The following is a 57,671-nucleotide window of genomic DNA, read 5'->3' as shown; positions in this document are numbered from 1 at the left end:
AGCAGCGGCAGCAAGTTAACTTCAGAAGTCACAGTACCATCAAAATTATCAGCATCATGATAGCTATATTGCCAAAACGGCAACTCGATACGCTTACCGCGCCAATCGAACAACCTGATATTGCTATAGCGCACTTTGGTGGAGTAGATGTGGTTGGTTAACCCATGAATATACCGAAGCGTGATATCCTCTTGTTGAGAGCCATGCATAATCAAGCCTTTATCAAGCTGCATCATAGCTTCTGAGAGTGACTCGTCGAATCCTTGGTATGAAAACGGATCCTTGCCTATTTCGTAGAGCTCGTTATCAGAATAATTAATCCCCGGTTCATCCTGCCACAGCATATTACTAACGTACGGAATTGATCTTGGCGCCATAACCCAGCGGGTGGTCTGAGTTTTGTTTTGGCGTTTCTTTTGCTCAATCAGCACTAGCTTACTTAGCCAGCCTGTTTTTCTGTCAAACTCAATCTTACCGAAGGTGATAAGTTCAAACGATTCGACTTGGCGACTATTATCTAAACTCGCGGTAATGCTCGAGTCTGTGACATTATCAACCGTCCAAGCGGTATCGGGTAGCAAAGTTAAATGGATACTATCCCCTGCACGAGCCCCCACCCGAGCATCGAGTGAATCGCTAACGATAGGGGAATGTTTAAAAAGAGATAGCAATGACTCTATTGCTGCTTGTTGATTTTCTCGAAGCGGAGAAACGAAGGCATCCCACTCATCTGTGGCATTGATATTCAGCTGCGGTTTTTGGCCAAATACCTGAGTTAACTGCATCCCTTGATGCAAGATATTGGCAAGCTTTGAACCCGAAGAGGCCTTATCGAAGCTGTTAACCCTTAATCGATTTCTAATATCTTCATATTGCAACAGCTGGGGCGTAACATTAAGCCGTGTAGGTAAAGTGTGGCTGCTAGCTTCTAATCCTGAGTCTTCACTAGGCAAACGCTGATAATCAACCAGCATCCTCGCCCGCTGAGTGACCACAGCCTCATCACCATTGGCAAACACCTTGCTGTTAGCGATCTGATATTGATGAATATCTGTCGATAACCCATCACATTGAGCTGGTGCGATACAGACGATAGTGCTGACGAGCACCATCCATGATGCCATAACTAATGAGTACTGACTGCTGTTCACTCTATCATCCCTGATTATATGTTATTGAAATGTAATGGTACAAATCTATATCCATTTATTGTACACACAAATCAGGTCAAAGAACCAGCGTCAAAAAACGTTCAGTAAAATTTGTAGATACTGCGCAAATACCGACAAGGAATAACGGTAACAAATGTCTACCAAATAACAAATTTAAACAGGCAAAGTAGCGGTAAAATTAACACCATAAAAGACCACGCAATCGCCTTAGTGACCCGTTCATTGCCATTTGCATTGAGCTGAGGAAATAAAATCAGCGCAAAACATCCCATTGGAAGCATGCCAAAGAGTTGTCCAATACGGGGAGACTGAACATAGGGAGGTAAAAGTAGATAGCATCCAAGGTAGACGGTTATAAAAGCAATAGCACCAATAACTTCAGGATCGTATTGGTGCTCTTTATTGATAACAAAATAAATAACGATCAAACAAATAAAGACAACCAACTCAAGCATAATACTTCACCTACGACTTAAAAGGGTGCTGAAAATAGATCTTATTCGAGTCTGTTGACCTCTCGCCTTTCACTCACATTATTGAATTAGAAAAACTAAAAAAACACAACATCCCTTAAAGCCATGCGGTTAAATCATACTGATTAGACAATAACTTAATACTCATGGCTATCGACATAATAACCACTAACGGTTTAATAATTTTACTGCCTTTGGTCATCACCATACGCGAACCTAATGTCGCCCCAACAGCTTGACCAATCAGCATGATGCCGCCAAGTAACCAAAACACTTTACCACCGAGAGCGAAAAAAATCAGCGAGGCGATATTGGTGGAAAAGTTAAGTACCTTGGCGTGAGCGGTGGCTTTCGCTAAGCCAAATCCAGCTAAAGATACAAAGGCCAAAGCAAAAAAACTCCCCGTTCCTGGGCCAAAAAAACCATCGTAAAAACCAACAGCCAACGCAGCGGTAAAGCCAAATAGCGTTGGCGTGAGCACCTGATGCTTATCCTCTTCACTGATTTTTTTAGAAAACAGAAAGTAGCCACCGATCAATAGCATTAAAAATGGTAAAACCGATTCAAGCACTGAGGCATCAATCAGCTGCACACTAATCGTTCCCAATGCGGAACCGATAAAGGCACAAGCAATGGCCAATTTCATCTGCCCAAGCTTTACCATCCCTTTACGCACAAAATAGAAGCTTGCGAAAAAACTGCCACCGCAGGCCTGCAATTTGTTGGTGGCTAGCGCTGCTGTTGGTGGTAATCCCGCCCACATTAATGCAGGAATCGTTAATAGACCACCACCGCCTGCAATAGCATCGATAAAGCCTGCCACCATAGCCACAGCAAACAGAATGGCGATGAGCTCATAGGTTAATTCGAACGACATGTAGTTATTGGCTTTAGTGAAATTGAGAGTAGCGCTATTAAACGTGGTTTACAGAGATAAGGCAAAGGAGTTATTGTCTTTGTTATGTGAAAATTTCTCACGCTAAAACCATGACACTTAAACAGCTTCCACCACTAAATACCCTAAAATATTTTGAATCTGCAGCACGAAATTTAAGTTTTACCAAAGCAGCAACTGAACTTTATGTCACTCACGGCGCCGTGAGCAAACAGATAAAAACCCTTGAGTCCTATTTAGGTACCCAGCTGTTTGCACGACAACATCGGCAGTTGGGATTAACGGAAGCGGGCCAGCGTTATCTACTGCATATCAGCACCGCTTTGCACACGATCGGCCAAGCGACTGATGAGATAACCTTGCGTCCTTCTCGACACCAAGCGCTATCCATCAACGTGTTACCGAGCCTAACAATTAACTGGCTGATCCCAAGACTAGAAGAATTTAAACTACAGACACCACAGCTTTATGTTGACCTGTCGATAGGGGATTTTCAAATCGATTTTAGTCAACAGCACTATGATATTGCTATCCGCAGCGCAACGAGCACACCAAGCGGCTGTAATGTGATTAAACTGATGGATGAAGATCTTTGCTTGGTATGTGCTCCTCAATTAGCCAAGCAACTAACCCAGCTGTCAGATATCAATAAGATGACGCTGCTCAAGCACACCACTCGCCCTGAATTGTGGCCCTACTGGGCAGAGAAAGTCGGCGTAACACTCACCACATCGAAAAAGTTTGGTATGGAGCATTTCTACATGCTCAGTCAGGCAGCTGTGAGTGGAATGGGCGTGGCGCTAATTCCGCGATTTTTTATTGAAAAAGAGCTAAATGACGGCAGCCTAGTGATCCCTTTTGCAGCAGGCTTTACTAGCCCTTATGCCTACTACGTGTTAACACCACAAGCGACACCTCTCCCCGAAAAGTCTGCCGCGTTTATTGATTGGATCTTAGAGATACTCGCGCCTTATCGTACCAGCTCAACAAGTTAAGCTGGCGAGAGCAGATAAAGCCCAATACCACAGCTGCAATATTGGCTCTACTTAGGGTAGATACCCACTGGATTAAATAAGTTTATCTGCGACGTCAAAAGCCTCAAGGTAAGATTGACCCACATTAGCATCAAATTCAAAGTTAAGCACTTTTAAGCAGGTGTCGAAGGTTTTTTCGCCAAACCATGTTTTATCAAACGCATGCAGCGCTCTGATAATCCCCGCTTGTCCACCGTCCCCCTGCAGTTTAATGGGGGTCAATGTGGCAATAAAGCTCGCGACTAAACCATACAGATCTTTCTCGGCATCACCTTCTGCTGCCCACATCTGAGGGTCGGCGTAACGGCTAGCGTAATGGCTGGTTGCGATATCTAACCCAATACCAAAATTGACTAAAATCGCTTTATGTTTATTACAGATAATATTCATTGGGCATATCGCACCATGATAGATATCCATCTGATGCATATATTGCAGCGCCGACAACAGCTGCGTAAACCACATGACAGGCTGACCTAACTGGATCTCATTCAACTCCTGCAGCGATTCGCCATATTCCCATGCTCTGGCAATAAACAGTTCGTCACTTTGTGGCAGCTGACCAAAAGCCAACACCTTTTCAATATGCGGATGATAGGCTTTAGATAGGCTACGATAAAGGTTGCTAAGCATTAACCAGTCGGTATCGACTTTGTCATAAATTGATATGCCGCATTGATAATGTCCCTGTAGATGAAGAGCGCGCCAGAACTGACTGTGTTCGGTCGCCGCGATAAAGGTTTCTAGACGATAGTGATGATCGATAATCGCACCCGTTTGCACCACAATCCGCTCAGGTAAGGCATCGCAGACACCATTATCGATTAAGGCTGAAATATCACAGCGCAGCGCATCAAGATCCGTAGTAGCACCAACCGCAGCCAATCGGTACCACTGATATACACGCGGTTGTTTAGTTTGTTCTGCCAAGGCTAAGAAGCTATTCGCATACGCCTGAACATCTTCGTTAGTGTTCACGTTATCTTTAATGTCGATAAACTCAACATCACCCTGATCTGAGATAAACACGCAATTGCTTGTCCAGCCACCCACGGTATAGCCGCGACGATGGATCTGTTGTAAGCCCGACACAGAGCGGCGTAGTATTTCGAGCAATTGGTAAGTGCTGAGGTTTTCATGTTCAAGTACATTTAGCGGCACACCGAGCGGCATTCGGATAGGAAGCACTAACTGTTCACCATCTTGTATTAAGGGAGCGCAATGTGGCACACCGCTGCAACCAGACAAGGCCTGCAAACGCTTAAACTCATCCCTAAGTCGCTGCTCAAAATGACTTGACTCGTCGCTATTTTCGAACTGCGTCGCCACTAATATCTTTAGTAACCACGGTGCGGTCCAGCCACCAGGGTTGTATTCAGACTGCCACACTTCAAGACCAGACTGAATAAACAAACACTTTAGTTTGATGAAATCTTGAATCTTATTATTACGCTGCTCAACCAATGCCACTTGACCAATAGTATTAAGCACCATCTCTTTCTGTTCATCGGTCACCAAATGTTTATGCGGTGCAGTAAGCCCCCACTCTTTGGTTAATGCTTGGACGATTTGGTTTGGCGTATAGATACTTAACGAACCTTCCTGCTTTTCAAGCTCAATCTCTTCGCCTTTGCGCCCCGTAACAAAGACCATCCCTTGACACCACGGTGCGTAAACCCCAACAGGTACCTTATGCTTGACGTTACCCGCCAAAACGCGCGCAACGTAGTTAGCTTTGGCTAAACTGTTATCAACCTGACGACCATCGAGTGACCAAGCATGCAGACCTGCATCGAGGCGACCAATATAGCCTTTTACATCGACCACATACACGCCCCACTCGCCTATCACTAAAGCATCAACTTCCATGGCTTGACCTGACTTGGTGGGGATCTCGACATTAGTCAGTAAGATGTAATTCTCGGGCAACTCATCGGCTAACATTGAAAATGCCCAACGCTCAGCATCATTAACAGGAGTACCAAAACTTATCTGCTTTGCCATTCATTTATCCCTTAATGGTAATTGCACTACATTTGATAAATTGTGAATTTGAAATATAAAAAAGCCACTAATATTAGTGGCTTAATTATTTAAAATCGCATTAGTGTTTACAATCGTCACTACACTCATGGTCATCGTCAGCGAACTCATCGTCACCCTCTTGATGCTGCATTACGCCCCATCCGTCTGTTGCGCCACCAAATTCAGCTGCAAAGGTGTTAAGCTCCATCTCTTGCTCAACGATAGCATCGTATTGCGGAACCATATTAACACAGACGATAAGTTCCCACTTACCCACTTCATCGTTAAGGTGCAATTCCATCTCACCTTCAAGTTCAGATTGAGCTAGCTCTTGCGCTGCAGACTCTGCATCACGTTGATCGTCAAAAACAAGAAAAAAATCAACATCGAGCGCTTTCGTTAAATCAATACCAGCATCAGCCATCGCGGCGAGCATTTTACCATTGTCATCATCAGGAAATTGCATTATAAACTCCAATCATTAGAAACTAGCCTGCCGCAACAATGGTCACGCTTTCGCCATTAAAACTGACCACTTGTCCTGCAGTCACTTTTTTACGCTTACGTGTTTCAACTTCACCATCTACGGTAACCATACCTTCACTGATAACGAATTTAGCTTCGCCACCACCGCCAGTCATAGACTGGACTTTCAATACTTTATAGAGCTCAATAAACTCTTCACCTGGCAATAATGCAAGGGTTTGTGATGCTGTAGTCACTGTTTCTACCTTTTAAAAAACACGTCGCGATTATAGCACTTATGCATAACCACGAGCTATTACGATCGCTCAGACGCTAACAAGCCATAATAACGATCATCTATCCAGCGACCATCGAGCAGATAGTTATGCCTTAAGGTGCCTTCATGGGTAAAGCCACACTTCTCAAGTACCCTTATTGACGCCTGATTTTGATCAGCGCAAAGTCCGATGAACTTATGCACATCGAAACTAAGACAGGCCCAATCGATGACACCCTTAAGACTTTCGGTCCCGTAGCCTTTGCCTTGGCCAGTAGCAGCAAGCATATAACCCACTTCAACCTGACCAAGCGAAAGATCAACCGAATACAAGCCAGTAAAACCAATAAATTCACCAGTTGAAATCTCTTCGATCACTAGCGTTAACCAATCACCGGATTCGTAGCGCCAAGGTCTAAGGCGCTGTTCAAACTTATCCGTTAGCACCTCTAAACCATCAGGAACTCTAACGTATTGATTTTGTCTAGGATCTTGATGGACTGATAAAAAACTTTGCCAATCTTCCTGTTGCAATGATCTTATTTTAAGCCTGTCAGTATATAGCTCAAGCATAGGGCTTCTTAGTATTAACCGCGGCTAGTCACTTCAAGTAAGTGATAACCAAACTGAGTCTTAACTGGGCCTTGAACTTCATTCAATGGTGCACTAAATACCACTTCGTCAAACTCACGTACCATCATACCTGGGCCAAATGACCCTAAATCACCACCTTGTGCACTAGATGGGCAAGATGAATGGGCTTTAGCCACTTCACCAAAATCCGCACCTTCAATGATCTGCTGCTTAAGTTGCTCACATTGCTCTTCGCTGCTCACTAAAAGGTGGCGTGCTGTTGCTTGTACCATGTTGTTCTCCTGAAAATTTCGCATATCGATAAAATAAAAACCCAGCAAGTATAAAACATTTGCTGGGTTTAAAAAGTGTTTCTGACCTAATTATACCTTAAGCTTTGTTAGCCTCAATCCAATCATGAATTTTTTGCTCCATTACCGCCATAGGTAACGAACCAGAAGTTAAGATTTGGTCGTGAAAGCCCTTAAGATCAAACTTATCACCAAGCGCCTCTTCAGCTTCTGCACGAAGCGCGAGAATTTTAAGCTGCCCGACTTTGTATGACAATGCCTGGCCAGGTATCGCCATATAACGCTCAACTTCTGCAATAATGTCAGATTCCGCCATCGGCGAATTATCTTTCATGTATTGAATCGCCTGCTCGCGGCTCCAGCCTTTTGCATGAAGGCCCGTATCGACTACTAGGCGCATTGCACGCAGCATTTCATCAGAAAGCTTACCAAAATACTGATAAGGGTCTTCAAATAGTCCCATTTCAATACCTAGATACTCAGCATACAATGCCCAGCCCTCTTCGAAAGCCGTATAACCACCAAAACGCTGGAATTCAGGTACTCCTGTAAGCTCTTGTTTAATAGCGATTTGGAAATGGTGACCAGGTGCAGCTTCGTGCAATGATAATGTAGTCATGCCCCACTTAGGCTGCGCTTTGAGGTTATAAGTATTAATATAAAACACACCAGGACGAGAGCCGTCAACCGCAGGCGCTTCATAAGAGGCTCCTGCCGCGGACTGTTCGCGGAAACTTTCTACTGGCTTAACCACATAATCAGCCTTAGGCATGACATTAAAGTAATTGGGTAACTTGGCATTAATCTTATCTTTTAACGTCATATAGCCATCGATAAGCCCCTCTCGATCAGTAAAGAAATACTGAGGTTCGGATGACAATGAAGCAAAAAATGCATTTAAATCACCCTCAAAACCCACTTGCTCACGTACTTTATCCATCTCAGTCAAAATACGCGACACTTCAGCCAAACCAACCTGATGGATCTCATCTACTGGCATCGTGGTCGTGGTATGAGCATTAGCTAGGTGTTGATACCATACTTTTCCGTTTGGCAGCCCCCACCAACCATCACTGGAGCGAGCAGCCGGCAGATAAGTCTCTTGGAAATACGTCGTTAAACCACTTAACGCTGGCAGCAATTTTTTATTAATAAGTGCAGTGTAATCTGCTGTTATCGCCTGTTTGTCTTGCTCGCTAAAGCTCTCAGGAAATTGAGTGATTGGCGCATAAAATAGACTATCCTCAGCCTTAGTCACAAGCTGAGCTTGTAGTTGTGGAATGATGCGTTCCACCAATACTCGAGGCAACACGACTTTACTCTCAATCCCCTCATTCATACGACTCTGAGCAAGCTTAGTCCATTGAATAAAGCCTTCTAAACGAGACAACCAGTTGTTGTAATCCTTAACGGTCTTAAAAGGCTGAGCACTCTCACCACTGCCGAGTTGCACCATGCTAATGACTGTACTGTAAAACTGGTTCATCGGCATAAAGTGTTCAGGGAAAGTCTCTGAAACTAGCGCCACGTTTCTGTCATATCTAAACATGTCGTAGCTAAGTTGCAGAGCGGTGGGAAGCTTAGCTCTATCTATCGCTTTTATTTCTTTAAGGTAGCGAGTGTTAAGGTCATGACGCGCCTTTAAATACTCTTCGGTTAACGAACCACCAAATTTATCGTTATAGTCGTTTACGCCAACAAACGTTGCATAGATAGGCTCAAGTGCTAAGGTCTCTTTAAAATATCGATCAACTAGCTCAAGGTAAGTTTGCTCAGCCGTTTGGACACTAGCAACCGCGGTTTCTTTTGCGGTCTCGGTATTAATCGAACTGTTTTGTGCGTCAGAGCAGCCAACTAGGGCTAAACTCATTGCAACGGTTATCGCTAGAACGCTTTTATTCATTTTACTTATATCCTTCATATTCTGTGCAATTGCTTGTTGTTTTCTATACTTACCAATAGAAATGTTTGCGGAGCGAGTCAATGATCTATTCATTTAGTAATTCAGGATTCAGAGATCCCGAAACAGGTGTCTACAACCAAACCTACTTTTTAGAGGTTTTTAATCGTGAATGGCATCGCCATATCAGAGACAACCAAAGCTTGGCTCTATTGTATCTGTGCCCACACATTCATGAAACAGTTAAGCAACCTCATCTACTCGAATTATTCATGAAACAAGTCCAAGAAGCGATCATGCGCACCACTGACTTAGTCGCAAGACTGAATCAAGATAATTTCGCCTTGGGATTATTTAACATAGATCAAAAAGGAACACAGACGGTAATTGAACGTATTGAGCAAAAAATCATTGAATTTAATCAAAATTATCAAACGAAATATACAACAAGAATCGACTATGAACTGGCGGGTTATGTTTGTAAGCCTGAAAGAGATCTCAACATCGAAATGCTATTCGAGGATGTCAAAAAATTATCTATGCAGCTAGAAATGCAAAAAGATAAACATTCAGAAGTCCGCAGTCTTATGCCTTCATGATTTTTAGGTATAAAAAAAGCCCCTCAGCGGGGCTTTTTCATCAATCAAAGTTAAAGCGATACGTTGTAGATACGCGCTTTTTCTTTGATATAAGCTAAGTAACTTTTTGCGGTGCGCTTAGTCTTGTCATCTTTAGCAGCTTTTAAGCATGCGTTATACGCTGCCTTGTACTGCTTAGTGCCAAGATAAGCTAACGCTAATTCAAACTCGACTTCACCTTCACTTACATCACCAGCCGCAAGGGCTTTCTTAAGCACAGGAATCGCTTCTTTATGCTTTTCTCTAAGTGTCAGTAGTCTAGCTTGCTTTAGGTACAACGTACCATCGTTACCGATCTCTGCTGCTTTGCCGTAATAATCAGCCGCTTCCTTTAGCTCTTTAGCATTATGGTAGAAGCCCGCAAGAATAGAGAGAGTTCTCTCCTCTTCTTTAATTAGGCCACTTTTCATGTGCTTTTCATAGACTTTTGCTGCGCGGTATGGCGAACCATTTTGTGCTAACAGCTGAGACAGACGAGTGATATTTCCCGCAGTCTCCAAAAATCCATTCTTGTAAGCTAAGTCATAGGTTGCTAATGACTTTTCATAATCTTCAGTCATCAGATAGAACTGAGCTAGCTGCACCCATAGGCGACCATCTTGTTGGAACAATGGCACCATAGTTTCAAGTACTTTAACTGCGTTGTTATAGTCTTTCTTGTTGAAGTAAGCAGTTAGCTTCATCTGATACAAACCTTTATCAGGCTTTGTACTGATAGAAAGACCTTTATCAACGACTTCAAGAACCTTATCCCACTCTTTAAGCTCAGAATAAGCAATACCTATACGACGATACACTTGTGGATCTTCTTTACAGGTAAACTCCATCCAAGCGTAGTAGTACGGGATAGTTTCCTTGAACTTCCTTTCTTGAATAAGCAGATCGGCGTACAAACGCAATGTTGCAGCGTGATCGGCGCCACCAAGAATGTCAGCATCAACAGCTTGCTTTAGATACTTGAGCGCCGTGCCCATTTGACTTTTTTCTGCGTAAAAATTACCCAACATGCGAGCAATATACGCTTTATCAAAAGGATCGCTAGGACTGGCTTCAAGCAATACAGCCATAGCTTCATCAATATTGCCTTCTTGATAAGCTTCAAAAGACTTCTGCACTTTCTTAGCAGAGCTTTGACCAACCGCTTTTGACTGACGCTTTTCAATTGGACATTTTTCAGCTGCATTAACGACAGGAGCGACAGCTAAACTACCACCGATAGCGAACAAAAGTGCAGTTGCAAGAGTATTAACTTTTTGCATCTCTATTTGCCTCCATCAAGTTTAAAGTCTAGTTGAACCGTCATGCCAGTTTGCTTTAGTGCTTTACCGTCAACAATCTTTGGCTTGTACTTCCACTTTTTAAGCGCGCGTTTAGCTTCTCTATCGAAAACGCGCTTTGGATCCGCGTCAATAACTTCAACGTCATCAACTCCACCCAGTTCGTTAATGGTAAAACTCAGTTGTACCCAACCTTCTTTACCATCACGAGCTGCAGCAATCGGGTACTGCGGCTCAATACGAACGACAGGCGTTGCATCACCATCGCGAGTCATCATGTTACCCAGCTTAAAGCCTGTACTTGCAGAACCAGCTACCACACCGCTCATGTTAAACGACATATTAGTGTCGATATTTGATGAGCTATCTGGTGGCGGAGTATCAGGCAAAGGAGGCTGCTCAGGCGGTGTAGGTGGCTTAGGTTTAACCCTAGGCTTATCCTGCACTTTTGTATCCTGTTTATCCATACTGATCTCAATTACTGGAGAATCAGTTGCTGTGTCGGCGCGTTTAGCGCCGCCACTGACCAAGAAGGCCATGAAAACAAACAGGGCAAAAGTAACAGCACCACCAATTAATAATGATACTATTCCTCTCAGCATATTAGTCTTTCCCCGCTGATACCGAAATCTTACTGATACCTGCTTTCTTCACATTGTCCATAACCTTAACAACTAGGCCATGTTGCGCTTCTTTATCTGCTTCAATCAAGACAGCCGCTTCAGGTGATTCAGCTAACATACGTTCTACGTTTGCTGTTACACGCTCGATGTCAACCTGACGGTTTTCCATCTTAATCACGCCTGTTTTGCTTACACCAATAAAGATGTTCGCTGACTTCTGTGTTGTCGCTGTAGAAGCTTCAGGCTTGTTATAGTCAAGACCTGACGGCTTAATGAACGACGTTGTTACAATGAAGAAAATCAACATGATAAACACAATGTCGAGCATCGGTGTCATATCAATCTGTGCTTCTTCGTCTATACTTGAATGCTTTTTACGTGCCATGTTCAATCTCTCTCTAGTGGTGTGGCAGGCTATCTTTTAGCTTTTCCATACTGATTTTCATTTTAGCGTCTAGGCGAGTACTAAAAAATACTCCCGATAGCGCCGCGACCATTCCCGCCATTGTCGGCATGGTTGCCATTGAAATACCAGCTGCCATCATACGAGCATTACTCGTCCCATGAACTGCCATCACATCGAATACTTGGATCATACCGGTTACGGTGCCTAGTAGACCTATCATTGGACAGATGGCTACCAAGGTTTTGATAATCAGCATACGAGCATTCATATCTTGTTTCGCTTGGGATACCCAAGCTTCACGGACACGGTGTGCATACCAAGAGGTAGAGTCCTCTCGTTTATCCCATGCAGCGATAATGTTTTTGTGCTGTTTTGGCGCAACTAAATGGAGATACCAAAATCGCTCAAGCATTAACACCCACATAAGGAATAGCACTGCCGCAACCAACCAAAGGACGTCGCCTCCGGAGGCCATGAAGCCCCTGACGGAATCCCAGATGTCCATCAGGTATAGCATCATTAGGCATTCCTCTTCTCAGCATGTTCAGCGATGATACCAGCACTTTGCTCTTCAAGTACTTGAACAACTGACTTGCTACGAGCAATAACGATAGCATGCATTAGCATTAGTGGTAACGCTGCAACTAGACCTTGTACAGTCGTCATTAGTGCCATAGAGATACCGCCAGCCATTAGCTTAGGATCACCAGTACCGAATAACTGAATGCTTTGGAAGGTCGCAATCATACCTGTAACAGTACCTAGTAGACCCATCATTGGCGCGATAGCCGCTAGAACCTTAATGATTGAGATACGAGTTTCAAGCGCTGGTGTTTCTTTTAGAATTGCTTCATCAAGTTTCAACTCTAGCGTTTCAACATCAACATCTTTATTGTCGTAGTAAGCTTTAAGAACACGACCAAGTGGGTTATTACCTGGGTTTTCGATATTCTTACGCTGTGCATTTACTTTAGCACCAACGAAATAAAGAGTGATTAAACGTTCGATAGAAATTAGCGCACCTAGTACAAGCAGACCGATAATGATGTAACCGATAGTACCACCGGCCTCAATACGCTCTTCGATAGTTGCTTTTTGTGTAAATACGTTTAGTAGCACACCTCGAGCAGGGTCGACAAATAGCTTGTGAACACCAGACGTTTGGCCTTCAAAAGCCTTAACGCTAGCAACTTCTTCTCCACCTGGCTGTTGAGATAATTGCTGAATCAGACCAAGGTCGGCGTTATAAACAACGTATTCACCATCGGCTAATAGGTTATAAGCACCAACACGAGTGATCTTAGTATTGTGAACGCTACCATCGATAGTTGTAACAGCTGCATCGAATGTAACTACTTTACCAGACTCAGCCATTTCAAATAGCTGCTCTTCCCAGAACTTCTCTAGTTCTTCGATTTTTGGTAACTCTTTACGAGCACCAAGCTCAGCGATAAACGCATGACGACCAGGGTACTGAGCACTAACGTTTGAAGCAATTAGCTTACCAGCGAAATCGCCCGCTTCACCTTTAACCACACCGAACATTTCACCCAAGTCACCTTGAGCAATTTTACGGTCTTCTTCTAACTGCGCAATTTTACGCTCGTTATCAGAGAAAGCTTGTGAAAGGTCTTTACCACGCTGTTCTTCTGCTGCAAGAGCAGCTTTTTCACGCTTAAGTAACGCAGCTTTATCGCCACGTTCAGCTTGGAACTCAGCTTCGCGCTTCTTATTTACTTTTGCAGCGTTAGCACGGTCAGTTTGAACTTGCTTAAGTAGCTGGTCGATGCTCTTTGGCGCATCAGCAGCGCTAACCATACCAGCTGTTAAAGATAGACTTGCAGCAACGATTGCTGTAGTGATGAACTTTTTCATTATTGTGCAGCCTCCGCAGCTGGGATTGGTAACGCGAACATATCTGGAGCACCCTGGCCACGAGCCTGGCGAATTGCTTTAGTAATGTTACGTAGGTAGCTATCTTCTAGCTCGTCCCATGCTTTCGTCTCTGGATTAAACATCCATGCCGACTTTTGATCTAGGCTTTGCGCATAGTATGCAACACGACCAAAGTTGATAAAATCAACCAAGATTTCTTTGCCATCTATCTGAAGCTTACCCGTCTCAACGTTTAACTTTGAACCGTATTCACGTTCAATGTTGTATGCATCAAGAATCAAACGGTACTTTTCAGCAAGTGTCACGTTTGCGGTATCTAAAGTCTCACGGAGACGCTTGATACGCGCTTCACGATCTTCTTTGTTAAACGGTAGGTCTAGTGCAACAAATTGCTCAAGGGCATCAACCATTTTAAACATCAAAGGAACAACGCCTTGACGTAACTTATCAACACCATTGATGTCTTCTTGGATAAGTTTCATAGTTGCTTCTTGGTCTGCGACCAAACCAGCTACGTAGTCGTTGTATGACTTAGTTGACTCACGAGTATCAGCTACTTGGCCATATTGGAATGCCATGTCTTGCGCTTGATCGTAATATTTATCAACTTTATTTTGAGATGCTGCTGCATCTTTATGAATTTGTGAATCCGCTTTCTGTACATTAGAAAGTGAATCAGCAACCACTAAGTTACTGCCTGCTAAGGCCAGCGCGCCAATGAGCGCTGTAGCGATTTTAGTTCTCTTGCTTACCTTGGACATAGTTCCCAACCAATTTGAAGTGAAAAATAAAAGGTTTAACTTCATAGCAACATGGGGTTTCTGCTTATCTTGCTAGAATGCCTGCGCTATAAGTGTGCATTTCTCTTGCGATTGTTAGTTATTATCTTCCCTTTTCTACACCACTCTGGGTGCAGACCCGTGGGCATCATTTCACAAAATGTTGACCTATGTCAACATTCGAAAAGCGCTAAAATAATCAGAAAAACCGATTACAGGACGGAAATCACACAAGAGATGTTTTTTTAAACGGGTTAACATTTACGATATTTACATTTTAAACCAATAAAATGCACTAAAAACAAAATAAAACTAATAATAACAGCAGCTTGTCTATTTAACAAAATAGACGCTTTTTCATAACACAACTGAAACAGAGTTTTGAATAAAACTTTGTTTGCACGTTGCAACACCACCAAAGCAACAATTCGCCAACATGCAATACATTCCCCCCACCAGTATGCACTTCACCAAGTCACATTAGGCATACCAGAGCTGCCCAGTACTTTTTAACACTTAACTAAGTGAGTAAACTCATTTGACGAGGTAAAATATGACAACAAAGAAAATACGTAAGCTCCACCAGCAGTGTTATATCAATGAATATAAAGGTGTGATCGCTCAGCGAAAATTTAGCGTTTTTGAGGCAAGGCAACCGGTGAAGAGCATACTTGTTATAGGGTCAAACTCTTAACATCACATAGAAAGCGCTAAAACTCGTCTGTTAGGCATGTTTTTTACCTTCCGACTTCTGCTTTGGTTGAGTTGCCAAAAACACGCTGAGTAGATCAGTTTCTTGTACGAATTGCTATTATGTGTACTTTAAGCAGTGATTTATCAAAATACGTTAGCCTAAATATAAAAAAATCGGGTTCATTTACATGAAACCCGATTCTTATTTATCGATTTAATTCATTGGGATGATTAGTGACAAGCAAACAATAAAGCCACTAACACCTTTCAATCAATTAAAACTTAACGCTCGCTCTTACGAAGAAGTAGCGACCTAACACATCATAAGTATATGGATCAGTGTTAGAGTCGTTATTACCTGAGTAGTAAGGAGGCTCTTCATCTAATAGGTTATTCACACCACCAGATAGACGAACGTTGCTTGTTACGTCGTAAGTTGCTGAAATATCGTGATAGATAATGCTATCGACACTTGGTGCATAACATTTTTTATTCTCACAAGCCAATGAATCCATGCCATCGATATAACGTGCTTCATATGTTGCACTCCAGCTGTCACCTGAAGCAGTAAGATTAAAGTTAGTCTTCAACTTAGCATACGCACCAGCGCCGCCAGTAATAAATCCACGATAATCAATCGGCACACCATCTTGATCGAATTCTTCATATTCTTCAAGAATTGAGGTATCTAGGCCTAAATTCCAGTCTAAACCTGCACCTTCAAATGCATAGGCAACGTTGATATCGTAACCAGCAGTGTTGGTTTGACCAATATTTTGCAAGCCGTTATCGAACGAAATACGGCCAGTACCATCAATAGCAATGTTAGATGCTTGACATAAGGCAGTACCAGTATTGATTAGCGAGCCATTGGCATCCAAACACTTATTTGCTACATAGTTATCATCAACAGAAGTAATTGTGTTAGTGATCTCAATATCATAGTAATCGACAGTGAATGACAAACCTTCAACGAAGTGTGGTGAATAAACCAGACCTACCGTAGTAATATCGGCTTCTTCAGGTGTTAGAAGAGGGTTACCACCAACGGTCACTTCGGCTTGAGTCTGAGTTGTTGCAGGGTGATCGACTTGCTCAAATGATGGAGACTTGCCACCGTATAGTTCACTTACCGTTGGTGCACGGAACGCAGTAGACATACCACCACGAAGCATCAAATCATCAATAACACGCCATGTTAGACCTAACTTCCAGGTCGTATCATCGCCAAATGTGCTGTAATCGAAGTAACGCATTGCCGCACTTAAATCAAGTTGCTGAGCTCCTGGCAAGTTATGTAACAACGGAATTGCAAACTCTGCATATAGTTCATTTACATCAAACTTACCCGCAGTAGGCTCTACACGAGGATCATTTGCTAGTCCTTGTGATGTCAACGAATCAGGAGTGTAATGAGCTGACTCTTTACGATATTCGTAACCAGCCGCAAAACCTAAATAACCAGCGGGTAGCTCTGCAATTTCGCCAGAAATTGTTGCAGACACAATGTCTAACTCACTACCACCACTATTAAGCTCGGTATAAATGTATGGAGCGATACTCTCACCTACCCAAGATGCCTGATCAAATGGGTCAAACTCCTTGTTCATAACAGCATCATCAATCGAACCTAGGTTATGCAGATTAGCCAGTGTATCAACTGAATCATTCTTGCCTTTGTTGTACGAAACGTCCCAAGCCCAACCGTTACCAAACTCACCCTCAAGCCCTACAACAATACGCACTGTATCAACAGTTTGTGAAAAGTAACGGTTACCAGATTCAACTACGCGACGACCATAATCAAGTTTTTCGCCTTCTTGAACAAGACCGACAAGATCTTGTGTCATCCATGATGAATCATATGCCCATGCAGAACTGTTCCAAATAGGTTGTGGCGCCATTTGCTGGTTTGACCAACGCTTCGAATACATTGCCTCGGTAAAGAACAAAACTGAATCGTTGAATTCATAAGTTCCAGACAATGAAAGGTTAAGGCGTTCCATCGGTGTAGATAGGTAACTAGTCTTTGAATAGTTGTAACGATCGGCATCAGTAAAGTCATGATACTGTCCGCCCAAACCACTTAAATCTGGCACAGATTTATCATCAAATCCTTTCCACTTTGGTTTTCCTGTTTCAGGATCAGCGATATATTCACCGTAATATCCCGAATCACCTACGGCATAAGCACCATCTTCACCAGTAGCTACGATACCGTGGTTCTTATCACCCCAAATATGGCCGCCCTCAGAGTAACTACTGCCAGCACAATATAGTGCAGACTTATCAGATGTTTCAGCTATTGGGCAATCAGAAAAGTCACGATCTGCCTGACTTGCTTCACCGCGCTTAGTGTATTGACCGTTGATAACGATGTTACCTTTGTCAAACCTGTTACCAAGTGTGAAGTCGACACTGGTTTCATCTGCATCGCCTTGACCAGAGATACCTGTTTGTACGTTTATTTCAAAACCTTCAAAGTCACGCTTTAAAATAACGTTAACAACACCAGCAATCGCATCTGTACCATATACCGCTGACGCGCCGTCTTTCAGCACTTCAACACGTTGGATCATGGACACAGGAATGGTATTCAAATCAACGGTTGACGCAGCACCAGTGCCCGATGCGATCATACGACGGCCATTGACTAATACCAGTGTACGATTCGAACCTAAACCACGTAGATTGATGCGTGCATTACCACCAGAACCATTATTCACAGCAGCGTTTGTCATTGCACCACCAGCTGATGTCATATTACGTAATACATCATCAATAGAGGTTGCACCTGACGAAATAATAGCGGAAGCATCAATAACGGTTACAGGACTTGCCGTTTCCATATCGGCACGTTTAATACGCGAACCAGTAACTTCAATACGCTCAACTTTATCTGCACCTTCATCAGCGGCAAATACTGCAGGTGCAGTAAAGGCTGTCATAGCGGCACCGCTAATTAGTGCAAAACGCACCGAATTAGCTAATAAACTGTTCTTATACATGTTGTATCTCCCTGGACTGCTTTTATATTTGTTATATAAACATAATCCGCCAGCAAACAAATAATTACCGACGCCTACATTTGAACACAAATAAACCACAGCAGACACAAAGAAGCAACAAGTAGAGCCATTTTTTCACAAATAGTAGTGTTTACCGCTCAAATTACAACCTAAGTTCACATTTACACCTTTATTTAGAGCTGCATCGCATACAGTTTAGAAACCAAAACTCCTCTAAAAAGCTGAGAATTTTGTACGAACGCGTTTGCCGTCGATAAACAGCACTATCTAATAAATATACATCTCCCCCATGTACACTATCGATAGCACATTACGTTTCTTTACCGTATTGGCCTGGAAATGTCGCTGCAGCTGCTGCGCTTCACCAAAGAGCCCCATCCACCAAAATGCCAATTGCACCAGCAAGGCTATCATCAGCAGGATATCCATTCTTGCCGCATCACGTGTTCGGCTATGGCGTAAACCAAATCCGTAAGCCGGACTTTTTAAGTCCCTAAAAGTCTCTTCTATCTGCATTCGCTTTTAGTAAAGATTGACCAGTTTCTTGGGCGGCATCGCTTCCATTGTGAGATTAGTCACCAGCGCCCAAGGCTCTTTTGCTGTCAATTCATAGGTCCATTGGGCGGTATGATGGCAGTCGGTTGTCTTACTACGCTGACCTTTTCGCCCTTTACCTCGCGCCTTAAACAACACCATTTCACAGAGCAAAGGCTTCTTGACCGATAAGGCCACCCGACCAACATGCTTTGCGCGGCTACTTGCTCTGGCATAGAGCGCTTTGAGTGAAAATTGACGACCAAAGGGATGAAGGCGATAAACACTCACCCCTCTAGCCCGACCGAGCCAGTACCAACCGAGTTGCTCCACTTTTCTGAACCAGGGATTACGAAACCCGGCATCAGTGACTATTAGCGGAGTGACGTTTGCAGGTAACACCTTATGAAGCTCATTGAGAAATTGTTCTAGGGGCTTACCAAGCCATTTAGCATGCCATTGATAGACAGCTAATCTCTCACGATGAAGATGATGGTTGCCAAGTAACCTGTCCATACGTTTTATCGAATGCTTGGTTTGCGTACGATTTCCATCAATATGGCGACCTAAAGCGGTCAATGTAATACCAATTAGTAATGATCTAATATGCGCACCAACCTTAACCCGTATTCCAAATTGAAAACTTATAGTGCCGAAGAGCTTTTAGCTTTATCTAGAGCAGAAAAAGAACCTCGTAAACGTATGCGATTACTTGCCGTCGCTCTCTTCCTCGAGGGAAATAATCGTACTGATGTCGCCTTGAGGCTCAAAGTTGCCCGCGCTAGCGTCAACGCTTGGGTAGCTAAGTATCTTGCCAACGGTATCAAAGGGTTGGATGCTAAGAAAAATAAGGGACGTGATAGCTACTTAACCTCAAGTCAAAAGCAGCAACTCAGTGCCTACATAGAGGAACAATGCTCGAGTGATTCAGGTGGAAGACTGACAGGTGATGCGATCCTAAAATATGTCAAATATCACTTTAATGTTGATTACCATCCAAACGCGATTTACAAATTACTGGAACAATTAGGTTTTAGTTGGATAACGAGTCGTTCAAAACATCCTAAGCAATCAATAGAAGTCCAAGAGGCTTTTAAAAAAGTTCCAACTGGAAACGATCCTTAACATCCCTGGTAGTGTGGCGCTTGAGCGAGTTGATATCTGGTTTCAAGATGAGGCCCGCTTCGGGCAGCAAAACACGACCACACGTTTATGGGCAAGAAAAGGCACTCGTCCTCGCGCTATACGCCAGCAACAGTTCGAATATGCGCATTTCTTTGGCGCTGTTTGTCCGCAAACAGGCGATACTGAAGCGATGATCGTTCCTTACCTAAGCAAAGACGTCATGCGTCAGCATCTATCACTGATAGCACAAAGGACAAAACCAGGTAGGCATGCCGTTGTTGTCATGGATGGTGCAGGTTGGCATACAGCAGATCTCGCAGATGAGTTTAACAACCTTAGCATCATCAAATTACCGCCATACTCCCCTGAACTAAATCCGATAGAGCAAGTATGGAGTTGGTTACGGCAGCATCATTTAGCTAGTCGCAGCTTTCAAGGATACGATGATATCGTTGCAGCCTGCTCTGATGCTTGGAACAACTTCATTAGCGATACGAAAAGAGTGATGTCTTTATGTCGTAGAGAGTGGGCAATAATGACTAAGTATTAAGATGGAATGGTATAAGACGGTCAGAATCAATGAGAGCCCGGCAGGCAACCATGAGGGTATTTAAACGCTTTTGATGAATTTCTGAGCAATGCTGATAGAGAGATTGATGTAAGATAGTTAACGCTTGCACCTTGGAAGTCCGTGATTGGTTTTTGTTTGCGCTTAATCAGTTCGTCTTTCAACGATGGAGGGAATGTCTTAAGGATGTAGGGAACATACAAGACCTTGTTGCTTGCAACGAGTGAAGAGCATAGTTGCACTAGAGTCAAACTTGTTAACGCAGTATCAAAAGTGCTAAAACTCGCCTTTGAGGCGTGTTTTTTACCTTCCTACTTCTGCGTTGAATAGCCTAACAAGGGAATAACCATTCCATCATCCATTCACCTTGAATGAGTTGCCAAAAAACACGCTGATGTAGATCTCTTCTTATACTGGTTGGTATTACATAGATTCACAATAAATCGATACACTAATCTGAATGAATAAAAAAACCCTCATGCAAAACATGAGGGTTTTTCATTCCAATAATTTTAGAATGTCAATCTGAAACCGGCATAGTATCTACGGCCAATAGCATCGTAAGTACCAGCATCGGTTTCTGCACCAGTAACGTTACCAGGGAGACCTGTAATGAGTGCTGGAGGCTCTTCGTCAAACAGGTTATTTACGCCAATATAGAACTCAGCTTGCTCCCAAGGACGATATGCAATATTAATATCATGGTAAGTCTCAGAGTCAACGCCAACTGATTCAGGCGCTAAATCATAACCTGACAAGAAACCATCATCTAAGTATGACTCGCCGATAAAGGTAGTATTCCATGCGAATGTCCAGTCTTCCCAGCTATAACCTACTGACAAATACCACTTATTTTCGGGGGAACCAATCTCACCGTTAAAGTTATCCTTAGCAGATCCAGGTAATGGGATAGAGTAACCATCTAAAACATGAGTATATGCTAAACGGGCATTTAGTTGGCCTACAAGATCATAATCTTCAAAATCTTTCGCATAAGTAACAACTAAATCAATACCTTCTGTTGCAAAACCACCACTATTAGTCACTGCAGAATCAATATACTCAAGCGAACCAGCACTATTCGCGCCAGCACTTTGTGAGCGACGTGTCACAAATGAACAGAGTGATGGGTCTCCACCATAACACTCATCCAAGATAAACTGACGTGGTGTTGATACGATAGCATCTTCAATTTCAATATCGAAATAATCAACGTTAAAATCAAAATCTTCAATTACAGCAAGACCTTCTGGCGATACTGTAACACCAAATGTCCATGACTTACCTTTTTCAGGGCCAAGCTCTGGGTTGCCTCGGTTATAACCACTAATACCCTGCAGATCAGACTGATTAAGCGTGAATTCACCGTTTTCAGTAATGTTAGCCATTACACCCGCGTCAGCACGACACGCCTCAGCCTGAGCTCCTGTAGAACTCGCCGTAACGCCTAGGCAAGGGTCTGTCAATCCAGTAGGGAATGTCTGACTTGGTGGCGAATATAGTTCGTTGATATTCGGCGCACGTGTTGATTGTGCTCGAATCGCTCTGAAACGAACTTGCTCAATAGGCGCCCAATCTAATGCAACGTTCCAGCTATCTGTATTCCCAACCGTAGAGTAATCAGACCAACGATATGCACCTCTCAAATTTAACTGGTTTGCCATAAACACACCATCCAACAACGGCACATTTAATTCAGCATAATATTCCATTACGTCGAATTCGCCTTCAGTTCTTGGAATCGCATTACCTCCATTTAGGCCAGACTGTTGAAGTGCATCGAACTCGCTACGTGAATACTCTTCTCGATACTCGGCACCAACAGCGAGTCCCAATGCGCCAGCAGGCATCTCTACCAAATCACCAGATATGTTAATACCAGCCGTTTCCTGACTAGTAAATGTCGCTAGCAACCCAGGAGCCTGGATATAGTTTGCTCCTTCGGCCGAAATAGAACCTGCACCAAAGACACTAACAGGAACACATCCCTGAGCTCTCGCTGTTGCGTCTCGACAAACAATGTTTCCGTTACCATCATCTACAGCTTCAAGTGCAGAACGGAAATTGAGAGAGTTAAACTGACCACTAGATACCTGAGACTCTTTAGTTTGACCATAGCCATAATACGCATCCATAAACCAACTATCAGAAATCTGACCATCTACACCAGCAACAATCCTGAAGGTATCACGATCAGCTTCATTTCCTCGCGCCGCAACATCAGCTAAACGACGAGTGAAGTAAATATCTTTTAGTCCATCTCCATCTTCATCGATAGCAGAGTTATAGATTGCATCAGGCACAAAAGCATTACGTACTACTGTACGCTCATACTCACCAGGATTTGTTAAACTTTCGATGAAAGTTTCATATTCAATTGGCATTTGGCCGCCTGATGCAGAGAAAATATCATCAGAAGCCATAGGGAATGGCTCTAGCTTAGTACTGGTAGAAGTAGAAGCATATGTCCCTTCCATAAATGCATTCCAGCCTTCAGCAAACTCATATTTACCAGAAGCAGCGAAAAGATAACGTTCAGTTGGAATTGCAATGGTACGCCAAGCACTACGGTTAAAACCATTGGCCTCAGCAGTATCTGAACCATTAGTAGACCAACCTTCAACTAGTTGACCTGCTTGATTATATGTATATTGTGTATCGCCAGCAAAGAAGCGACCTTGTGGAGAATAACTAGAGTAGAATGGTCTTTCTGGTGTGAACATATCTTCAGGCAAACCAGTAAAGTAAGCACCTAAAGACGCTTGGTCAACAGCAGAACGTTCACGATCGCGAGAATACACAGCACCCTGTTTTGTGTATGCTCCGTGAATCATTATGTTACCTTTACCATCACTCGAAGAGGTTCCCATAGTAAACTGAATTTGAGTTTCTTCTGAGTCACCTTCAGAGCTTTCACCCTGCTGAACATCAAACTCGATGCCTTCGAATTCTTTCTTGTAGATAATATTTACAACACCCGCAACCGCATCAGAACCGTAAACAGCTGATGCACCACCAGTCATAATTTCAACTCGTTCGATAAACTGAGTAGGTATTGAGTTTAAATCGACCGAGGACTCACCAGGAACTCCTGCAACAAAACGACGTCCGTTAACCAATACCAAAGTACGAGAAGAACCTAAATTACGTAAATCAACAGTAGCAACACCCGCACTGGCAGTAGAGAAGTTAGAGTTTGTGCGACTAATACCTGGAGTACCAAACGCTGGGTTCTTCAGCAAAAGCTCTTGAATGTTAGCAACGCTAGACATATCAATATCAGAAGAGTCAATTACTTGAACTGGTGAAAAACCTTGCATATCTGTAGAGCGCAGTCTAGAACCTGTAACTTCAATCTTTTCAATCTTTTCGACTTCAGAACTGACGTCATCAGCAGCGTAAGATACTGGTGAAGCAAAAGTCGCAGCCATGGCACCGCCAACTAGCGCGATACGCACTGAGCTAGCTAATAAGCTGTTCTTATACATGTTGTTTCTCCCTGAAATATATTTTTTATTTTTACGTGAAGTAACCACGAACCAACCACCAAAGTCACATTCGCGAAACATTCGCAGACAAATAAAACCACATACCAAACATTTAATCAACAATGACCCGTATTTTTTCACATAAGAATCAAGCAATAGCTCTTTAAGATGCCAACGCCTCGTTTTTATGCTTATCACTCATGCTTAAAACAAGCATGTAAAACTGGAGTTACTAAAGGTAAGTTGATAAAAATCAATGAACAACTCATAAGCATTTACAATGAAAGGGAAATTTATTGTTGAACTATAAAGTCACATTGAAAATATTGAACATCCTCCCCCAAGAAATGGGATCATGCAGAACGAAATAAAGAAGCTAAAACTTGTTAAAATTTATAATCGAGCAATCACAATTCATAATTGAAGATGTCAGCGCTTGTAAATAATTAATTACAAGAAAACAATTCAAGAAACTAACTTAAAAACCAAATAGCCGCTTCATCCACACGCTTTAAGAACATTAGGGAAAATAAATAGCTTGAAACTTAAACAAAAAAGCGCCTATAGCAGGTAATGCCTATCGTTTAAGAGTACTTGAACGCTCTTGCAGATGATTAATAGTCCCTACCAGTATTCTGGTGGGGATTTTTTATGTTTGCTCAAGAGGTTGAATTAGTGCATGCATCTTTTGAAGAAAGTGGGTTATAGCTCTGTAATGAAAGCCATCGATGCGAAGTAGATCGAACAATCATTGCTTATACTTGCATCTAATTAAAGCCAGTATCCGTAATCGTCGCTTGCCCGCACGGCAGGCGGTCTAGCTTGTACGGGAGATGGGGGTTGATTCGTAACCCATCGATTAAAGAAGTCTGCAACTCAATGGATATTGCTCTTCAGTCTGGTGACAGTATTTGGTCCCGTGTTACATCGAGTGTACTGACAGATTGCCGCTGCCCCCCCCCAATGTCATACCTATTAAATCCACAATCTCTGCTTGGCTTGAGCAAGCTTTGGGGGAGAATAATGAATTGGGCCTGACCACTTTCGCGAGTGATGGAGCTGTGTTTCGTTGGCAAGACTCAGAAGAGCATACAAACGAGCTTGGGTTTATTTCAAACACGCACAAGCCTTACCCTCATCTTCGATTAGTTAGCCTTATATCAACTAAAGTCAGAATGGTATTGGGCTCAGCCTTTGATGGTTGCCACGCAGAAGAGGTCACGCTCGCTCAACGTTTAGTTCAAGATGCCCCAGGTAACTCCTTAACCTTATTTGACCGCTGTAGCTTTTCTGCTGACTTACTTTTAGGCTAGGAAGGCTCAAGGAAAAAGCGGCACAGGTTAACACCAGTCAAATCGAAAAGCCGCTATGACGTCGTCGAAACGTTTTCTGATAACGATTTGCTTATTGATATGCCTGTCTCACCGCAAGCTAGAAAGAAGAACCCAAATTTACCTGAAACATGGCGCGCCCGTTTTATTGCTTATAAAAGCCAAAGGGTGAAATTAAGGCTTCGTTACCTCATAGGTAGACCCACTCAATATCCACTGGGTAAGTTGCTTACCATCTACTGGCAACGCTGAGAAATAGGGGAAAGATATGGCGAGTTTAAGCAAAATCAACGGCAAAGCAAGGTGACGTTACGAAGTCGACTTTCTAAAGGTGTTAGACAAGAACTATGGGGCGTACTTATCGCTTACAATCTAGCTCGCTTAGAAATGGTAGCAATAGCAAAGGAAGCTGAAGTCGTTCCAACGCGTATCAGTTTTATCACAGCAATAAGCTTGGTAAACACGCAATTAAGGTGGCTTGCTTTATCGTCGGATGGGAAATTACCGGCTAAGCTGAAGCAAATACGAGCCGATATAAAATACTTTATCCTTCCAGATAAGAGAAAGCACCGAACGTATCCACGCTCAGTGCTCTATATACCTAGCCGTTACCCACTAAAATATAAGCAATAATGCATAATCGAATAGCATTACCTATAGCAGGCGCTTTTTTATTGTTTTAATAAAGTTTACAGCGTATAGCGAATACCAATTGCGATGCCATCATCTTCAGACAGAGACATTCTCGCTTCTTGTTGTTTATCGGCACTGGTAAAGTCACTGTAATCTTTACGCGCTTCTACATATAACACGGTATTATTGTCCCAAACATAATGCAAACCGACCACGACAAACTGACGTTTAAATACATCGTTAGGATCTGCATTAAAGTTTGGCTGGATAACATAATCATCACCAGCATCTAAGATGTTATAAGACACGAATGGACGCAAACCGTTATCGAAGGTGTAAGAGAATAAGCTTTCTACACCCCAAGCGTCTTTGATTAGGCGGCCTATGTTATCGGTATCATGGTTTTCTTGCTTATTGACGTTAGCGGCAGCATAAAAACCGGTGTCATCAAAGTTACCCCAAGTGATACCAGCACCGTAGATCAAATCGACAGCTGTTGTTTGTTCACCATTACCATAGGTAACATCAAACTCACCACGGTTTACGCCCGCTGTAATGGTTAATTTGTCAGTCGCAGCATAAGTTACAGAGCCACCATAAGTGTAGTTAAACTCAACTTGCTGGGCAGATCTATCACCACTATTCCAAAGCTCTTCACACGCTTCTTGAGTAATATCATCTGAATCACAGGTATAGAAAGCGCTATTTTTTAACTGTGCTTGAACGGCAAAGCTAACATCACCAAATGAGTTACGATATTGCACAGTTTTGTCACCACGACCAACACCGTTTACTGCACCATCGTCCTTGTTATAGGTGTATACACCTGCGCTATTACCATCCCAAACAAAGCCGTAGTTAGTGCTGTACACTACGTCATACCATGCACCCCACTGCTTACCTATAGTCAAAGAACCATAAGTGTCGTGAGAAATACCGACATACCCCAAGCGGTTATAGAAGAACTCATCTTGAACAGATTCGAAACGATTGTTATAGACAATATCACTACTGCCCACAGGATTAACGCCCCACTCAAGTTTAGTAAAGGCTTTCCAACCATCACTCATCTCACGAGTAAAACCGAAATTAATGCGCGACGCTCCATTAACCACCTCAGTTTCACCTTGAGTGTTAATAACTCGTGCGTCAATAAAACCACCGATTTCTACAGCATTTTTATCATCTTTATAGATTTCGATAGCCGATGCAGCTGGGACAAAAATGACAGCTGCCAATGCAGTTGCTATTAAACTCTTTTTCATTTGTTGGCTTAACCTTTTGTTGTATTCAGTTTACTTATATTTTTTGTATTACATTCCGTTGCTTTATTTCATTCCCATTTCAGAATGAGATTAGCAAAGGATTAGCGAACCCTCAAAGACGAATATCACAAAAGGGGCACTATTTTTCACCAAATTAACTAAGAATCATCAGTAAAAGCATAGTTTATACTACTTGTTAACATCTTATACTGGTAACACCAACCTAGTGACAACTAAATTAGGGACAGTTGCTTTGACATAATTTGATTAAAACTAGTGTTTAAAATTGAAAGTATTGGATCAGAAACTGGCGCGATCTGCTTATCTAGATAATATTGATAATCCGCTTTAGCATGACAATATTCAACCGGTTCGGCGCCGTTACTGGTGATAATATAGTCTATTTTTGTGCCTCTTTTACCATATTGCGCCTTACCACTGCGTTCGCACCAAAGAGAAGCCGCCTTAACATGAGGTGACGCCTTTGCAGTGTACTCGTCGACATCCCTTCTTAGGCGTTTTGAAAAAATGAGTAACTCATCCACCTCGCCTCTTTGTAAACGCAATACCATCTCTTTTAAGTATTCGACAACATCTTGCTTTGCGAACAATCGATAATACAATTCGGCTTGAACCTGCCTAGCCAAGGGACTCCAGTCACTTCTTACCTGCTCCATCCCTTTAAAAATGAGTTTGAGTTCACCATTTTCAAGTGTATAGGCTCCAACATAGCGCTTTTTAGAGCCTTCTAACGACCCTCGCAGTGTGGGCATAAAAAACTGTTCAAAATGACGTTCATATTCAAGTTCTAAATGGCAGTCAAGTTGATAATCTTGTTTAAGCAGTACACGCCATTTATCATTGATTTTTGCGACCACATCACGTGCAAACTCATCTATGTCGGCTATGTCTCTAACGTCGGCAAGATGGACAAAAGTCGAGTCGGTATCACCATAAATCACTTTTAACCCCATCTCTTCAATCCATGCCTTTGTCTGTTTCATAATTTGGTGCCCGCGCAGCGTAATTGAACTGGCCAACTTTGCATCATGAAACACACATCCTCTAGAACCCAATACACCATATAAAGAGTTCATGATGATCTTAATCGCCTGAGATAATGGGGCATTTTCGTGGCACTTGGCTAACTCTCGTTTAGCTGCGAGCGCTGCAATAATGCTTGGTAATATGGGCTTTTCTCGGCTAAAACGAGCACCTAAAAAACCGGCAACTGTGTTTGACTCTTCCTGCAAACAACCTTCAGCAAGGCCTTTAGGATCAATAAGGAAGGTACGAATGATAGACGGATAAAGGCTTTTAAAATCCAGAACTAAAATATGTTGATACAGGCCAGGAATCGAATCCATCACGTAACCGCCAGGGCTTTCTATGCCATCACTTGCTGGCTCACTTGGCGCTACATAGCCAGCCCGATGCAGATGCGGTAAATAGAGATGATTAAACGCCGCGACTGAGGCCCCTACTCGACCAAACTCCAAACCTGTTAGTCTTGAACGTTCAAGGGCAAACTCGGTCAGCGACGTCTTTTGAAAAATATCCCATACCAAACGGCTATCGGTAAGATTATAATGCGCTAACGCCAGCTTATCTTCATAAAATAAGGCAGTGATCTCTTCACCTCGGTTGGCCACATTATCAATCGCTTTACCCTTTTCAAGCAACTGACGAGATACATTGTCTAAAGAATAACTATCAAATTGGTAAAATGCAGCCTTGAGCCAATCAATGCCATCGAGCACCACACGCCCTGGAAGCACCAAAGTTTCAGGACGAAACTTACCTTCCACCTTCCAACTTAATGACTGCGCATTTCGTCCCAGATTAAGCGGTATTTGATGGAACGCTGCACGGCGATACAGTAAGGCTAAGTCGAACGTGACCACTGCCCATCCGATGATAATGTCAGGATCAAAGCGAGCAAACCAGTTAATCAACGCGATAATCAGCGCCGCTTCATTATCGACCCATTCAATATTGGTTACACTGCGAACATCAGCAGGAGTATTAGCGCCTTGCTCATCGCCCACCATGATAACTAACTCAATCGCCTCTCCCTCGTTATCCTTGCCATATAAGCCAACGCTGTAAAGCTCGCCACTCATTGAACATTCAAAATCCAGAGAGACAATAGACAGTGTGACATCAATATCGGTACGGCGTGCTCGATGCCCGATAACCGTATGGATCCCCTCATTTCCCACCGACTCACCGATAAACTCAACATCTAAGGCTATAAAACGTTCTATCAAGTAGCGTTGCTCAGGGCGGATATCGGCTTCATAAAGCGCCACACCTTTATCGTTAGCCCCTCTTGAAAGTTGCCTGAATACCCAATTATTGGGGCAGTAAAGCGCGGTCACCGGTTCTTGCTGAAATGTTTTTAAACTAATGGCCTCACTGCGAATAGAGTGACAACCGCTAAGTGACAGTAGTGACCCAATATCAGAGGTGCGGCAAAAACAGACCCTTTCACTTTCATTAACGATCACCCGCACTGGACCATCAGGCGTCTTAAGATAGTAATGCAAAGCCCCATCCACTTGATGACGCGTCAATATCCGGCCTTTAACATTAATGTTTGTTGAAAAATCTAACTTCAAGGAACGCACTCTTATTTATTAATTCATAGGGTTATCGGCTTAATAGCGAATAAACTACTGAAATAGTCACAATAGCCTCTTCTTAGGCTATGTAATCACTGTTATTATGTACAGCTCTATTTCTCTGCTATGTGCTTTCATGTTATCTGCCAATGTAAAAACTCAGATCCGCACCATTTACAAAGATATTGCGGCATCCCTTCCTAATTTTCGCTCTCGGCGAGAACAAAATTACATTGTGGCAGAGATCTCAAAAACATTAGCTGGTGAGTATGACCAACATAGACGTATCATCGTGGTTGAAGCAGGCACAGGAATAGGTAAATCATTAGCCTATATTCTAGGCTCCATACCATTAGCATTAGCCAGTAAAAAGAAAGTATGTATTGCTACTGCAACAGTTGCACTGCAAGAACAGTTGCTCAATAAAGATCTACCCTTCTTTTTACAACACTCAGGAATGGACTTTACCTTTGGTCTAGTTAAAGGGCGTCAGCGCTATGTGTGTTTAGCTAAACTTGAAATGCTCATTGGCAGTGATGAGGGTACCCAAATGGCCATGTGGCAAACTAAGCCAGATCACAGCCAGATAGAGTTGCTGCAAGGAATATTGAAAGATTACCACGAGGGACGATGGAATGGTGAGCGTGACACTTTAGACACACAACTCCCCGACCATCTTTGGAGCCAAATCGCTTGCGACAAGCATAGCTGTCATCGTCAACTCGCTAGCCATAGAAACTGCCCATTTCATAAGGCCCGTGAAGATATCGATAACTGGGATGTATTAATTGCTAACCATAGCCTACTTTTTGCCGATCTCGAGCTGGGTGGCGGTGTGATACTTCCTGATCCAGAAGAGCTTTACTATGTAATAGATGAAGCACATCATCTGCCCGTTGTTGCAAGAGACTTCTCTAGCGCTCAAGCCACCTTAAGGGGCGCTATCGATTGGTTAGAAAAAATAGGGAAAACCAGTGCAAAGTTGCAAAATCAACTTAAGAGCAATCATATTATTGCACCAGCGCAGGCGATGTTAGATCACATTGGCGAATTAACTGGTTTACTCAATGGCGTTGCGCAATATTGCGATACCCAAGCCGCAGCCTTTGATAACCCTGAAAATCGGATTCGTTTTGAACATGGCAAGCTACCACAAGCGTTAGTGATCCCATCGGAGAATTTAGCGACAGCTTCAAATAGCGCGTTAAAACAGTTTAACAAAATGCTGACCCTGCTTAGTGAGTCTATCAAAGATGGCGAGCTGCCTAAACATCAAGCCGAACAGCTCTTAAGTGAAACAGGCTTTATGTTGCAGCGCTTAGAAAATCTGCAAAAGTTGTGGAAAATGATGGCTAAGACCGACAGCCCTAAAGGAGCGCCAATGGCGAGGTGGGTCGAACAGCTGCCAGGTAAACAAAATGATTATCTCTTTAATGTCTCCCCTATTGAAGTCGGCTTTATGCTTGAGTCTCTATTGTGGGAAAAAGCCGCAGGTGTAGTTTTGTGCAGCGCGACCTTAAGGGCCTTAAACAACTTTAATCACTTTACCCATCAAGTCGGTTTATCAATCAATGATGGCAGTCGCTATTTAGCAATGGATAGCCCTTTTGATTTCCAGCAAAACGCCACCTTGTTTGTCCCTAAGATGCGATCAGAGCCAACAGATGATCGCTATACTGAGGAGTTAGCTGAACAAATTATTTCACTCATTGAAGGTGAAACAGCTACCTTAGTGCTATTTGCTTCTTATTGGCAGATGGAAAAAGTCGCAGACTTGGTGCGTCCCAAAATCAAGACGAAGTTACTGATCCAAGGCGAAGACTCCCGTCAGCAACTGCTGGCCAATCATAAAAAGCGCTGCGACGATGGTGAAGTCAGCATAATATTTGGCACAGGCAGTTTTTCTGAAGGGTTGGATCTCCCAGGTGATTATCTGACGAACCTAATTATTACTAAACTCCCTTTTGCCGTCCCCACATCACCTGTCGAGCAAGCTCATGCAGAATATATTAAGATAAAGGGCGGCAATCCGTTTCTCCAACTAACAATACCAGACGCTTCACGTAAATTAATCCAAAGTTGTGGTAGATTGCTGCGTAAGGAAGAAGATTATGGTCGTATTACCATTTTAGACCGTCGGCTTGTCACTAAACGCTACGGTAAATCACTACTCGATGCCTTACCACCCTTTCGTCAAGTAATAGAATAGGAAGATCTTTGGAGTTACTTCTAGAACCAAGTAGCTGGGCCATTTTGGCCGCAACCGGTTTTATTGCAGGATTTATAGATGCGGTAGCTGGAGGCGGCGGTTTGCTTTCAATCCCGGCACTGTTAACCATAGGTATTCCACCCCATACTGCGCTCGGAACAAATAAGCTCGCAGCAAGCTTTGGTTCATCAATGGCTGCATTTACCTACTATCGCAAACAATTTTTTACGCCAAGGTTTTGGTATCACGCCTCAATCGCAACTTTTATCGGTGCGGTCTTTGGCACGGTTGTGGTTTACCTTATCGACAACCAATGGTTAGAGAAGTTATTGCCCATAATCATCATTCTTATCGCCATCTATACCTTAGTGAAGCCTAACTCTATGGGCGAGGCATCTTATGTTGCGCCAACAAGCTCCCCTTCGAAGAAAAAGCAATGGTGCCAAGGCTTACCACTGGGATTCTATGATGGGTTTGCAGGCCCAGCCGTGGGCGCATTTTGGACGATAAGCAGTGTGTCTCAATATAAGTTACCAGTACTTAATAGCTGCGGACTCGCAAGAGCGATGACCTTGATCAGTAATCTCACCTCTCTCGTGGTCTTCCTTGCTCTAGGACAGGTAAACATATTTATCGGGCTCTCAATGGGGCTGTGCATGATGCTAGGCTCATTCATTGGCGCAAGAACCGCAATCAAATTTGGCGTCCCCTTTATTCGCCCACTATTTATTACCATCGTTATTCTAATCGCTATTAACTTGGCATGGAGTGCATGGGCATGAAAACCGCTGAACTAATCCATCGTTTAAGAGTCCAACTCAAGCAATTAGAACAAGAAGTATTACAACACGATAGCCAATTAGCAAAGGGCCAACGTAAGTTACTGAGTGATACAGAGCGTTTTAATCAAGGTTTATTCGACCAAACAGGCGCTCAACTGGAACCTTGTATATTGCAACTGAGCAAAAAAATAGCTCAGCTAGAAAAACTACTAAAGGGGAATATCTCTACAGAGACCATTGCGTTAAGCTGCGAAGGGATACAAGACAGATTTACTGCCGTTCGACGAGCACTTAACACGACAACATTAGATGTTAAGTCTGCCGAGCAACAACGCGCATCGCGATTTGCCAACGCTAAGAAGCGTCGTCAACAATCCCATGCAGAGAGTGGTTTTGGTTGGATTGCGACAGGTGTGATGCATAATAGCCACCAATTATATGAAGAATTAAACAAACATTTTAACTGGGTTCAAATGTTTGAACAAAAAATAGAAAAATTACAATCAAAACTTGAAAACTGTCATAGTGCTGACAAAATTGCACTGCAAAATGAAATACTTTTAGTCCATCGCCGCTTAGGAAAGTGCCGACAAGCTATAAGCTATATTGAAGATCGTATTCAGGCGTTTGAACGCCCGTATAAGCGTCAAAATCGTTAAGGAGCAACAATGAAATCAGTAATGCCAATCACCGCTTTAATCGCTCTGCTTGGTGCCTCTTCGGCAATGGCTGCAAATTTAACCATCCCAATGGCATTTGAGTATCTAGCCCTCGATGGTAAAAAAATAGAAAGCAGTGTATTCAATCACAAGTCAGACATAAGCTTAGAAAATGGCACTCATAAAATTGCTATTCGCTACCATGATATGATTCAAGATGACTTCAGTGACAGCGAAAGCTTTATAAAGTCTTCTCCTTTTATTGTTACTTTGGCGGTAGATGGCGATCATGACTATCAATTAATGCCTGCAGAGGGTGAAGTAATTAAGCGCCCTAAAACCTTTGCCAAAGCACCACAAATAGTTATTACCCGTACAGATGGCGGTAACGTTAACTATAAAGTGGCACAAACAGATATTAAAGAAGACAGCTTTGTCAGTAAGTTATTTGGTGGCAATGATGGTAAAGACATCGAGGTGGCTGCCGCCGCTGCAACAAGCACTGGTGTAGCAGTAGCAGCAAATGCACACACTCCTGCCGCAACACCAACCTCTTCTGTTGAAGCTGCAACGTTACCGGCAACACTGCCAGCAAATGCGTCTGATGCCGACCATGCTCAGCAAATGTTACAGTATTGGTGGTTACACGCTGATGATAAAACCCGTAAAGAATTCATGAGCTGGGCAATTCAACAGCTATAAATCAGAGTATTTTATCCAACTCATCGATAACGCCAGCACTCTTCGCTGGCGTTATCTTGTAACCTATACACCAACTGTTGTACCAATCACCCTAACGCGCTATACGCTCAGCAATAATTTAGCCCACTTTACATTTCCGTCGCCCACAGAATCAGCTGAGATAAAAAAGAGTAACCATTTCCTCATCAATACGCTTTGAATTGCAAATTCTAAGGATCCTAACCAGAGAGGATCTGAATTGGCTAATTATTTAATGTAACTGACATTATAAGAGGCAAATACGCTAAACAACCGCTAGAATTATCCAAGTAAGAACGTCAAATTTTTATTGCTGCAAACACAATATGGTAGCAAACTAGATTAAGCTCAAGTGAATCAATACGGAACCTTTGGAGAAAGCGGATGCAACTAGAAATTCGAAATTACTACGAAGTCCTTTTATTGGAGATCCTATCAGATGAAGGACTAATGGATGAGTTGCCGGAGGACTATTTGGCAGATCTTTGCTGCGTGACACTCAACCAACTCCCCGTTCGATACATTCGTCATCTCGTTGATACCTACTTTTTCGAAGACTACAACGAACTCAAACAGATGAAAGAAGAAATACAAGCTGCTCTCGAAAAATCACGCGCCTTTCTAAAAGCGAATTTGAATAAAGATAGAGCCGTATAAGCGCTGTAAACAGTATTTTAAAACCAGCTTTAGATGACTTGTTGTTCTAGCCGTTAGGGCTATTATAAAATTCGAGGATGAAATAAGAAATCAAGAGGAATTTGGAGGTTCCCCTAGAGCCACACCCCGGCACATGAGTCGCCTGCTGCGGTTGCTCCCTTCCGGGCCTGGCCGAGTTCACAAGTTATCATTGCGGGGGGACCCTAGGGTCACCATAGATTCTTAAGAATACTTATCCTTAAGACGGCTGCATTATCTACTATGGACGCACAGCAATCAAGCGAATATCCACGCGATACCTATTCTTTACTTCCAACTGCCCAATCTATATACAAATGCCCGCTATTGCGGGCATTTTCAGACATCAACTAATTAATTGATGAATCAAGTTTAAAGAATCAACTGGGAACGATTCTGCTCTAATAGTTTGCTACCAATGCCTTTAACTTGAGATAACTCCTCTACAGACTTGAATTTACCATTTGCGTCACGATACTCAATTATTGCTAACGCCTTACTTTTGCCGATGCCTTTAAGTTGCACTAGCTCCTGAGCCGTTGCGGTATTGATATTGATTTGAGCAACTGTAACTTGCTCACTTGCGGGGCTGATCTTCTCTGCAGCCAACAGAGGACTAGTTGCCAATACACCAGCCAATAGTGCGGTTAATAGTTTCATTTTCATAATAGTTTCCTTAATAATCCATAATCTTCGAATATCGGGCCAGCGTTCCATCCTCCTTGGCCCAACTAAAAACATAGAACAACATCAAAAATTCCGCCAATACGGGACAACCAACAATCGACACCTGCACGGAGTGTGATGCGCGTCACATTTTCAGCATTCTTAATTTATTTCAAAAGTTTACTCAAACATGGGAAAAGTTTCATGGCTGAAACTAAATCTGATCATTTCATACGAAAAGTGATGACTAAATAGACAAATAGCATCTATTACATGACTTGTCTCACACTGCAGGTCTGAAAATAAAGAAAATTTGCAACACAAAAAAACCTTGGAGCAAATATGCCGCTAGGATAATGTGACGCGCATTACAATAATGAGATGGATCGATAAATGCCGTACGAGACCAATCAAACACTACCTCTGGTTAACAAAAGCCCAAATGACCATAAAAATCTGCTTATCCTTTTTGCCGATATCGGTCTGTTTGTGTTGCTATACCTATTTTTACCGTTTGAACAAAGCATCAATATCGGACTGGCGATTTTGGTGTTTACTGCCATATTATGGCTAACCGAAGCGATTCATATCAGTATTACCGCCATACTCATCCCTATACTGGGCGTGCTCCTTGGTGTATTTGAAACAAAAACAGCAATGAGCAACTTCGCTAACCCTATTATTTATCTGTTCTTTGGTGGATTCGTACTCGCTGCAGCGCTAAATCATCAAGGCATAGATAAACGAATTGCCCACAAAGTGATCACCGCATCAAAAGGGAAATTAAGCATTGCCTGTATGATGTTATTTGGGATCACCGCTCTACTATCTATGTGGATAAGCAACACCGCCACCGCCGCAATGATGTTGCCGCTAGCCTTAGGTATTTTGCAGCAGTTAGACATCAAGGAACATCGCAATACTTATCTTTTCATGCTGTTAGGCATCGCTTATTCGGCCAACATTGGCGGCATAGGCACATTGGTTGGCAGCCCGCCTAATGCTATCGCAGCAGCTCAAGTAGGATTAAGCTTCGCCGACTGGCTAGAGTTTGGTTTGTTAACTGTCGCATTGATGCTGCCAAGCATGTTGATTGCACTCTATCTCTATCTAAGACCTAACCTCAATGTCATGTGCAATATCCCTAAAAGCAGTGAACACCTGACAGCTCAAGGTAAACTTACCTTGTTAATATTTGTCGCTACGGTTTGCTGCTGGATCTTTAGTAAACCTTTATCAGCCGCTTTAGGAGGGATTGCTCAATTTGACACGATTGTCGCGTTGAGTGCTGTAGTTTTACTGGCAGGGCTTGGGCTCGTTGAGTGGAAAAAAATTGAAAAAACCACCGACTGGGGCGTACTCATTTTATTTGGTGGCGGCCTGACCCTTAGCGCCATTTTAAAGGCGACTGGTACCAGTGTATTTCTAGCTCATTGGGTAACGGATATCTTTGGTAATACCCATATGGCACTATTTACTTTCGCAGTAATTTTTTTCGTGGTGATGTTGACGGAGTTTGCCAGTAATACCGCCAGCGCAGCACTATTAGTACCTGTTTTTGCCGCAATTGCAGAGGCACTAGGGCTATCCCCTGTGATGCTGTCAGTACTTATTGGTATCGCAGCGTCTTGTGCCTTCATGCTACCAGTAGCGACACCACCCAATGCAATTGTCTATGGCTCTGGTTATATCAAACAATCCGAGATGATGAGAGCTGGTGTAATTATTAATTTCATCAGCATGTTAGTTCTCTATGTGATAGCTCACCTATTCTGGACTATCTAGTATTAAAAACTAGATCCCAAGACTAAAGCACAAAACTAGCATCCAAAAATGCAACAAGATTTGGCTCAGGTATCCCCTGAGCCAATTTTTTATGATAAAGAATCGAACGCCTGCTGCAGATCGCCAATAATATCTTCAACGGCTTCTAAACCAACAGAGATACGCAATAGATTGTCGCCGATCCCTGCGGCATGACGCTCTTCGGGTGAATACGGCGAATGGGTCATCGATGCTGGATGCTGTATTAACGACTCGGCGTCGCCCAAACTCACCGCAATGGTAAACATCTTAAGATGGTTAACAAATGCAATAGCACCTTCAAAACTGGTGTTAAGTTCAAAAGCGATAACGCCACCAGCTCTACACATCTGTGTGCCGAGTAGCTTATGACCTTGATGATGAGCCAACCCCGGATAGTAGACCTTAGCCACCTTAGGATGCGCATCTAAATATTCAGCTATCTGTTGTGCGCTATCACAATGCCGAGTGAGTCTAACATCCAAGGTTTTTAATCCGCGCAGGATCAGCCACGCATCATGGGGCGATAATACGCCACCAAAGTCTTTCAATATCTCGTACTTAACCTTATTGATCATCTCGTCAGAGCCACAGACAAGCCCCGCAATCACATCCCCATGGCCATTAAGGTATTTAGTCGCACTATGAACCACCATATCGATGCCGAAGCTCAAAGGTCGCTGCAATAACGGCGTCATAAACGTATTATCAACAATACTTACTAAATCATGTTGTTTAGCTATATTAGCCATTAAAGACAAGTCATAAACATCGAGATGTGGATTGACTGGGGTTTCACAAAACAGTGCCTTGGTATGCGGGGCAATCGCGTCAGTTACCGCTTCCATATCGCAAAAATCGATTAAGCTAACTTCGATGCCAAATTTAGGTAATTGCTCTGTCATCAACACATAGGTGCAGCCATAAACAGCTTTAGAAGCAATAAGGTGATCGCCACAATTTAAATTAGCCAACAATGCAGCAGATACTGCAGCCATACCTGATGCTGTCGCAGCGGCAGCATCACTGCCTTCCAGTGCTGCAATTTTTCGCTCTAATTCAGCCGTCGTAGGATTACCAAGGCGGGTATAAATGTACCCCTCCTGATCGCCAGCAAAACGAGCGCTTCCCTGCTCTGCATTATCAAATACAAACGTTGCTGATTGATATAAGGGCGAGACTAACGCACCATGTCCATCACGCTGATGTCCCGCGTGAATAACTTTAGTGGCAAGCTTCCATTTTTCTTGCATATAAATCCTCCGAGATCGCCGCTCACTGTTATTATTCGGTGTGTATGTAAGCGGTTCCCTACCATGAACCTTTTAGCGCTTCGGAGTAAACCTATAGACAAAAATTAAGCTTTAACGTGATGTAAAATCTTTGTTACGAGAGCGCGTTTTCCCTAATGCTGAAAGCGAGAAATCTTTTAACTCGCCCAATAGTGCTGTATGTATCTTAGTCAGCTTGGGTCTAGCTTCAGAGCTAAACGTCACTGGTCGACAAAGCGCCATCGCTTGATAGCCAAGTCGTGCCGTTAGCAGCCCACCGCCGAGTCCTTGAGCCATACGAGCAGAGATTTTGCCTGACAGTTCTAATGACAACAACTGAGTACCTATATCAGTAACAACTTCTGTCGTGCCAGCATAGATGATGTTAGCAATCACTGACCGGATAAGCTTAACTCTGCTCCAATAGCCTAACTCTATGCCATAGCATTTGGCTAAATCGCGGATCATCTTCTGATTACGCCATAAAATAATGCCCATATCTAATACCGCTATAGGACTTGCTGCTAATAAGAGTGCAGACTCTGTCGCATAGCGGTGAACCAACTTCTTCGCTTTTATATCAATTTGGCTTAACACTGATGATTCGAATAACAACACACGCTCAGCATCGTTATGATCTTCTCTAACCAATTCACGATATTGAGTAATGATGATATCGTCAGGTAATTTCCTCAAAATATTGTCAATAAAAGGATCGGCTTCACCAATTTGCATGCTTAAGGCTAAGCGCTCACTTACTTGCTGCGCCTCTTCAACGCCGCGTAATCGCTTAAGCTGACGCCATTCACCAAATGCAATACGGCTCGCCCACAGCGTAACCACAGCGGTGACACTCGCGTACAAACCAAATAACCAAGGACTGTGCTGCCAGGCTTCCATCAAGGACAATACTGTTTCACTAACAATTATTGCGCCAATCCCCAAAAACGCCGCTTTAGCCAACCAGGACCAGCGACGTTTCTTAGTCAACTTAAATCCTTGCGAGAAAGTAGCTTTAGCATCCAACAACTGCTCAAGCTCATCTTCAGTTGTTTCGCTCACCTCGGTGATCAACAGCGCTTCATCAAAATGTTTGGCGCCCAAAAGAGGCTTTGATGATGCCTCAGACTCTTGCTCAAAGACTTGTTTCTTTTCAATTTTTCTCGATATTTCTGTCATTTTTAACCTATCACTGGATCGAGTTACCTCAGAAATACTATCTCAGCTTATCGCCGACTAAATACTGCAATAAATGATCGAGCCTAATATGTTCAAACTGCGGATCTGCAAGAGTTGCGGTCAATCGCGGCGGCGCGAAGTTAACAAACTCGAATCCCTGTTGCTGCCAAAATGAAGCTTGGGGTAACAGCTTGGGAACTTCACCAGGAAATAAGGTAACCTCTTTTCGCGTTGCCAGATCACAGCCCTTTACAACTTCGACTTGCTTCGCGCCAGTTTGAACCATGCCATGCACAGTCGCCTTAATCGCACTAATCGCCATCACCTCAACATCACAGCCTTCAAATTGCGCGTGTTGCTGACTACGTTTAACTAATTGGGTCAGCAGAGACAGGACGTTACCCTGCTGATCCCGAGTAATATGATCGACCTTACTTGCCGCAAACAATAATTTATCGATGCGGGGAGAGAATAAGCGTCTTAATACGCTTGATTGGCCAAAATTAAAACTCGCCATAATGCCATCGATTGCCGTTTTCATATCTTCAAACTGAGCCTTGCCTCTATTGAGCGGGGTAAAGCAATCGACGAGCACAATTTGTCTATCAAACTTTGCAAAGTAATCACAATAAAAGGGCTTTACCACCCCAGAAACATAACTCTGATAGCGCTTTTTAAGGACATGATAATAAGAGCCCTTTGAGCTGTCTTCTAAACCTTCAATTTGCGCCTGATTGATACCCAGCAGAGGGAAAAAAGCCAAAATAGGTGTATCGACCAGCTCTCCCGGCAACAGCATTCGCCCAGGCTGGGCATTGTAAAAACCGTAAGTGACCACGCTGTCATTCAGCAACTGCTGATACAACTTAGCTATGGTTTTCAGCTGCTGCTCATCGGCGACCGCAGACAGCTCTATCCCTGCACATGCGTTAATAAATGGCTGGTAATATTCGCTCTGAGATAATATTGATATTCGAGAAGATTGCTGTTCGGACCATTGCTGATAGCTTAATTTGAGCATAGGTAAATCGAGTAACCACTCGCCTGGGTAATCGACAATATCGAGGTAAAGTGTCGCACTGTCGGTAAACTTGGCTCGCAAGCCTTTGTTAGGCTGATACCGGATTGCTAAACGCAATTCGCTGATATTTCGGGTAGATGCTGGCCAGTTCGGTTGTTCAGCGCAAAGTGCCTCCATCGCGCCTTCGTAATCAAAACTCGCAATCGTCATATCCGGCTGCATTGCTCGTTTTACGCCATATAAGCGCTCATCGCGAGCCACTTGCCAAAGCGGTAATGAATTGTGCTTTCCCCCCATACCACTGTGCAGTAGTTGATTAACCAGCCCTGTAATAAACGCCGTTTTACCCGCGCCAGATAAACCTGTTACCGCTAATCGAATATGATTGTCTGTCGTGCGTTTAACCAATGATTTGGATTGAGAAGAAAGCTTTTTCAACGAACGGCTAAATGAATTCATAACCTAGATCTTAGATATGTTAAAGGGCGGTATTAGCCGCCCATTGAAAGGATTAAAGATTATTGATCTCTCTTTTAAGCTCGAAGCTATCGGATGTGACATGACGTTCAAGATTTTGCAATCTGATCTCTAAATTTTTAAATTGAACACTCACATCCCTTAATGCCGCTTTGGCAGGCTCTCCTGCTTGCCAAACCTTTTTCTTCACTTCTATCTCTTTATGCTGTTGCTTGTTCTTTGCGCTGCCAGGTTTGATATCTAATATCATCCACAATAACACATAGATGATGAAGATGATCCCCGATCCCCCAAGCAAGAATATTGACGCGGCCACCACTCTAACTAACCAGGTTTCAAAGTTGAAGTAATCAGCAATCCCTGCACATACTCCCGCTATTTTTCCCGATTCAGGGATTCGATATAAAGTTCGTCCACTAGATTCGCTCATCTCGATTCCTCCATTGCGGGGCCTCGCTATCCAAAATCGCTTCCAATGTTTCAATGCGTTGAGCCATCTTGTCAGCTTTACCGATTAACTCATTGAGTTGATTAAACTCTTCTTCAGTGAGTCCCTGGCTCACTTGGCGCTTACTACGATAATGTAGAATTAGCCAGATGGGCGCCACCACTATCATAAAGACAATAATTGGGGCTATTAATACGTCCATATCCATAACTCACCTCGGAATCGTTGTTATTTAGTTTGCTTTTTCGCGTTACTCGCTTTGACTTTAGCTTTAAGGGCTTCAAGCTCAGCAGCAACTGAATCTTCAGCTTCCAAAGCTGCAAACTCATCATTAAGTGTTTTCTGGTTACCTAAGTCATAGGCTTCCACTTGCGATTCTAAGCCTTCGACACGACGCTCATACTGCTCAAACTTACTCATGGCGCTGTCAATTTTACTTGAATCTAGCTGACGCTTAACTTCTAGACGAGAAGAAGCAGTCTGCTTGCGCATGATAATCGTCTTCTGACGAGCTTTAGCATCGGCTAACTTTTCCTGAAGAAGGTTAACTTCCTCTTTCAATCGAGCGATCTGCTCTTCAACTACAACAAGTTCATGTTCAAGGGTAGCAGCCAGTTCGCTTGCTTTCTGCTTTTCAAGCAGCGCCGCTTTGGCCAAATCTTCACGATCTTTTGATAAAGCCAGCTCCGCTTTACTTTGCCAATCTTGTACTTGCTCTTGAACTTTAGCGATACGGCGAAGGATCTCCTTCTTCTCTGCCAGTACTTTGGCAGAGGTTGAACGTACTTCAACTAAAGTGTCTTCCATCTCTTGGATAATCAGGCGAACCATTTTTTCAGGATCTTCTGCCTTGTCGAGTAATGCGCTGATATTCGAGTTAATGATATCTGCGAAGCGAGAGAAAATTCCCATAATACTGTCCTCTAAATTAACGTTGGTTTCGCTAAGTTCAATACATTTCGCGTGCCAACTATTACAAACCATTAATATACAGTAACTTAAACATTATTTTAACTTTTTCTTTATTTTGATACACAAGACACATATTATTATTTTCACCAATAATTAGCGTGAAAGACTAAAAATTACTGTGGCTAATCAATTTAAACAAGATAACCTAATCGGCCAATCTAACGCGCTATTAGAAGTCTTAGAGCATGTTTCAAAAATAGCGCCTTTGTCAAAGCCCGTGCTCATTATTGGTGAGCGTGGTACTGGCAAAGAATTGATTGCTGAGCGTTTGCATTACCTTTCCAAACGCTGGGATCAAAGCTTTATCAAGCTAAACTGTTCATCATTAAGTGAAAATTTACTTGAAAGTGAACTCTTCGGCCATGACGCAGGCGCCTTTACTGGGGCAAACAAAAAACATGAAGGACGTTTTGAGCGCGCCGATGGTGGTACGCTATTTTTAGATGAACTTGCCAATACTTCCGGCCTTATTCAAGAAAAGCTACTGCGAGTAATTGAATATGGCGAATTTGAACGCGTTGGCGGTAGCAAAACCGTACAGACAGATGTGCGCTTAGTCTGTGCCGCCAATGAAGATCTGCCCTCGTTAGCCGATGCCGGTGAATTTAGAGCCGATCTATTAGACCGATTGGCCTTTGATGTGATCACCCTACCGCCCCTGAGACATCGCCGCGAAGATATTATGCCGCTAGCAGAATATTTTGCCATCGGCATGGCGAGACAGCTGAAACATGAACTGTTTGACGGATTCACCCCCAATGCTGTTGAGCAGTTAATGGAATACAATTGGCCTGGTAATATTCGTGAGCTAAAAAACGTGGTGGAGCGCAGTGTTTATCGCAATACCGATCTTCACACCGCCATAGACAGCATTGTCATTGACCCGTTTGCATCTCCCTATCGCCCGAGCCAAAGAGTGAAAACCAAGTCGCGTCAAATCCAAGTCGAAGACACAGTTTCAGCACCAATAGCAACGGCAGAAACTTGCGCTCCTACGCTAAATTCAACCAGTAGTAACGATATTAGTTTCCCCTTGGATTTTAAAGAGCATTGCGAAAACCAGGAGGTGATCTTGTTGAAAAAGGCCCTCGAAGCGGGTCAATACAATCAGAAGAAGACCGCGGAACTGCTTGGCCTTAGCTATCATCAATTACGGGGTATTTTGAAAAAATACAATTTATTAGATAAATAAATTCAGCTAGGGGCAGATGATGTTTGCTCCTAGCTCTATAGCGCTGTTAAAATAACCCTCTTCATTCAAACAACGATTACATCTATTGATGAAAGAGCGGCTAAAGCGTCTCACATTCGGTTCAATAATTTGCTGCATAGTCCCACTGTTGACAGCCTGTGGCCCATCCCGTGTACCCTCTGGCTTAGTTTATTGCTCAGAAGGTAACCCTGAGTCATTCAATCCCCAACTAGTAACCTCGGGCACCACAGTCGATGCAACTTCACAGCAACTCTATGATGGGTTAGTCGATTATGACGCTAAGTCAGCCAAGATGATCCCTTCACTTGCCACATCTTGGAGTATTAATGAAGACGAAACGGTATATACTTTTGAATTAAGAAAAGGTGTGCAATTTCATCATTCAGCTCGCTTTACCCCATCAAGAAATTTTAATGCCGACGATGTCCTGTTTTCTTTCAATCGTATTATTGACAAAAGTAACCCTTATCATTTTGTTTCTAAAACAGGTTACCCATTCTTTGAGAGTATTGGCTTTAGCGATCTTATCGACAATATTGAGAAAATCGATGACTATCATGTAGCGTTTCATCTAAAGCAGAGAGATGCCTCTTTCTTATCGAATCTCGCCACTGGCTTTGCGGTAATATTGTCACAAGAATATGCTGATAATTTATATCAATCAGGTGAGCCAGAGCTGTTAGACAAGCTCGCCATTGGCACAGGGCCTTTTAGATTGGTCGACTATGTAAAAAACGACTTTATCCGCTACTATCGCAATCATCACTATTGGCGAGTCACTCCTGACGTTGAACAACTGGTTTTTGACATTACTCCCAAAAGCACCACTCGACTCGCTAAGCTAATTACAGGCGATTGCAATATTTCAGCGCTTCCAAAGGCTGGAGAACTGCAAGTTGTTATCGACAAAGAAGATTTAGAAGTCGACTCCTTACCTGGATTTAACGTCGCTTTTTGGGCTTTTAATACCGAGCGCATCCCACTCAACGATGTTCGCGTTCGCAGAGCGTTAGCGCATGCTATTGATAAACATAATATTCTCAGAGCAGTTTACCAAAAGACCGCCGTTGAAGCTGTAGGCATACTTCCCCCTCTCTCTTGGGCTTATTCACTGAACGAAAGCCTGATTGATTATGACCCTGAAAAAGCTCGCGAGTTACTACAAGAGGCGGGTATAAAAGACCTTAGCATCGATATATGGGCCATGCCCGTTGCGCGAATATACAACCCCAATGCCCATAAAACGGCTGAACTAATCCAAGCTGATTTAGCCCATATCGGTGTCAAAGTGAATATTGTCACTTATGACTGGAGTGTTTTTAATCACAAGCTAAGTAAACACAGTTATGACTCTGTACTTATCGGCTGGAACGCCGATAACAGTGATCCCGATAATTTCTTTACCCCGATACTAAGCTGTGCTTCGGCAAATTCGAGTAGTAATCGCTCTCGCTGGTGCGACCCTCAACTTGATTCGATTCTCAATGCAGCTAAATCAACAACTAACCGAGAAAAACGCGCAGTGCTTTATCAACAAGCTGAACAACGACTAGCTCAGCAAGTTCCCCTACTTCCGTTTGCTCATGCAACGCGTTCGGTAGTAAAGCAAAAACAGGTCACTCAAGCAAAGCTGACTCCTTTTGGTGGTATTTCGTTTAGCCATACCGACAAGGTTGTGCCACAAGCCACCGTGTTAGAGGAGTCTAAATAATGATTAGGTACCTCATTAGGCGCTTAAACCTGTTTTTGGCCACATCGTTAATCTTATTCATTGTTATGTTTATTGCGATGACTAAATTTCCGGTCGAGAGAACCCTTGCTTTAACGGGAATTCAATCACCCAGTGCAACTGATGTGATCACCATGACCAAAGATTATCATCTCGATGGTAACCAGATAAGCCAGTTTATTGCCTATATGCAGCAGCGTTTATCAGGCAATTTAGGGATTTCGCTCACCTCACAAAATCCGGTTATCGATGAACTATCAGCAGTATTGCCAGCCAGCTTTGAATTAGGTTTTGTCGCAGGGTTTATCGCGCTATTTTTTGGGATCCCCTTAGGTGTATTAGCATCGCTCAGTAACAATAAAATCACTCAACATACCATAATGGCAATAACCCTAACGGGATACTCAATCCCCGTATTCTGGCTAGGTTTGAGCCTTTCGTTATGGTTTGGTGTCAGACTTGGTTGGTTACCTATTTCTGGGCAAATAAATCTGCTATATGAAATAAAGTCGGTTACTGGTTTTCTGCTGATCGATAGTCTTTTGTCAAATTCACAATATGCAATGTCTGCTTTTATCGATGCGCTGCTGCATATTATTTTACCAGCCGTTACCCTAGCAGTATTACCTTTTACCGTGGTGGTGCGGATCACTCGCAGTGCAATGATATCGATTATGGAAAAAACGTATATTAAGGCGGCAGAAGCCAGAGGGTTGCACACCTCAACCATCGTTTTACGTCACGCCTTACCCAATGCTTTTATTCCTGTACTGAAAAATCTCGGTTTAATGCTTGGGGCTTTTGCCAGCTATGCGATTGTTGTCGAAGTTATTTTTAGCTGGCCTGGTGTTGGCGCCTGGTTGGTATCAGGTATTTATCAACGTGATTATACCGTGATCCAAGGCGGTATCTTAGCAGTAGCCTTGATTATCATCTTTTTGAGTATACTTATTGAAGTGATGCATACGGCACTCAATCCCATTAGCAGGAAAGAACTCTATGCCTCAAATTAAAATATACCAAGAGGATCATATTCCTTCTCCACTGAGTCGAATTTGGAATGCTTTCACCGACAACCCGTTTGCCTTTGCAGGACTTTGGGCTGTATGTTCGCTTATCCTGTTGGCCATTTTCGGCCCGTTAATCGCTCCCTATGCCCCAGAGCACCAAGATCCTCATGCACTGTTGTTAGCGCCTTCTTGGGACCCCGCGGGTACCGTAGAACACTTTCTAGGTACAGATGATCTCGGTCGCGACATCTTTAGCCGGCTGCTGCATGGCGCGCATCTCACTTTCGGCATGGCGTTAGGTATCGTTGCGACAGCGCTTATCTTTGGCTTCATCATTGGCTCTATCTCCGGCATGATGAAAGGATTAAAATCGAGCTTACTTAGCCATCTTCTCGATGCGCTACTATCCATCCCATCATTGTTAATGGCAATTCTTGTGGTTGCTGTTACCGGTCCTGGCCTTGGTAATGTGTTTTGGGCGGTGGGTATCGCCCTCACCCCGCAGTTTGTAAGAGCTATCCATCAAGCCGTGCATGAAGAACTACAAAAAGAGTACGTCACCGCGGCAAGATTAGATGGCGCTAACCCGCTGCAAATTTTTTGGTATGTGATTTTACCAAACATTTTGGATACGATGATCATTCAAACCACATTAGGCATCTCAGCGGCAATTCTCGATATTGCAGCCCTAGGCTTTTTAAATCTTGGCGCTCAAGCACCGAGTCCAGAATGGGGCGCGATGGTCTCTCAAGGCATGGATAATTTGCTCACCTCCCCATGGACTGTATCTATTCCCGGCGTGGCGATTCTTTGCAGTGTTTTAGCCATTAATTTAGTTGGTGATGGGTTACGCTCAGCACTGTCACCTATTCGTCATTAATGAGAATCACAAATGCCATTACTCGATATTAGAAACCTCACTATCGAACTCGACACACCTCATGGGCGTGTTAAGGCGTTAGAGCGTGTCAGCTTAACCATCAATCCCGGTGAAATCCACGGATTGGTTGGTGAGTCAGGCTCAGGACGTTCACTGCTCGCGCGAGCAATATTAGGTATTCCAGGGCACAATTGGACGATACAGGCTGACCGCATGATGTGGGATGGTCAGAACTTAATGGATATGAGTTCAAAACAGCGCCGGGCATTGATGGGAAGTGAAATGGCAATGATCTTCCAAGACCCAATAAGCAGTCTCGATCCAACCATCGCAGTCGGCGTTCAAATAATAGAAGCCATGCCAGAGAACAAAACGATAGCATGGTGGAAAAGAAACAAAGACAAACGAGTCAAAGCCCAACAATGGTTGCATAAGGTGGGGATTAAAGAAACGCAAAAAGTGATGTCGAGTTACGCTTGGGAGCTTTCTGACGGTGAATGCCAAAAAGTAATGATAGCCATCGCAGTTGCAAACCAACCTCGACTACTTATCGCTGATGAACCCACCAACTCCATGGAAGTTCGAACTCAGGCGCAAATATTTCGCCTGTTGAGTAAACTTAATCAACTGCAAAATGTGTCAATACTGCTTATCAGTCACGAGCTTGAAACCTTATCTCAATGGTGTGACAGGTTATCGGTTATGTATAGCGGTCAGATAATGGAGTCGGGGCCAACTGCGGATGTGATCGCCCAGCCTTATCATCCCTATACCAAGGCGCTACTGGATAACATTCCAGATTACTCAAACCCTGATCACCATAAAACCATGATGAATACTCTGCCGGGGTCAGCTCCTGCACTGCAACATCTTCCCATAGGTTGTCGGCTAGGCCCTCGATGCCCTCAAGCACAAAAGCACTGCGTCACTCAGCCTAATCTTTGTCACCAAAAAGACCGCTATTTTGCGTGCCACTTCCCTTACCATAGCGAGCCATGCAATGACGAGCCCCTTACTAAAAGTTAATCAGCTCAGCAAAACCTTCTTTGCTGGCTACAAAGGTTTTAAGCGCCAATACAACCATGCGCTTGAGCCAATCTCTTTTGAGCTCAACCGCGGTGAAACCCTTGCGATAGTGGGTGAAACGGGCTCAGGAAAAAGTACCCTTGCAAGGATATTAGTTGGCGCCGAAGAACGCACAGGAGGCGAGATCCGATTTGAAGGCGAAGTGCTTGAAAATCGCAACCTCAAACAGCGCTGCAAACTTATAAGAATGATCTTTCAAGACCCTAATACGTCACTGAACCCTAGCATTACTGTCGGTGAGCTGCTCGATGAACCACTGAGGTTTAACACCGATTTAGACAAACACGCACGTCGCGCTCAGGTAATAGATCGCCTAAGAAAAGTGGGACTATTGCCCGAACATGCCGATTTCTATCCCCACATGATTTCCGAAGGGATGAAACAGCGTGTTGCGGTGGCAAGAGCACTGATGCTTAACCCTAAAATCATCATTGCAGATGAAGCATTAACAGCGCTGGACCTCTCAGTACGATCGCAGATTTTGAATCTACTACTGAAGCTACAACAAGAGATGGGACTCTCTTATATTTTTGTATCCCACAATATGAATATTATTCGCCATTTTAGCGACAAGATAATGGTACTTCATCAAGGAAAAATGGTAGAAAAGGCGACGACTGAAAACTTATTCAACTCGCCACAACATGAGTACACCCAGCGGCTGATCCAGGAGCAAACAATGTTCTCCTATAAGCGCTAAACTGCTCCAACCACTGCGGCTTATATGCCTAATTATTAAAAAACATGTGCCATTTCATTTTGGTTTAATTATCCTTATGGCACTTTTTCAAGAGAAGCAGAAACATGATAATCAAACCCAAAACACGTGGCTTTATTTGTACCACCACTCATCCGGTCGGCTGTGAAGCAAATGTACTTGAGCAAATTAATATCACTAAAGCAAAAGGTCCTGTGGTAAACGGCCCGAAAAAAGTATTAGTGATCGGCTCTTCAAGTGGCTATGGACTATCTTCACGCATCGCCGCTGCCTTTGGTAGCAATGCAGCAACCCTCGGCGTCTTTTTTGAAAAACCAGGCACAGAAACCAAGCCAGGTACGGCGGGCTGGTATAACTCTGCAGCATTCGACAAATTTGCTAAACAAGAAGGTTTATATTCTAAAAGCTTAAATGGCGACGCATTTAGCCACGAAGCTAAACAACGAGTGATCGAAATCATTAAGCAGGATCTTGGTCAGGTTGACATGGTGGTTTACTCTCTCGCATCGCCTGTTCGAAAACTGCCTGACTCAGGCGAGCTGATCCGCTCTTCACTTAAGCCGATTGGTGAGACCTATACCGCGACCGCTGTTGATACCAACAAAGACCTTATCATAGAGACAAGTGTCGAGCCGGCTACTGAGCAGGAGATCCAAGATACTGTTACCGTTATGGGTGGACAAGATTGGGAGCTTTGGATCAATGCTCTAGCAGAAGCTGGCGTACTCGCCCCAAATTGTAAGACTGTTGCCTATAGCTATATAGGTACAGAGCTCACTTGGCCTATCTATTGGCATGGCGCCTTAGGCAAAGCCAAGATGGATCTCGATCGTGCTGCAAACGCACTCAATGACCAGCTGTCAGCGACAGGCGGAAGCGCTAACGTGGCAGTACTAAAGAGCGTCGTCACTCAAGCGAGTTCGGCTATTCCTGTTATGCCGTTATATATTGCTATGGTATTTAAGAAGATGCGCGAAGAGGGTCTTCATGAAGGATGCCAAGAACAAATTAATCGTATGTTCAATGAACGTCTATTCCGCGCCGATGGCGCTGCACCTCAAGTTGATGACGCTAACCGTCTACGTTTAGATGACTGGGAACTTAAAGAAGAGATCCAACAGCATTGTCGTGATCTATGGCCACAAGTGACCACTGAAAACTTAAGTGAACTCACCGATTATCGTGAATATAAAGAAGAGTTCTTGAAACTATTTGGTTTCGGAATCGATTCGGTTGACTATGAAGCAGATGTTAACCCTGAAGTACAGTTTGATGTAGAACAGATTTAATACCTAATCTCAATACGTTAAACTTAATTCGCTAAAAAACCACGATAATCATCGTGGTTTTTTTATGCGTCAATCATAATCGCCACTGTAGTCCACTCTAACGTGATAAACCTCTTCAGCCACCAACCATTACAATGAACAACCTAGGCTGCTTCTCACGTCTTCTACGATGCTTTTTTAGCCTTAACCCTAGCGCTTTTATTACCCGTTACAGCTATAAAAAAAGCCAGCAGATAATCTGCTGGCGTTCTTAACACTATACTGTCGTAGCTTAGCGATTATTCTGCGGTTGGCGTATAAACCACTTCACCTTTAGCCTTTAGTAAGCTTATCAGCGCACGGTAATCGTTTTCACTGTACTGAGAGTTTAGACGTTGCTTTAACGCATTGACGAGATTCTCATCAACACCTTCAGCTGCATTCACTTTGTCTAAAACGATAACTGCATACCCATTAGCGAGCGAAGCAGTATCAACCACCAAATCGGCACCTGCAGGTTGTGGCATCTCAAAGGTTTTATTCACAATCCCAGTATCAACAGACTGCTCAAAACGGGTCAACTTAGTATGAACGGTAAGTTCAGCAGAAGTATCTCCGTCCTTAATCGCGGTCATCATCGTTTGCGCACTCTCACGAGCAAGCTCATTCGCTTTATCCTGTTTAAGACGCTCTACAATAGAGGCTTTAACTTCATCTAAGCTCAAGGTACCCGCTGCGTTATGAGTATTAACTCGAACAACAATAACGTGATTAGGACCCAGTTCAATCACATCACTGTTCATACCATCAAGTAGTACTGTATTCGAGAAAGCTGCTTTAAGCACCTCTGGCGAACTGAATAGCTCTGGAGCATTGTCACGAGAAAACAGTGGGCTGGTCTTCACTGGCACACCGACTTCCTTAGAAGCTTCAGCTAACGTATCTGGTACTTCATAACTAACGTCAGCAAGGCGCTGCTGCAGACCATAAAACTGATCAACAGACTTTTTGTTCATCAACTGGGTAATGATCTTATCTTTGACATCACTAAATGCCGCAGTAGAACTCGGTTGTACATCAAGTAGTTTAACGATGTGGTAGCCAAAACTGGTTTTAATCACTGGTGAATATTCACCTTTTGCTAAACCGAATAACGCGGTATCAAAAGTCGGTTCCATAACGCCTTGTTCAAACCAATCAAGTTGACCGCCCTGCTCACCGCTAAAGGTATCATCAGAGTCTGTCTTAGCTAATTCAGCAAAATCTTCACCCGCTTGCAGCTTAGCGTAGAGATCCTCGGCTTTCGCTTTAGCAGCTTCCTCATCGTCACCTAAATTAACAAGAATATGACCCGCGAGACGCTTCTCTGGTTGTACGTACTGAGCTTTGTTTTCATCGTAATAGGTCTGTGCTTCTTCATCAGATACCGCGATAGCACTTGCCATATCTGCAGAATTTAGTTCGACATAATCAAGTGATACAGATTCAGGACGAACAAACTGATTTTGATTCGCTTGATAATAAGTATTCACTTCTTCATCAGAAACGGTAACTTGCTCAAGAAACGGCGTGGCATCGACAACATGGTAACGGATATCACGAGTTTGACCTTGGATCTGCGCTAGGTAGTTAGCTTCACCAGGTAATACAAACTCAGAACCAACAAGTGATACAACAAGCTGACGGCGAGTCATATCAGCACGCATCATGTCGCGGAAGCTGTTAGCTTGGTAACCCAATTGACGAATTAGAGCAAGATATCTGTCATTATTAAATGTGCCATCAACCTGAAACGCTGGCTCGTTCATAATGGCCTGTTTTATCTGCTCATCTGAAACGGTTAAACCAAGCTCAGCAGCACTTTGGTCAATCAGTTTATCACCAACCAAACGCTCTAAAACGCTCTGCTTCACACTCGCTAAGTAACTCTCGTTACTGGCTAGTGCCCCATACATCTCACCAAGTTGCTGCTCTAATCGAGCACGCTCGCTTTGATAGGCTTGTTCTAACGCTGATTTGCTGATCTCTTCGCCATTTACTGTTGCAGCACTCGGCTCTGTCGATGAACCCAAATAGCTACTCACACCAGTAAAAGCGAAGGACAGTATTACAATAACGAGAATGCTTTTTGCAATCACGCCTTGTGAGCCTTCGCGAATCTTTTCTAACATCAGACTTCTCGCTCGTTGCATTAAAAATAAAAAGGCGCATCACTATTTAGGATGCGCCATTCTTGTAAATTGTCAGACCTAGTTTACTCTTTGGGTAAGTTAGGCCAACGGCATGATAATGAGACAACCATTATCAAAACGCTTACTCGTAAAAAGCACTGTCTAAACAGTGCTTATTATTCTACTTATAAGGTTTACAAAGGCCACCTTGACTAAGTATGTCTTAGTTTACAGCGTCTTTAAGTGCTTTACCTGCTTTGAATGCAGGAATGTTTGCCGCTGCAATCTTGATCTCTTTACCCGTCTGAGGGTTGCGACCAGTACGCTCTGCACGTTGACGCACTTCGAAAGTACCAAAACCAACTAGAGAAATTTTATCGCCTTCTTTTAGACCATCAGTCACAGCAGAAATAAAAGAATCTAGAGCACGGCCAGCAGCCGCTTTAGAAATGTCAGCACCAGAAGCGATTTTCTCGATTAGTTCAGATTTGTTCATGTCATCCCCTTGAATTTAATTTTTGCGCCGCAACCAAATCCTTCTCTAGAGCGGTCTGCGGAGGCTTTTTATAACAAGCTTGATACTAAAGTTCAAGCCAAATAGGAAAACCTAAGAAATAAAATTGGAATAAGCTCAAAACCAGTAGCGCCAAGGCCTGTAGCTAAAAAGCTATCCACCGACCTAGGCTACCACAGGTTAAGATTTTAAAAAGCCCCTTTTTACACTTTTTTTAATGCAAATAGGCATTTTCTTGCGTTAGACCAAATTTTTAACAACTTCGAAGCCCTCGATTGGTCGTTCTAACGCCAATTCAAGTACTTCATCGACCCAACGCACTGGTCTTATCTCCAAATCCGCAACCACATTTGCAGGGATCTCTTCTAAATCTCGCTCATTCTCTTTTGGAATGAGCACTAATTTAGTTCCGCCTCGATGGGCAGCCAGTAGCTTCTCTTTTAAACCACCAATCGGTAATACTTCACCGCGCAAGGTAATTTCGCCTGTCATGGCGACATCAGCCCGTACTGGATTCCCCGTAAGACTAGAAACCAATGCAGTACACATAGCCGCACCGGCAGAAGGACCATCTTTTGGCGTAGCACCTTCAGGAACGTGCACATGAATGTCACGCTTCTCATAAAAGTCAGGGTTAATACCAAGCTGCTCGGCTCGCGCTCTAACCACTGTCATAGCAGCCTGAATCGACTCTTGCATCACATCACCAAGGGAACCGGTATAAGTCAACTTACCTTTACCTGGCACTGAGGTCGCTTCAATGGTGAGTAGATCGCCCCCCACTTCAGTCCATGCTAGGCCCGTCACTTGTCCAATTTGGTTATTCGACTCTGCTTTGCCGTAATCGCAGCGCTGTACGCCAAGGAAGGACTTCAAGTTCTCCTGGTTTACATCGACATGCTTAACCGACTTATCGAGCAAGATCTTCTTCACTACTTTACGGCAAATTTTCGATAATTCACGTTCAAGCGAACGCACGCCTGCTTCGCGAGTGTAGTAACGAATAATACCGATAATCGCACTATCATCGACAGTCACTTCATTGGCTTTCAGGCCGTTGCGCTCAATCTGCTTAGGTAGCAAATGCTGCTTAGCAATATTGAGCTTTTCATCTTCGGTGTAACCCGATAAACGAATCACTTCCATACGGTCTAATAAAGGACCAGGGATATTCATCGAATTTGATGTCGCAACAAACATCACGTCAGACAGATCGTAATCGACCTCTAAATAATGGTCGCTAAAGGTCGAGTTTTGTTCAGGATCCAACACTTCTAAAAGCGCAGACGCAGGATCGCCACGCATATCAGAACTCATTTTATCGATTTCATCGAGCAAAAACAGCGGGTTCTTAACACCGACTTTTGACATCTTCTGGATCACTTTACCAGGCATTGAGCCGATATAAGTACGACGATGACCGCGGATCTCCGCCTCATCTCTCACGCCACCTAAAGCGACACGCACATACTTACGTCCTGTCGCCTTAGCGATAGACTGACCAAGAGACGTTTTACCCACACCTGGAGGTCCAACTAAACACAAGATAGGACCTTTAAGCTGTTTAACTCGGCTTTGGACCGCTAGATACTCTAAAATGCGTTCCTTGACCTTCTCAAGGCCAAAATGGTCGGTATCTAACACATCTTGTGCCTTGGCTAAATCACGCTTAATTTTAGAGCGTTGCTTCCAAGGCACCGAAATCATCCAGTCAACATAGCTGCGCACGACTGTCGCTTCGGCGGACATAGGCGACATCATCTTAAGCTTGTTCAGCTCAGCGGTTGCCTTATCTTTAGCCTCATTAGGCATTCCTGCCTCGTCGATTCTTTTAGCTAAGGTTTCAAATTCGTCATGAGATTCATCGATATCCCCCAACTCTTTTTGAATCGCCTTCATCTGCTCGTTGAGGTAATACTCACGCTGGCTCTTTTCCATCTGCTTCTTAACCCGAGAGCGAATACGTTTCTCGACTTGTAGCAGATCGATTTCAGACTCCATCATCGCCATTAAGTACTCAAGACGCTCTGAAACATTAATCATCTCAAGTACAGTTTGCTTATCTTGAAGCTTAAGCGGCATATGAGCAGCCATGGTATCGGCAAGACGCGCCGCTTCGTCGATACCCGACAAAGACGTTAACACCTCAGGCGGGATCTTTTTATTTAGCTTGATATAGCCTTCAAACTGACCAATAGCAGAACGAACAAGCACTTCCTCTTCTTTGTCAGCTAACTGCTCTGAATCTAGATACTCTGCTGTGGCAACAAAATATTCAGCTTCTTGAGTATATTTATTAATTCGAGCTCGTTGACCACCTTCGACTAACACCTTTACTGTGCCATCGGGTAATTTAAGCAGTTGTAAAATAGAGGCTACTGTACCGACTTCAAAGATGTCGTCACTGGTCGGTTCATCTAACTCAGCATCACGCTGTGCCACTAAAATTATCTGCTTATCTTGCTCCATCGCCGCTTCTAAGCAACGAATAGATTTTTCCCTTCCAACAAATAGGGGAATAACCATATGGGGATACACCACCACGTCTCGCAGTGGCAGTACGGGGAGTTCGATTCGCGCTTCACGCTCTAAGGTCATAGCTCGATTCCGTTTGCTAACAATATTAATGAGTATATTGGGGTAGATTGATCGGTTTCAATGGCAAAGATAAAAAAAGGAGCCCTATGGACTCCTCAATTATAATTTCGCTCTACGGTTAGCCTAATTATTACTCGGCAACCGCAGCCTGTGACTCGGTGTTCTCAAAAATCAAAATGGGTTCTGATTCACCATTAACCACAGATTCATCGATAACCACTTTGGAAACGTTTTCAGATGACGGTAAATCATACATGATATCAAGTAAGATACCTTCTACGATTGAACGTAATCCACGCGCACCAGTTTTACGCGTCATCGCCTTCATTGCAATCGCTTTCAACGCATCTTCTCTAAACTCAAGATCGACACCTTCCATTTCAAAAAGTGCAGCAAATTGTTTAGTCAATGCATTTTTCGGCGCAGACAATATCTCAATAAGTGCAGCTTCATCTAGTTCAGACAAGGTGGCCAGTACAGGAAGACGGCCAATAAACTCGGGGATCAGACCATACTTAACCAAATCTTCTGGCTCAACTTGCATCAACATATCCGAGATAGTTGCTTTATCCGCTTCGCCTTTAACGTCGGCACCAAAACCAATTCCGGACCCTACGTGAGAACGTTGTTCAACCACTTTCTCTAAGCCAGCAAATGCGCCACCACAGATAAAGAGTATTTTAGAGGTATCAACCTGCAAAAACTCTTGCTGAGGATGTTTACGGCCACCTTGTGGCGGTACCGCAGCAACAGTACCCTCAATCAGTTTAAGCAAAGCTTGTTGAACACCCTCACCAGAAACATCACGAGTAATGGACGGGTTGTCCGACTTACGACTGATTTTATCAATCTCATCAATATACACGATGCCGCGCTGCGCTTTTTCTACATCGTAGTCGCATTTTTGTAATAGCTTCTGAATGATGTTTTCCACATCTTCACCAACATAACCGGCTTCGGTTAGGGTCGTCGCATCAGCCATGGTAAAGGGTACGTTCAAAAAGCGTGCAAGGGTCTCAGCAAGCAATGTTTTACCGCTACCCGTTGGACCAATCAACAAGATATTGCTCTTACCAAGCTCAACGCCATCTTTAGGCGTTGCATTTTTTAAACGCTTATAGTGATTGTATACCGCTACAGATAAGACCTTTTTAGCCTTTTCTTGCCCAATAACATAGTCATCAAGGTGTGCTCTAAGCTCATGTGGCGTAGGCAGCCTATCTTGATCTTGCTTTGGTGATATCTCTCTGATCTCTTCACGGATAATATCGTTGCAGAGCTCTACACACTCATCACACACATAAACTGAAGGACCAGCAATAAGCTTACGAACCTCATGTTGACTCTTTCCACAAAAAGAGCAATAAAGCAGTTTCCCGCTATCACCATTGCTTTTGTTATCGCCCATTACTTTACCTCTTTTGCAGTTTCACTCACTGCATGATTCATCTTATGGCCTTTTACTGATCATAGCTCAGCAACAGACAATTATCAGCCTCGTTTGTCTAACACTGAGTCAACTAAACCATAAGCTGCGGCCTCTTGAGCACTCATAAAGTTATCGCGAT

Annotated in this window: 47 protein-coding genes, 1 other RNA gene and 3 pseudogenes (2 of these 51 only partly in view); 17 read left to right on the top strand and 34 right to left on the bottom strand. The window is 43.4% G+C overall.

The window, feature by feature from the left end; genetic code table 11:
* The 3 genes from K0I62_RS06895 to K0I62_RS06885 form a co-directional block, all read right to left on the bottom strand.
* A protein-coding gene (locus K0I62_RS06895) for a hypothetical protein (protein WP_220070739.1) crosses the window boundary here: on the bottom strand, positions 1 to 1,151 show its 5' portion. It extends 1,120 nt beyond the left edge of the window; only the first 1,151 of its 2,271 coding nucleotides appear in the window; it begins with the start codon at positions 1,149 to 1,151; its stop codon lies beyond the left edge, outside the window.
* Positions 1,152 to 1,309: 158 nt separating this feature from the next.
* Positions 1,310 to 1,627, bottom strand: a complete 318-nt coding sequence (locus tag K0I62_RS06890) for a hypothetical protein (protein WP_220070738.1) — start codon at positions 1,625 to 1,627, stop codon at positions 1,310 to 1,312.
* Positions 1,628 to 1,742: 115 nt separating this feature from the next.
* Entirely contained in the window at positions 1,743 to 2,522 is a 780-nt protein-coding gene (locus K0I62_RS06885; protein WP_220070737.1) for a TSUP family transporter, read from the bottom strand.
* Between the two features lie 110 nt (positions 2,523 to 2,632).
* Here K0I62_RS06885 and gcvA point away from each other — a divergent pair, with 110 nt between their 5' ends.
* The gene (gcvA, locus tag K0I62_RS06880) at positions 2,633 to 3,535 is read left to right on the top strand and encodes a transcriptional regulator GcvA (protein WP_220070736.1); all 903 of its coding nucleotides are present in this window, start codon (positions 2,633 to 2,635) and stop codon (positions 3,533 to 3,535) included.
* A gap of 72 nt (positions 3,536 to 3,607) precedes the next feature.
* Here the strand turns inward: gcvA and K0I62_RS06875 are convergent, their stop codons facing one another.
* The 6 genes from K0I62_RS06875 to K0I62_RS06850 form a co-directional block, all read right to left on the bottom strand.
* Positions 3,608 to 5,578, bottom strand: a complete 1,971-nt coding sequence (locus K0I62_RS06875) for an NERD domain-containing protein kinase family protein (RefSeq protein ID WP_220070735.1) — start codon at positions 5,576 to 5,578, stop codon at positions 3,608 to 3,610.
* Positions 5,579 to 5,678: 100 nt separating this feature from the next.
* Entirely contained in the window at positions 5,679 to 6,065 is a 387-nt protein-coding gene (locus K0I62_RS06870; RefSeq protein ID WP_220070734.1) for a ribonuclease E inhibitor RraB, read from the bottom strand.
* A 22-nt stretch (positions 6,066 to 6,087) separates the two neighbouring features.
* Positions 6,088 to 6,321, bottom strand: a complete 234-nt coding sequence (locus K0I62_RS06865) for an RNA-binding S4 domain-containing protein (protein WP_220070733.1) — start codon at positions 6,319 to 6,321, stop codon at positions 6,088 to 6,090.
* Positions 6,322 to 6,380: 59 nt separating this feature from the next.
* Positions 6,381 to 6,914, bottom strand: a complete 534-nt coding sequence (locus K0I62_RS06860; protein WP_220070732.1) for a GNAT family N-acetyltransferase — start codon at positions 6,912 to 6,914, stop codon at positions 6,381 to 6,383.
* A 14-nt stretch (positions 6,915 to 6,928) separates the two neighbouring features.
* Positions 6,929 to 7,207 (bottom strand): peptidylprolyl isomerase, encoded by a 279-nt coding sequence (locus K0I62_RS06855; RefSeq protein WP_220063768.1) that lies wholly within the window; start codon positions 7,205 to 7,207, stop codon positions 6,929 to 6,931.
* A 97-nt stretch (positions 7,208 to 7,304) separates the two neighbouring features.
* A complete protein-coding gene (locus tag K0I62_RS06850; RefSeq protein WP_220070731.1) occupies positions 7,305 to 9,128 on the bottom strand; it encodes a DUF885 domain-containing protein in 1,824 nt (607 codons plus the stop codon).
* A gap of 80 nt (positions 9,129 to 9,208) precedes the next feature.
* Between K0I62_RS06850 and K0I62_RS06845 the strand changes: the two genes are divergently transcribed.
* Positions 9,209 to 9,724: a diguanylate cyclase domain-containing protein gene (locus K0I62_RS06845; protein ID WP_220070730.1), complete on the top strand. Its 516-nt coding sequence runs from the start codon at positions 9,209 to 9,211 to the stop codon at positions 9,722 to 9,724.
* 50 nt (positions 9,725 to 9,774) lie between these two features.
* Here the strand turns inward: K0I62_RS06845 and K0I62_RS06840 are convergent, their stop codons facing one another.
* From K0I62_RS06840 to K0I62_RS06805, 8 genes and pseudogenes are all read right to left on the bottom strand, one after another.
* The gene (locus K0I62_RS06840; protein WP_220070729.1) at positions 9,775 to 11,022 is read right to left on the bottom strand and encodes a tetratricopeptide repeat protein; all 1,248 of its coding nucleotides are present in this window, start codon (positions 11,020 to 11,022) and stop codon (positions 9,775 to 9,777) included.
* 2 nt (positions 11,023 to 11,024) lie between these two features.
* Positions 11,025 to 11,642, bottom strand: a complete 618-nt coding sequence (locus tag K0I62_RS06835; RefSeq protein ID WP_220070728.1) for an energy transducer TonB — start codon at positions 11,640 to 11,642, stop codon at positions 11,025 to 11,027.
* A 1-nt stretch (position 11,643) separates the two neighbouring features.
* Complete coding sequence (locus K0I62_RS06830) at positions 11,644 to 12,048, bottom strand: ExbD/TolR family protein (RefSeq protein ID WP_220070727.1); 405 nt, start codon at positions 12,046 to 12,048, stop codon at positions 11,644 to 11,646.
* Positions 12,049 to 12,061: 13 nt separating this feature from the next.
* Positions 12,062 to 12,589 carry a MotA/TolQ/ExbB proton channel family protein gene (locus K0I62_RS06825; protein ID WP_220070726.1) on the bottom strand — a complete coding sequence of 176 codons (528 nt, stop codon included), beginning with the start codon at positions 12,587 to 12,589 and terminating at the stop codon, positions 12,062 to 12,064.
* The gene (locus K0I62_RS06820; protein WP_220070725.1) at positions 12,589 to 13,944 is read right to left on the bottom strand and encodes a MotA/TolQ/ExbB proton channel family protein; all 1,356 of its coding nucleotides are present in this window, start codon (positions 13,942 to 13,944) and stop codon (positions 12,589 to 12,591) included. Before K0I62_RS06820 ends, K0I62_RS06825 begins: the two co-directional genes overlap by 1 nt.
* Positions 13,944 to 14,726, bottom strand: coding sequence for a DUF3450 domain-containing protein (locus tag K0I62_RS06815; protein WP_220070724.1), 783 nt, complete (start codon positions 14,724 to 14,726; stop codon positions 13,944 to 13,946). Before K0I62_RS06815 ends, K0I62_RS06820 begins: the two co-directional genes overlap by 1 nt.
* 986 nt (positions 14,727 to 15,712) lie before the next feature.
* Positions 15,713 to 18,445 carry a TonB-dependent receptor gene (locus K0I62_RS06810; RefSeq protein ID WP_220070723.1) on the bottom strand — a complete coding sequence of 911 codons (2,733 nt, stop codon included), beginning with the start codon at positions 18,443 to 18,445 and terminating at the stop codon, positions 15,713 to 15,715.
* Between the two features lie 303 nt (positions 18,446 to 18,748).
* Positions 18,749 to 19,585, bottom strand: a pseudogene (locus K0I62_RS06805) (IS4 family transposase); the annotation flags it as partial.
* A gap of 21 nt (positions 19,586 to 19,606) precedes the next feature.
* Here K0I62_RS06805 and K0I62_RS06800 point away from each other — a divergent pair.
* Positions 19,607 to 20,675 (top strand): IS630 family transposase gene (locus K0I62_RS06800; protein WP_220070722.1). Its coding sequence is split into 2 segments (ribosomal slippage): positions 19,607 to 20,103 and positions 20,102 to 20,675, totalling 1,071 coding nucleotides; the frame shifts between segments, so codons are not numbered across the junction.
* On the opposite strand, the pseudogene K0I62_RS19380 reads toward K0I62_RS06800, so the two are convergent.
* Both K0I62_RS19380 and K0I62_RS06795 read right to left on the bottom strand, forming a co-directional pair.
* Positions 20,674 to 20,805 (bottom strand): annotated as a pseudogene (locus K0I62_RS19380) (IS4 family transposase); the annotation flags it as partial. The gene K0I62_RS06800 and the pseudogene K0I62_RS19380 sit on opposite strands and share 2 nt — an antisense overlap.
* A 400-nt stretch (positions 20,806 to 21,205) precedes the next feature.
* On the bottom strand, positions 21,206 to 24,181 hold the full coding sequence (locus K0I62_RS06795; protein ID WP_220070721.1) for a TonB-dependent receptor domain-containing protein: 2,976 nt from the start codon (positions 24,179 to 24,181) through the stop codon (positions 21,206 to 21,208).
* A 651-nt stretch (positions 24,182 to 24,832) separates the two neighbouring features.
* Between K0I62_RS06795 and K0I62_RS06790 the strand changes: the two are divergent.
* Positions 24,833 to 26,145: pseudogene (locus K0I62_RS06790) on the top strand (IS4 family transposase).
* Between the two features lie 56 nt (positions 26,146 to 26,201).
* Here K0I62_RS06790 and K0I62_RS06785 read toward each other — a convergent pair.
* Positions 26,202 to 27,410, bottom strand: a complete 1,209-nt coding sequence (locus tag K0I62_RS06785) for a porin (protein ID WP_220070720.1) — start codon at positions 27,408 to 27,410, stop codon at positions 26,202 to 26,204.
* 233 nt (positions 27,411 to 27,643) lie between these two features.
* On the bottom strand, positions 27,644 to 30,031 hold the full coding sequence (locus K0I62_RS06780; protein ID WP_258405099.1) for a DNA polymerase II: 2,388 nt from the start codon (positions 30,029 to 30,031) through the stop codon (positions 27,644 to 27,646).
* Positions 30,032 to 30,170: 139 nt separating this feature from the next.
* Here K0I62_RS06780 and dinG point away from each other — a divergent pair, with 139 nt between their 5' ends.
* The 5 genes from dinG to K0I62_RS06755 all read left to right on the top strand — a co-directional run bounded on the left by dinG (position 30,171) and on the right by K0I62_RS06755 (position 35,061).
* Complete coding sequence (gene dinG, locus K0I62_RS06775) at positions 30,171 to 32,243, top strand: ATP-dependent DNA helicase DinG (protein WP_220070719.1); 2,073 nt, start codon at positions 30,171 to 30,173, stop codon at positions 32,241 to 32,243.
* Positions 32,244 to 32,251: 8 nt separating this feature from the next.
* Positions 32,252 to 33,025: a sulfite exporter TauE/SafE family protein gene (locus K0I62_RS06770; RefSeq protein ID WP_220070718.1), complete on the top strand. Its 774-nt coding sequence runs from the start codon at positions 32,252 to 32,254 to the stop codon at positions 33,023 to 33,025.
* Positions 33,022 to 33,684 (top strand): primosomal replication protein, encoded by a 663-nt coding sequence (locus K0I62_RS06765; RefSeq protein ID WP_220070717.1) that lies wholly within the window; start codon positions 33,022 to 33,024, stop codon positions 33,682 to 33,684. Before K0I62_RS06770 ends, K0I62_RS06765 begins: the two co-directional genes overlap by 4 nt.
* Before the next feature lie 9 nt (positions 33,685 to 33,693).
* Positions 33,694 to 34,386: a DUF2057 domain-containing protein gene (locus K0I62_RS06760; RefSeq protein ID WP_220070716.1), complete on the top strand. Its 693-nt coding sequence runs from the start codon at positions 33,694 to 33,696 to the stop codon at positions 34,384 to 34,386.
* 402 nt (positions 34,387 to 34,788) lie between these two features.
* The gene (locus K0I62_RS06755; protein WP_220070715.1) at positions 34,789 to 35,061 is read left to right on the top strand and encodes a late competence development ComFB family protein; all 273 of its coding nucleotides are present in this window, start codon (positions 34,789 to 34,791) and stop codon (positions 35,059 to 35,061) included.
* Between the two features lie 110 nt (positions 35,062 to 35,171).
* Here the strand turns inward: K0I62_RS06755 and ffs are convergent.
* Together ffs and K0I62_RS06745 are read right to left on the bottom strand one after the other, a co-directional pair.
* An RNA gene (ffs, locus tag K0I62_RS06750) (signal recognition particle sRNA small type) lies at positions 35,172 to 35,268 on the bottom strand.
* A gap of 183 nt (positions 35,269 to 35,451) precedes the next feature.
* On the bottom strand, positions 35,452 to 35,745 hold the full coding sequence (locus K0I62_RS06745; protein WP_258405098.1) for a ComEA family DNA-binding protein: 294 nt from the start codon (positions 35,743 to 35,745) through the stop codon (positions 35,452 to 35,454).
* A gap of 393 nt (positions 35,746 to 36,138) precedes the next feature.
* Between K0I62_RS06745 and K0I62_RS06740 the strand changes: the two genes are divergently transcribed.
* Positions 36,139 to 37,530: an SLC13 family permease gene (locus tag K0I62_RS06740; RefSeq protein ID WP_220070713.1), complete on the top strand. Its 1,392-nt coding sequence runs from the start codon at positions 36,139 to 36,141 to the stop codon at positions 37,528 to 37,530.
* 89 nt (positions 37,531 to 37,619) lie between these two features.
* Here K0I62_RS06740 and K0I62_RS06735 read toward each other — a convergent pair whose 3' ends face one another.
* From K0I62_RS06735 to pspA, 6 genes are all read right to left on the bottom strand, one after another.
* Positions 37,620 to 38,801, bottom strand: coding sequence for a trans-sulfuration enzyme family protein (locus tag K0I62_RS06735; protein ID WP_220070712.1), 1,182 nt, complete (start codon positions 38,799 to 38,801; stop codon positions 37,620 to 37,622).
* 111 nt (positions 38,802 to 38,912) lie between these two features.
* Complete coding sequence (locus tag K0I62_RS06730) at positions 38,913 to 39,998, bottom strand: YcjF family protein (protein ID WP_220070711.1); 1,086 nt, start codon at positions 39,996 to 39,998, stop codon at positions 38,913 to 38,915.
* Between the two features lie 37 nt (positions 39,999 to 40,035).
* Positions 40,036 to 41,478, bottom strand: a complete 1,443-nt coding sequence (locus K0I62_RS06725) for a YcjX family GTP-binding protein (RefSeq protein WP_220070710.1) — start codon at positions 41,476 to 41,478, stop codon at positions 40,036 to 40,038.
* 52 nt (positions 41,479 to 41,530) lie between these two features.
* On the bottom strand, positions 41,531 to 41,926 hold the full coding sequence (pspC, locus tag K0I62_RS06720; RefSeq protein ID WP_220070709.1) for an envelope stress response membrane protein PspC: 396 nt from the start codon (positions 41,924 to 41,926) through the stop codon (positions 41,531 to 41,533).
* Positions 41,913 to 42,152 carry an envelope stress response membrane protein PspB gene (gene pspB / locus K0I62_RS06715; protein WP_220070708.1) on the bottom strand — a complete coding sequence of 80 codons (240 nt, stop codon included), beginning with the start codon at positions 42,150 to 42,152 and terminating at the stop codon, positions 41,913 to 41,915. Before pspB ends, pspC begins: the two co-directional genes overlap by 14 nt.
* Positions 42,153 to 42,172: 20 nt before the next feature.
* Entirely contained in the window at positions 42,173 to 42,856 is a 684-nt protein-coding gene (gene pspA, locus K0I62_RS06710; RefSeq protein ID WP_220070707.1) for a phage shock protein PspA, read from the bottom strand.
* Between the two features lie 178 nt (positions 42,857 to 43,034).
* Here pspA and pspF point away from each other — a divergent pair, with 178 nt between their 5' ends.
* From pspF to fabV, 7 genes are all read left to right on the top strand, one after another.
* Positions 43,035 to 44,108, top strand: a complete 1,074-nt coding sequence (gene pspF / locus K0I62_RS06705; protein ID WP_220070706.1) for a phage shock protein operon transcriptional activator — start codon at positions 43,035 to 43,037, stop codon at positions 44,106 to 44,108.
* An 88-nt stretch (positions 44,109 to 44,196) separates the two neighbouring features.
* On the top strand, positions 44,197 to 45,840 hold the full coding sequence (locus tag K0I62_RS06700) for an ABC transporter substrate-binding protein (protein WP_220070705.1): 1,644 nt from the start codon (positions 44,197 to 44,199) through the stop codon (positions 45,838 to 45,840).
* Entirely contained in the window at positions 45,840 to 46,871 is a 1,032-nt protein-coding gene (locus K0I62_RS06695; RefSeq protein ID WP_220070704.1) for an ABC transporter permease, read from the top strand. The genes K0I62_RS06700 and K0I62_RS06695 overlap by 1 nt, the downstream gene beginning before the upstream one ends.
* Positions 46,858 to 47,748, top strand: a complete 891-nt coding sequence (locus tag K0I62_RS06690; RefSeq protein ID WP_220070703.1) for an ABC transporter permease subunit — start codon at positions 46,858 to 46,860, stop codon at positions 47,746 to 47,748. The genes K0I62_RS06695 and K0I62_RS06690 overlap by 14 nt, the downstream gene beginning before the upstream one ends.
* 12 nt (positions 47,749 to 47,760) lie before the next feature.
* Positions 47,761 to 48,774 (top strand): peptide ABC transporter ATP-binding protein, encoded by a 1,014-nt coding sequence (locus K0I62_RS06685; RefSeq protein ID WP_220070702.1) that lies wholly within the window; start codon positions 47,761 to 47,763, stop codon positions 48,772 to 48,774.
* Positions 48,749 to 49,534, top strand: a complete 786-nt coding sequence (locus K0I62_RS06680) for a peptide ABC transporter ATP-binding protein (RefSeq protein ID WP_220070701.1) — start codon at positions 48,749 to 48,751, stop codon at positions 49,532 to 49,534. Before K0I62_RS06685 ends, K0I62_RS06680 begins: the two co-directional genes overlap by 26 nt.
* 104 nt (positions 49,535 to 49,638) lie before the next feature.
* A complete protein-coding gene (gene fabV, locus K0I62_RS06675; protein ID WP_220070700.1) occupies positions 49,639 to 50,841 on the top strand; it encodes an enoyl-ACP reductase FabV in 1,203 nt (400 codons plus the stop codon).
* Positions 50,842 to 51,119: 278 nt separating this feature from the next.
* Here fabV and K0I62_RS06670 read toward each other — a convergent pair whose 3' ends face one another.
* From K0I62_RS06670 to clpP, 5 genes are all read right to left on the bottom strand, one after another.
* Positions 51,120 to 52,991: a SurA N-terminal domain-containing protein gene (locus K0I62_RS06670; protein WP_220070699.1), complete on the bottom strand. Its 1,872-nt coding sequence runs from the start codon at positions 52,989 to 52,991 to the stop codon at positions 51,120 to 51,122.
* Positions 52,992 to 53,214: 223 nt separating this feature from the next.
* On the bottom strand, positions 53,215 to 53,487 hold the full coding sequence (gene hupB / locus K0I62_RS06665; protein WP_220063735.1) for a nucleoid-associated protein HU-beta: 273 nt from the start codon (positions 53,485 to 53,487) through the stop codon (positions 53,215 to 53,217).
* A 258-nt stretch (positions 53,488 to 53,745) separates the two neighbouring features.
* A complete protein-coding gene (lon, locus tag K0I62_RS06660) occupies positions 53,746 to 56,103 on the bottom strand; it encodes an endopeptidase La (RefSeq protein WP_220070698.1) in 2,358 nt (785 codons plus the stop codon).
* Positions 56,104 to 56,233: 130 nt separating this feature from the next.
* Entirely contained in the window at positions 56,234 to 57,511 is a 1,278-nt protein-coding gene (clpX, locus tag K0I62_RS06655) for an ATP-dependent protease ATP-binding subunit ClpX (RefSeq protein WP_220070697.1), read from the bottom strand.
* An 83-nt stretch (positions 57,512 to 57,594) separates the two neighbouring features.
* On the bottom strand, positions 57,595 to 57,671 hold the 3' portion of the coding sequence (gene clpP, locus K0I62_RS06650) for an ATP-dependent Clp endopeptidase proteolytic subunit ClpP (protein WP_220070696.1). The gene runs 535 nt beyond the window's last position; 77 of the gene's 612 nt are visible here — the last part of the coding sequence; its start codon lies off the right edge, out of view — the gene reads right to left on this strand; it ends in the stop codon at positions 57,595 to 57,597.

It is taken from the genome of Shewanella psychrotolerans, assembly GCF_019457595.1.
Lineage (GTDB): Bacteria > Pseudomonadota > Gammaproteobacteria > Enterobacterales > Shewanellaceae > Shewanella > Shewanella psychrotolerans.
The sequence above is the reverse complement of the archived record's forward strand: the minus strand, read 5'-3'. Positions and strand labels throughout refer to the sequence as shown.

What these genes read in the sequence shown, in the direction of transcription:
- K0I62_RS06680 (WP_220070701.1), top strand. Translation starts at nt 48,749, where the DNA reads ATGACGAGCCCCTTACTAAAAGTTAATCAGCTCAGCAAAACCTTCTTT.
- clpX (WP_220070697.1), bottom strand. Translation starts at nt 57,511, where the DNA reads ATGGGCGATAACAAAAGCAATGGTGATAGCGGGAAACTGCTTTATTGC.
- gcvA (WP_220070736.1), top strand. Translation starts at nt 2,633, where the DNA reads ATGACACTTAAACAGCTTCCACCACTAAATACCCTAAAATATTTTGAA.
- K0I62_RS06890 (WP_220070738.1), bottom strand. Translation starts at nt 1,627, where the DNA reads ATGCTTGAGTTGGTTGTCTTTATTTGTTTGATCGTTATTTATTTTGTT.
- pspB (WP_220070708.1), bottom strand. Translation starts at nt 42,152, where the DNA reads ATGGATATGGACGTATTAATAGCCCCAATTATTGTCTTTATGATAGTG.
- K0I62_RS06830 (WP_220070727.1), bottom strand. Translation starts at nt 12,048, where the DNA reads ATGGCACGTAAAAAGCATTCAAGTATAGACGAAGAAGCACAGATTGAT.
- dinG (WP_220070719.1), top strand. Translation starts at nt 30,171, where the DNA reads ATGTTATCTGCCAATGTAAAAACTCAGATCCGCACCATTTACAAAGAT.
- K0I62_RS06815 (WP_220070724.1), bottom strand. Translation starts at nt 14,726, where the DNA reads ATGTCCAAGGTAAGCAAGAGAACTAAAATCGCTACAGCGCTCATTGGC.
- lon (WP_220070698.1), bottom strand. Translation starts at nt 56,103, where the DNA reads ATGACCTTAGAGCGTGAAGCGCGAATCGAACTCCCCGTACTGCCACTG.
- K0I62_RS06735 (WP_220070712.1), bottom strand. Translation starts at nt 38,801, where the DNA reads ATGCAAGAAAAATGGAAGCTTGCCACTAAAGTTATTCACGCGGGACAT.
- K0I62_RS06700 (WP_220070705.1), top strand. Translation starts at nt 44,197, where the DNA reads ATGAAAGAGCGGCTAAAGCGTCTCACATTCGGTTCAATAATTTGCTGC.
- K0I62_RS06745 (WP_258405098.1), bottom strand. Translation starts at nt 35,745, where the DNA reads ATGAAAATGAAACTATTAACCGCACTATTGGCTGGTGTATTGGCAACT.
- K0I62_RS06825 (WP_220070726.1), bottom strand. Translation starts at nt 12,589, where the DNA reads ATGATGCTATACCTGATGGACATCTGGGATTCCGTCAGGGGCTTCATG.
- K0I62_RS06765 (WP_220070717.1), top strand. Translation starts at nt 33,022, where the DNA reads ATGAAAACCGCTGAACTAATCCATCGTTTAAGAGTCCAACTCAAGCAA.
- K0I62_RS06690 (WP_220070703.1), top strand. Translation starts at nt 46,858, where the DNA reads ATGCCTCAAATTAAAATATACCAAGAGGATCATATTCCTTCTCCACTG.
- K0I62_RS06835 (WP_220070728.1), bottom strand. Translation starts at nt 11,642, where the DNA reads ATGCTGAGAGGAATAGTATCATTATTAATTGGTGGTGCTGTTACTTTT.
- K0I62_RS06845 (WP_220070730.1), top strand. Translation starts at nt 9,209, where the DNA reads ATGATCTATTCATTTAGTAATTCAGGATTCAGAGATCCCGAAACAGGT.
- K0I62_RS06870 (WP_220070734.1), bottom strand. Translation starts at nt 6,065, where the DNA reads ATGCAATTTCCTGATGATGACAATGGTAAAATGCTCGCCGCGATGGCT.
- K0I62_RS06875 (WP_220070735.1), bottom strand. Translation starts at nt 5,578, where the DNA reads ATGGCAAAGCAGATAAGTTTTGGTACTCCTGTTAATGATGCTGAGCGT.
- K0I62_RS06670 (WP_220070699.1), bottom strand. Translation starts at nt 52,991, where the DNA reads ATGTTAGAAAAGATTCGCGAAGGCTCACAAGGCGTGATTGCAAAAAGC.
- K0I62_RS06850 (WP_220070731.1), bottom strand. Translation starts at nt 9,128, where the DNA reads ATGAATAAAAGCGTTCTAGCGATAACCGTTGCAATGAGTTTAGCCCTA.
- K0I62_RS06810 (WP_220070723.1), bottom strand. Translation starts at nt 18,445, where the DNA reads ATGTATAAGAACAGTTTATTAGCTAATTCGGTGCGTTTTGCACTAATT.
- K0I62_RS06730 (WP_220070711.1), bottom strand. Translation starts at nt 39,998, where the DNA reads ATGACAGAAATATCGAGAAAAATTGAAAAGAAACAAGTCTTTGAGCAA.
- K0I62_RS06860 (WP_220070732.1), bottom strand. Translation starts at nt 6,914, where the DNA reads ATGCTTGAGCTATATACTGACAGGCTTAAAATAAGATCATTGCAACAG.
- K0I62_RS06760 (WP_220070716.1), top strand. Translation starts at nt 33,694, where the DNA reads ATGAAATCAGTAATGCCAATCACCGCTTTAATCGCTCTGCTTGGTGCC.
- K0I62_RS06795 (WP_220070721.1), bottom strand. Translation starts at nt 24,181, where the DNA reads ATGTATAAGAACAGCTTATTAGCTAGCTCAGTGCGTATCGCGCTAGTT.
- hupB (WP_220063735.1), bottom strand. Translation starts at nt 53,487, where the DNA reads ATGAACAAATCTGAACTAATCGAGAAAATCGCTTCTGGTGCTGACATT.
- pspA (WP_220070707.1), bottom strand. Translation starts at nt 42,856, where the DNA reads ATGGGAATTTTCTCTCGCTTCGCAGATATCATTAACTCGAATATCAGC.
- K0I62_RS06855 (WP_220063768.1), bottom strand. Translation starts at nt 7,207, where the DNA reads ATGGTACAAGCAACAGCACGCCACCTTTTAGTGAGCAGCGAAGAGCAA.
- K0I62_RS06885 (WP_220070737.1), bottom strand. Translation starts at nt 2,522, where the DNA reads ATGTCGTTCGAATTAACCTATGAGCTCATCGCCATTCTGTTTGCTGTG.
- K0I62_RS06785 (WP_220070720.1), bottom strand. Translation starts at nt 27,410, where the DNA reads ATGAAAAAGAGTTTAATAGCAACTGCATTGGCAGCTGTCATTTTTGTC.
- K0I62_RS06725 (WP_220070710.1), bottom strand. Translation starts at nt 41,478, where the DNA reads ATGAATTCATTTAGCCGTTCGTTGAAAAAGCTTTCTTCTCAATCCAAA.
- K0I62_RS06740 (WP_220070713.1), top strand. Translation starts at nt 36,139, where the DNA reads ATGCCGTACGAGACCAATCAAACACTACCTCTGGTTAACAAAAGCCCA.
- fabV (WP_220070700.1), top strand. Translation starts at nt 49,639, where the DNA reads ATGATAATCAAACCCAAAACACGTGGCTTTATTTGTACCACCACTCAT.
- K0I62_RS06755 (WP_220070715.1), top strand. Translation starts at nt 34,789, where the DNA reads ATGCAACTAGAAATTCGAAATTACTACGAAGTCCTTTTATTGGAGATC.
- K0I62_RS06695 (WP_220070704.1), top strand. Translation starts at nt 45,840, where the DNA reads ATGATTAGGTACCTCATTAGGCGCTTAAACCTGTTTTTGGCCACATCG.
- K0I62_RS06840 (WP_220070729.1), bottom strand. Translation starts at nt 11,022, where the DNA reads ATGCAAAAAGTTAATACTCTTGCAACTGCACTTTTGTTCGCTATCGGT.
- K0I62_RS06820 (WP_220070725.1), bottom strand. Translation starts at nt 13,944, where the DNA reads ATGAAAAAGTTCATCACTACAGCAATCGTTGCTGCAAGTCTATCTTTA.
- pspC (WP_220070709.1), bottom strand. Translation starts at nt 41,926, where the DNA reads ATGAGCGAATCTAGTGGACGAACTTTATATCGAATCCCTGAATCGGGA.
- K0I62_RS06685 (WP_220070702.1), top strand. Translation starts at nt 47,761, where the DNA reads ATGCCATTACTCGATATTAGAAACCTCACTATCGAACTCGACACACCT.